69 protein-coding genes and 4 pseudogenes (1 of these 73 only partly in view) are annotated in these 53,736 nt (G+C 42.2%); 46 read left to right on the forward strand and 27 right to left on the reverse strand.

Features of this window, described 5'->3' with window-relative positions:
* Positions 1-80 precede the first annotated feature (80 nt).
* Both CWM47_RS38700 and CWM47_RS37515 read right to left on the reverse strand, forming a co-directional pair.
* Positions 81-221, reverse strand: coding sequence for a hypothetical protein (locus CWM47_RS38700; protein WP_157816222.1), 141 nt, complete (start codon positions 219-221; stop codon positions 81-83).
* A gap of 36 nt (positions 222-257) precedes the next feature.
* Entirely contained in the window at positions 258-782 is a 525-nt protein-coding gene (locus tag CWM47_RS37515) for a hypothetical protein (protein ID WP_100993579.1), read from the reverse strand.
* Positions 783-1,035: 253 nt separating this feature from the next.
* On the opposite strand from CWM47_RS37515, the gene CWM47_RS37520 reads away from it, so the two are divergent.
* From CWM47_RS37520 to CWM47_RS37530, 4 genes and pseudogenes are all read left to right on the forward strand, one after another.
* On the forward strand, positions 1,036-1,803 hold the full coding sequence (locus CWM47_RS37520; protein ID WP_262512036.1) for an aldo/keto reductase: 768 nt from the start codon (positions 1,036-1,038) through the stop codon (positions 1,801-1,803).
* A 90-nt stretch (positions 1,804-1,893) separates the two neighbouring features.
* Positions 1,894-2,187 (forward strand): annotated as a pseudogene (locus CWM47_RS39985) (phospholipase D-like domain-containing protein); the annotation flags it as partial.
* Between the two features lie 111 nt (positions 2,188-2,298).
* A complete protein-coding gene (locus CWM47_RS39990; RefSeq protein WP_394342036.1) occupies positions 2,299-2,556 on the forward strand; it encodes a DEAD/DEAH box helicase family protein in 258 nt (85 codons plus the stop codon).
* Positions 2,557-2,628: 72 nt separating this feature from the next.
* Entirely contained in the window at positions 2,629-3,216 is a 588-nt protein-coding gene (locus CWM47_RS37530; protein ID WP_262512005.1) for a hypothetical protein, read from the forward strand.
* Between the two features lie 415 nt (positions 3,217-3,631).
* Here CWM47_RS37530 and CWM47_RS38705 read toward each other — a convergent pair whose 3' ends face one another.
* Both CWM47_RS38705 and CWM47_RS37540 read right to left on the reverse strand, forming a co-directional pair.
* A complete protein-coding gene (locus CWM47_RS38705; RefSeq protein ID WP_157816223.1) occupies positions 3,632-3,790 on the reverse strand; it encodes a hypothetical protein in 159 nt (52 codons plus the stop codon).
* Positions 3,791-3,850: 60 nt separating this feature from the next.
* Entirely contained in the window at positions 3,851-4,057 is a 207-nt protein-coding gene (locus tag CWM47_RS37540; RefSeq protein WP_100993346.1) for a transposase, read from the reverse strand.
* A gap of 229 nt (positions 4,058-4,286) precedes the next feature.
* Between CWM47_RS37540 and CWM47_RS37545 the strand changes: the two genes are divergently transcribed.
* Positions 4,287-4,523 carry a transposase gene (locus tag CWM47_RS37545; RefSeq protein WP_100993583.1) on the forward strand — a complete coding sequence of 79 codons (237 nt, stop codon included), beginning with the start codon at positions 4,287-4,289 and terminating at the stop codon, positions 4,521-4,523.
* A gap of 166 nt (positions 4,524-4,689) precedes the next feature.
* Here CWM47_RS37545 and accA read toward each other — a convergent pair.
* Positions 4,690-5,310, reverse strand: a pseudogene (gene accA, locus CWM47_RS40135) (acetyl-CoA carboxylase carboxyl transferase subunit alpha).
* A 1,741-nt stretch (positions 5,311-7,051) separates the two neighbouring features.
* Here accA and CWM47_RS37560 point away from each other — a divergent pair.
* The 3 genes and pseudogenes from CWM47_RS37560 to CWM47_RS40600 all read left to right on the forward strand — a co-directional run.
* On the forward strand, positions 7,052-7,624 hold the full coding sequence (locus tag CWM47_RS37560; protein ID WP_100993586.1) for a hypothetical protein: 573 nt from the start codon (positions 7,052-7,054) through the stop codon (positions 7,622-7,624).
* 984 nt (positions 7,625-8,608) lie between these two features.
* Positions 8,609-8,737, forward strand: coding sequence for a transposase (locus tag CWM47_RS40595; protein WP_394341973.1), 129 nt, complete (start codon positions 8,609-8,611; stop codon positions 8,735-8,737).
* Positions 8,738-8,811: 74 nt separating this feature from the next.
* Positions 8,812-8,937, forward strand: a pseudogene (locus tag CWM47_RS40600) (ThuA domain-containing protein); the annotation flags it as partial.
* Between the two features lie 61 nt (positions 8,938-8,998).
* On the opposite strand, the pseudogene CWM47_RS40605 reads toward CWM47_RS40600, so the two are convergent.
* Positions 8,999-9,202: pseudogene (locus CWM47_RS40605) on the reverse strand (transposase); the annotation flags it as partial.
* A gap of 144 nt (positions 9,203-9,346) precedes the next feature.
* On the opposite strand from CWM47_RS40605, the gene CWM47_RS37580 reads away from it, so the two are divergent.
* Positions 9,347-9,637 (forward strand): hypothetical protein, encoded by a 291-nt coding sequence (locus CWM47_RS37580; RefSeq protein WP_240625649.1) that lies wholly within the window; start codon positions 9,347-9,349, stop codon positions 9,635-9,637.
* A 48-nt stretch (positions 9,638-9,685) separates the two neighbouring features.
* Here CWM47_RS37580 and CWM47_RS37585 read toward each other — a convergent pair whose 3' ends face one another.
* The 4 genes from CWM47_RS37585 to CWM47_RS37600 form a co-directional block, all read right to left on the reverse strand.
* A complete protein-coding gene (locus CWM47_RS37585; protein WP_100993592.1) occupies positions 9,686-10,060 on the reverse strand; it encodes a hypothetical protein in 375 nt (124 codons plus the stop codon).
* A 13-nt stretch (positions 10,061-10,073) separates the two neighbouring features.
* Positions 10,074-10,256 (reverse strand): type II toxin-antitoxin system HicA family toxin, encoded by a 183-nt coding sequence (locus tag CWM47_RS37590; protein WP_100993594.1) that lies wholly within the window; start codon positions 10,254-10,256, stop codon positions 10,074-10,076.
* Between the two features lie 97 nt (positions 10,257-10,353).
* Positions 10,354-10,551: a hypothetical protein gene (locus CWM47_RS37595; protein ID WP_100993596.1), complete on the reverse strand. Its 198-nt coding sequence runs from the start codon at positions 10,549-10,551 to the stop codon at positions 10,354-10,356.
* An 83-nt stretch (positions 10,552-10,634) separates the two neighbouring features.
* The gene (locus CWM47_RS37600) at positions 10,635-11,561 is read right to left on the reverse strand and encodes a replication initiation protein (protein ID WP_100994192.1); all 927 of its coding nucleotides are present in this window, start codon (positions 11,559-11,561) and stop codon (positions 10,635-10,637) included.
* An 853-nt stretch (positions 11,562-12,414) separates the two neighbouring features.
* Here CWM47_RS37600 and CWM47_RS37605 point away from each other — a divergent pair.
* From CWM47_RS37605 to CWM47_RS37615, 3 genes are read left to right on the forward strand one after another with little or no spacing between them, the layout of a single operon-like run.
* Positions 12,415-12,888, forward strand: a complete 474-nt coding sequence (locus tag CWM47_RS37605; protein ID WP_100993597.1) for a BfmA/BtgA family mobilization protein — start codon at positions 12,415-12,417, stop codon at positions 12,886-12,888.
* Positions 12,885-13,910: a DUF5712 family protein gene (locus tag CWM47_RS37610; RefSeq protein WP_100993599.1), complete on the forward strand. Its 1,026-nt coding sequence runs from the start codon at positions 12,885-12,887 to the stop codon at positions 13,908-13,910. Before CWM47_RS37605 ends, CWM47_RS37610 begins: the two co-directional genes overlap by 4 nt.
* The gene (locus CWM47_RS37615) at positions 13,907-14,605 is read left to right on the forward strand and encodes a hypothetical protein (RefSeq protein WP_100993601.1); all 699 of its coding nucleotides are present in this window, start codon (positions 13,907-13,909) and stop codon (positions 14,603-14,605) included. The genes CWM47_RS37610 and CWM47_RS37615 overlap by 4 nt, the downstream gene beginning before the upstream one ends.
* A 43-nt stretch (positions 14,606-14,648) precedes the next feature.
* On the opposite strand, the gene CWM47_RS37620 is transcribed toward CWM47_RS37615, so the two are convergent.
* From CWM47_RS37620 to CWM47_RS37635, 4 genes are all read right to left on the reverse strand, one after another.
* Complete coding sequence (locus tag CWM47_RS37620; RefSeq protein WP_100993602.1) at positions 14,649-15,053, reverse strand: response regulator; 405 nt, start codon at positions 15,051-15,053, stop codon at positions 14,649-14,651.
* A gap of 489 nt (positions 15,054-15,542) precedes the next feature.
* Complete coding sequence (locus tag CWM47_RS37625) at positions 15,543-15,830, reverse strand: hypothetical protein (protein ID WP_100993604.1); 288 nt, start codon at positions 15,828-15,830, stop codon at positions 15,543-15,545.
* Between the two features lie 452 nt (positions 15,831-16,282).
* Positions 16,283-16,465, reverse strand: a complete 183-nt coding sequence (locus CWM47_RS37630; RefSeq protein WP_157816224.1) for a hypothetical protein — start codon at positions 16,463-16,465, stop codon at positions 16,283-16,285.
* A gap of 21 nt (positions 16,466-16,486) precedes the next feature.
* On the reverse strand, positions 16,487-16,843 hold the full coding sequence (locus CWM47_RS37635) for a hypothetical protein (protein ID WP_100993608.1): 357 nt from the start codon (positions 16,841-16,843) through the stop codon (positions 16,487-16,489).
* Positions 16,844-18,221: 1,378 nt separating this feature from the next.
* Between CWM47_RS37635 and CWM47_RS37640 the strand changes: the two genes are divergently transcribed.
* From CWM47_RS37640 to CWM47_RS37660, 5 genes are all read left to right on the forward strand, one after another.
* Positions 18,222-18,650 carry a BLUF domain-containing protein gene (locus CWM47_RS37640; protein WP_100993610.1) on the forward strand — a complete coding sequence of 143 codons (429 nt, stop codon included), beginning with the start codon at positions 18,222-18,224 and terminating at the stop codon, positions 18,648-18,650.
* A gap of 285 nt (positions 18,651-18,935) precedes the next feature.
* The gene (locus tag CWM47_RS38890; RefSeq protein ID WP_100993611.1) at positions 18,936-19,280 is read left to right on the forward strand and encodes a hypothetical protein; all 345 of its coding nucleotides are present in this window, start codon (positions 18,936-18,938) and stop codon (positions 19,278-19,280) included.
* Positions 19,281-20,001: 721 nt separating this feature from the next.
* The gene (locus tag CWM47_RS37650) at positions 20,002-20,256 is read left to right on the forward strand and encodes a hypothetical protein (RefSeq protein WP_100993613.1); all 255 of its coding nucleotides are present in this window, start codon (positions 20,002-20,004) and stop codon (positions 20,254-20,256) included.
* A gap of 187 nt (positions 20,257-20,443) precedes the next feature.
* Positions 20,444-20,785, forward strand: a complete 342-nt coding sequence (locus CWM47_RS37655; RefSeq protein ID WP_100993615.1) for a hypothetical protein — start codon at positions 20,444-20,446, stop codon at positions 20,783-20,785.
* A gap of 211 nt (positions 20,786-20,996) precedes the next feature.
* Positions 20,997-21,383: a hypothetical protein gene (locus tag CWM47_RS37660; protein WP_100993616.1), complete on the forward strand. Its 387-nt coding sequence runs from the start codon at positions 20,997-20,999 to the stop codon at positions 21,381-21,383.
* Positions 21,384-21,553: 170 nt separating this feature from the next.
* Here CWM47_RS37660 and CWM47_RS37665 read toward each other — a convergent pair whose 3' ends face one another.
* Together CWM47_RS37665 and CWM47_RS37670 are read right to left on the reverse strand one after the other, a co-directional pair.
* Positions 21,554-22,855: a DUF4249 domain-containing protein gene (locus tag CWM47_RS37665; protein ID WP_100993618.1), complete on the reverse strand. Its 1,302-nt coding sequence runs from the start codon at positions 22,853-22,855 to the stop codon at positions 21,554-21,556.
* Between the two features lie 118 nt (positions 22,856-22,973).
* Complete coding sequence (locus tag CWM47_RS37670; RefSeq protein WP_100993619.1) at positions 22,974-23,522, reverse strand: GNAT family N-acetyltransferase; 549 nt, start codon at positions 23,520-23,522, stop codon at positions 22,974-22,976.
* Between the two features lie 235 nt (positions 23,523-23,757).
* On the opposite strand from CWM47_RS37670, the gene CWM47_RS37675 reads away from it, so the two are divergent.
* From CWM47_RS37675 to CWM47_RS37695, 5 genes are all read left to right on the forward strand, one after another.
* A complete protein-coding gene (locus CWM47_RS37675; RefSeq protein WP_240625650.1) occupies positions 23,758-24,171 on the forward strand; it encodes a helix-turn-helix domain-containing protein in 414 nt (137 codons plus the stop codon).
* 355 nt (positions 24,172-24,526) lie between these two features.
* Positions 24,527-25,138: a replication/maintenance protein RepL gene (locus CWM47_RS37680; RefSeq protein WP_100993620.1), complete on the forward strand. Its 612-nt coding sequence runs from the start codon at positions 24,527-24,529 to the stop codon at positions 25,136-25,138.
* A gap of 669 nt (positions 25,139-25,807) precedes the next feature.
* On the forward strand, positions 25,808-26,266 hold the full coding sequence (locus CWM47_RS37685) for a hypothetical protein (protein ID WP_100993621.1): 459 nt from the start codon (positions 25,808-25,810) through the stop codon (positions 26,264-26,266).
* A 764-nt stretch (positions 26,267-27,030) separates the two neighbouring features.
* A complete protein-coding gene (locus CWM47_RS37690; protein ID WP_100993622.1) occupies positions 27,031-27,411 on the forward strand; it encodes an LPD3 domain-containing protein in 381 nt (126 codons plus the stop codon).
* 379 nt (positions 27,412-27,790) lie between these two features.
* A complete protein-coding gene (locus CWM47_RS37695; RefSeq protein WP_100993623.1) occupies positions 27,791-28,414 on the forward strand; it encodes a hypothetical protein in 624 nt (207 codons plus the stop codon).
* 140 nt (positions 28,415-28,554) lie between these two features.
* On the opposite strand, the gene CWM47_RS37700 is transcribed toward CWM47_RS37695, so the two are convergent.
* On the reverse strand, positions 28,555-28,980 hold the full coding sequence (locus CWM47_RS37700; protein WP_100993624.1) for a hypothetical protein: 426 nt from the start codon (positions 28,978-28,980) through the stop codon (positions 28,555-28,557).
* A 311-nt stretch (positions 28,981-29,291) separates the two neighbouring features.
* On the opposite strand from CWM47_RS37700, the gene CWM47_RS37705 reads away from it, so the two are divergent.
* The 5 genes from CWM47_RS37705 (at position 29,292) to CWM47_RS37725 (ending at position 32,783) form a co-directional block, all read left to right on the forward strand.
* Positions 29,292-29,645, forward strand: coding sequence for a BfmA/BtgA family mobilization protein (locus CWM47_RS37705; protein WP_100993625.1), 354 nt, complete (start codon positions 29,292-29,294; stop codon positions 29,643-29,645).
* Between the two features lie 338 nt (positions 29,646-29,983).
* Complete coding sequence (locus CWM47_RS37710; RefSeq protein WP_100993626.1) at positions 29,984-30,583, forward strand: RepA protein; 600 nt, start codon at positions 29,984-29,986, stop codon at positions 30,581-30,583.
* A 308-nt stretch (positions 30,584-30,891) separates the two neighbouring features.
* Positions 30,892-31,287: a hypothetical protein gene (locus CWM47_RS37715; protein ID WP_100993627.1), complete on the forward strand. Its 396-nt coding sequence runs from the start codon at positions 30,892-30,894 to the stop codon at positions 31,285-31,287.
* Positions 31,288-31,310: 23 nt separating this feature from the next.
* Complete coding sequence (locus CWM47_RS37720; RefSeq protein WP_100993628.1) at positions 31,311-32,213, forward strand: IS3 family transposase; 903 nt, start codon at positions 31,311-31,313, stop codon at positions 32,211-32,213.
* 210 nt (positions 32,214-32,423) lie between these two features.
* Positions 32,424-32,783, forward strand: coding sequence for a hypothetical protein (locus tag CWM47_RS37725; protein ID WP_157816225.1), 360 nt, complete (start codon positions 32,424-32,426; stop codon positions 32,781-32,783).
* A 46-nt stretch (positions 32,784-32,829) separates the two neighbouring features.
* Here CWM47_RS37725 and CWM47_RS37730 read toward each other — a convergent pair whose 3' ends face one another.
* A complete protein-coding gene (locus CWM47_RS37730; protein ID WP_100993630.1) occupies positions 32,830-33,417 on the reverse strand; it encodes an outer membrane beta-barrel protein in 588 nt (195 codons plus the stop codon).
* A gap of 189 nt (positions 33,418-33,606) precedes the next feature.
* Here CWM47_RS37730 and CWM47_RS37735 point away from each other — a divergent pair, with 189 nt between their 5' ends.
* The 6 genes from CWM47_RS37735 to CWM47_RS37765 all read left to right on the forward strand — a co-directional run bounded on the left by CWM47_RS37735 (position 33,607) and on the right by CWM47_RS37765 (position 37,184).
* Positions 33,607-34,023, forward strand: a complete 417-nt coding sequence (locus CWM47_RS37735; protein ID WP_100993631.1) for a hypothetical protein — start codon at positions 33,607-33,609, stop codon at positions 34,021-34,023.
* 116 nt (positions 34,024-34,139) lie between these two features.
* Complete coding sequence (locus CWM47_RS37740; RefSeq protein ID WP_240625651.1) at positions 34,140-34,616, forward strand: hypothetical protein; 477 nt, start codon at positions 34,140-34,142, stop codon at positions 34,614-34,616.
* Between the two features lie 415 nt (positions 34,617-35,031).
* Positions 35,032-35,388 (forward strand): plasmid mobilization protein, encoded by a 357-nt coding sequence (locus CWM47_RS37750; protein WP_100993633.1) that lies wholly within the window; start codon positions 35,032-35,034, stop codon positions 35,386-35,388.
* Positions 35,389-35,477: 89 nt separating this feature from the next.
* On the forward strand, positions 35,478-35,675 hold the full coding sequence (locus CWM47_RS37755; protein ID WP_157816226.1) for a hypothetical protein: 198 nt from the start codon (positions 35,478-35,480) through the stop codon (positions 35,673-35,675).
* Complete coding sequence (locus tag CWM47_RS37760) at positions 35,672-36,556, forward strand: relaxase/mobilization nuclease domain-containing protein (protein WP_100993635.1); 885 nt, start codon at positions 35,672-35,674, stop codon at positions 36,554-36,556. The genes CWM47_RS37755 and CWM47_RS37760 overlap by 4 nt, the downstream gene beginning before the upstream one ends.
* A 1-nt stretch (position 36,557) precedes the next feature.
* Positions 36,558-37,184 (forward strand): hypothetical protein, encoded by a 627-nt coding sequence (locus CWM47_RS37765; protein WP_100993636.1) that lies wholly within the window; start codon positions 36,558-36,560, stop codon positions 37,182-37,184.
* Between the two features lie 52 nt (positions 37,185-37,236).
* Here CWM47_RS37765 and CWM47_RS37770 read toward each other — a convergent pair whose 3' ends face one another.
* The 3 genes from CWM47_RS37770 to CWM47_RS37780 are packed head-to-tail and all read right to left on the reverse strand — an operon-like array spanning position 37,237 to position 38,669.
* Positions 37,237-37,449, reverse strand: a complete 213-nt coding sequence (locus CWM47_RS37770; protein WP_100993637.1) for a hypothetical protein — start codon at positions 37,447-37,449, stop codon at positions 37,237-37,239.
* A complete protein-coding gene (locus CWM47_RS37775; RefSeq protein WP_100993638.1) occupies positions 37,421-37,720 on the reverse strand; it encodes a BrnT family toxin in 300 nt (99 codons plus the stop codon). Before CWM47_RS37775 ends, CWM47_RS37770 begins: the two co-directional genes overlap by 29 nt.
* Positions 37,713-38,669 (reverse strand): replication initiation protein, encoded by a 957-nt coding sequence (locus CWM47_RS37780; RefSeq protein WP_100993639.1) that lies wholly within the window; start codon positions 38,667-38,669, stop codon positions 37,713-37,715. The genes CWM47_RS37775 and CWM47_RS37780 overlap by 8 nt, the downstream gene beginning before the upstream one ends.
* A 605-nt stretch (positions 38,670-39,274) precedes the next feature.
* Here CWM47_RS37780 and CWM47_RS37790 point away from each other — a divergent pair.
* Entirely contained in the window at positions 39,275-39,577 is a 303-nt protein-coding gene (locus CWM47_RS37790; protein WP_100993641.1) for an HU family DNA-binding protein, read from the forward strand.
* Between the two features lie 209 nt (positions 39,578-39,786).
* Here the strand turns inward: CWM47_RS37790 and CWM47_RS37795 are convergent, their stop codons facing one another.
* The gene (locus CWM47_RS37795) at positions 39,787-40,989 is read right to left on the reverse strand and encodes a DUF4249 domain-containing protein (RefSeq protein WP_100993642.1); all 1,203 of its coding nucleotides are present in this window, start codon (positions 40,987-40,989) and stop codon (positions 39,787-39,789) included.
* 332 nt (positions 40,990-41,321) lie between these two features.
* On the opposite strand from CWM47_RS37795, the gene CWM47_RS37800 reads away from it, so the two are divergent.
* Positions 41,322-41,588: a hypothetical protein gene (locus CWM47_RS37800; RefSeq protein WP_100993643.1), complete on the forward strand. Its 267-nt coding sequence runs from the start codon at positions 41,322-41,324 to the stop codon at positions 41,586-41,588.
* Here the strand turns inward: CWM47_RS37800 and CWM47_RS39745 are convergent.
* Positions 41,585-41,983: an endonuclease domain-containing protein gene (locus CWM47_RS39745; protein WP_240625652.1), complete on the reverse strand. Its 399-nt coding sequence runs from the start codon at positions 41,981-41,983 to the stop codon at positions 41,585-41,587. The two genes, CWM47_RS37800 and CWM47_RS39745, sit on opposite strands and share 4 nt — an antisense overlap.
* A 25-nt stretch (positions 41,984-42,008) precedes the next feature.
* Between CWM47_RS39745 and CWM47_RS38710 the strand changes: the two genes are divergently transcribed.
* Positions 42,009-42,173 (forward strand): hypothetical protein, encoded by a 165-nt coding sequence (locus CWM47_RS38710; protein ID WP_157816227.1) that lies wholly within the window; start codon positions 42,009-42,011, stop codon positions 42,171-42,173.
* 254 nt (positions 42,174-42,427) lie between these two features.
* On the opposite strand, the gene CWM47_RS37820 is transcribed toward CWM47_RS38710, so the two are convergent.
* Complete coding sequence (locus CWM47_RS37820; RefSeq protein WP_100993644.1) at positions 42,428-43,357, reverse strand: hypothetical protein; 930 nt, start codon at positions 43,355-43,357, stop codon at positions 42,428-42,430.
* A 164-nt stretch (positions 43,358-43,521) separates the two neighbouring features.
* On the opposite strand from CWM47_RS37820, the gene CWM47_RS38715 reads away from it, so the two are divergent.
* From CWM47_RS38715 to CWM47_RS37850, 7 genes are all read left to right on the forward strand, one after another.
* Positions 43,522-43,815, forward strand: a complete 294-nt coding sequence (locus tag CWM47_RS38715) for a hypothetical protein (protein WP_157816228.1) — start codon at positions 43,522-43,524, stop codon at positions 43,813-43,815.
* Between the two features lie 213 nt (positions 43,816-44,028).
* Positions 44,029-44,673 carry a recombinase family protein gene (locus tag CWM47_RS37825; RefSeq protein WP_100993645.1) on the forward strand — a complete coding sequence of 215 codons (645 nt, stop codon included), beginning with the start codon at positions 44,029-44,031 and terminating at the stop codon, positions 44,671-44,673.
* Between the two features lie 83 nt (positions 44,674-44,756).
* Positions 44,757-45,407, forward strand: a complete 651-nt coding sequence (locus CWM47_RS37830; RefSeq protein ID WP_100993646.1) for an AAA family ATPase — start codon at positions 44,757-44,759, stop codon at positions 45,405-45,407.
* Between the two features lie 5 nt (positions 45,408-45,412).
* The gene (locus CWM47_RS37835; protein WP_100993647.1) at positions 45,413-45,733 is read left to right on the forward strand and encodes a hypothetical protein; all 321 of its coding nucleotides are present in this window, start codon (positions 45,413-45,415) and stop codon (positions 45,731-45,733) included.
* A gap of 146 nt (positions 45,734-45,879) precedes the next feature.
* Entirely contained in the window at positions 45,880-46,158 is a 279-nt protein-coding gene (locus CWM47_RS37840; RefSeq protein WP_100993648.1) for a hypothetical protein, read from the forward strand.
* Between the two features lie 214 nt (positions 46,159-46,372).
* Positions 46,373-47,845, forward strand: a complete 1,473-nt coding sequence (locus tag CWM47_RS37845; RefSeq protein ID WP_317046699.1) for a thioredoxin-like domain-containing protein — start codon at positions 46,373-46,375, stop codon at positions 47,843-47,845.
* A gap of 116 nt (positions 47,846-47,961) precedes the next feature.
* Entirely contained in the window at positions 47,962-48,990 is a 1,029-nt protein-coding gene (locus CWM47_RS37850) for a ligand-binding sensor domain-containing protein (protein ID WP_100993650.1), read from the forward strand.
* A 538-nt stretch (positions 48,991-49,528) separates the two neighbouring features.
* Here CWM47_RS37850 and CWM47_RS37855 read toward each other — a convergent pair.
* The 3 genes from CWM47_RS37855 to CWM47_RS37870 all read right to left on the reverse strand — a co-directional run bounded on the left by CWM47_RS37855 (position 49,529) and on the right by CWM47_RS37870 (position 52,136).
* The gene (locus CWM47_RS37855) at positions 49,529-50,026 is read right to left on the reverse strand and encodes a hypothetical protein (RefSeq protein WP_100993651.1); all 498 of its coding nucleotides are present in this window, start codon (positions 50,024-50,026) and stop codon (positions 49,529-49,531) included.
* Positions 50,027-50,060: 34 nt separating this feature from the next.
* A complete protein-coding gene (locus CWM47_RS37860; RefSeq protein WP_100993652.1) occupies positions 50,061-51,167 on the reverse strand; it encodes a replication initiation protein in 1,107 nt (368 codons plus the stop codon).
* A 390-nt stretch (positions 51,168-51,557) separates the two neighbouring features.
* Entirely contained in the window at positions 51,558-52,136 is a 579-nt protein-coding gene (locus CWM47_RS37870) for a hypothetical protein (RefSeq protein WP_100993654.1), read from the reverse strand.
* Positions 52,137-52,577: 441 nt separating this feature from the next.
* On the opposite strand from CWM47_RS37870, the gene CWM47_RS37875 reads away from it, so the two are divergent.
* The 3 genes from CWM47_RS37875 to CWM47_RS37885 form a co-directional block, all read left to right on the forward strand.
* The gene (locus CWM47_RS37875) at positions 52,578-52,934 is read left to right on the forward strand and encodes a hypothetical protein (RefSeq protein WP_100993655.1); all 357 of its coding nucleotides are present in this window, start codon (positions 52,578-52,580) and stop codon (positions 52,932-52,934) included.
* Positions 52,935-53,214: 280 nt separating this feature from the next.
* Positions 53,215-53,568: a BfmA/BtgA family mobilization protein gene (locus tag CWM47_RS37880; RefSeq protein ID WP_100993656.1), complete on the forward strand. Its 354-nt coding sequence runs from the start codon at positions 53,215-53,217 to the stop codon at positions 53,566-53,568.
* Between the two features lie 2 nt (positions 53,569-53,570).
* A protein-coding gene (locus CWM47_RS37885) for a DUF5712 family protein (RefSeq protein WP_100993657.1) crosses the window boundary here: on the forward strand, positions 53,571-53,736 show its 5' end (the start). Its footprint extends 689 nt past the window's final position; only the first 166 of its 855 coding nucleotides appear in the window; it begins with the start codon at positions 53,571-53,573; its stop codon lies off the right edge, out of view.

The raw sequence follows: 53,736 nt of genomic DNA on the forward strand, positions 1-53,736 counted from the left end.
TCCCGATCATGCGCGCAGCTGTGAAGAGTTTTTCCACCCGGTAAAAAGGGTGTACGTGGCAATTGAAGGTTTTTTCGCGGTCACAATGCACGTATTGAGTTTTCCGTGTCCATAAACGCCCACAGATAATGGCTATACGGGTAGTTTCTGTCACAGAAACCCGCCAGAAATCCCGCCGATGGGTCAACAGATTGTGTACCCACCCAAACCTGAGCGAACATAAGCGAAAAGATAATTAAGCCAGTAAAGCCAGCACATTACACTAACTGATCCTTTCTTTTGCTCGAGTCGGGAGCATCTAATCGAACGCCGTAGGTATTGAACACCCAGGCAGCCACCTCGTCAAAGTATTGAGCCGCGCCTGCCGGGTCCAGATCCGACAGGGAGCGAACAACCGTAACGGTTTGCCCGGCAACCTCCCAGGGCTCAGACAGAAACATAGCATTAAGCGCCTTATCGGTTTGCTCACGGTCTTTGTCGATCAGCTTACTTACCTCAGTCACCATATACCCCCAGTAGTAGCCGCGCTGGCCATTACCAACCCGCCACCGCTTACGAGTTAAATCAATAGTGTATGAACCCTCTAAAGCCCGGATTGCTTCAAAGACCTGCTTTCGGGTTTCGGGCCTCGTGGTGTCGAGTAGTAGCGTTCTGTCTGGTTTGCTGGCCATGTGGTTTCGGGTTGGCTTACTATCCCTAATATACACAATAATGTCGACAATTACCAGAACGAAGCGAATAAATGCGATATAAGGCGTTATCTCCATCAGATGTACGGCCATAAGGTCGGTTGTAGATAAGAGATTCTACCCCTATAAGCGGGCTTAATTTATGAGGTTTGTACCACTCTTGCCCATTGGTCAAAGAAAAACATCGTCAACAATCAATTTGATCAGGAAAACGTCGATTGGATTATACTCGACATTATGTCGAGTTCAAACAACGGCTCAATGACCTAGCTAGCTAGGCATATATTTATGGGCCAGAACGATCAGAAGAATTGGTTGGAGAAGTTGTTAAGGAATATCCGCATATATTTATGGGCCAGAACGATCAGAAGAATTGGTTGGAGAAGTTGTTAAGGAATATCCGCGAGAGCAAATTAAAATTGCTACGAAAGGGTCTCATGAATTTGATGAAAATCAAGAAGTACATCAGAACAATCAACCGGAATATTTAAAACAACAAGTTGAGAATAGTTTGAAACGTCTACAAACTGATTATATCGATTTATATTATATTCATTTTCCTGATGACAACACTCCGAAAGATCAAGCAGTTGCAGCATTACAAGAGCTTAAGGAACAAGGGAAGATTAAAGCCATTGGTGTATCAAATTTCACATTAGATCAACTTAAAGAAGCAAATAAAGATGGTTACGTTGATGTTGTACAGTTAGAATATAATTTATTGCACCGCGAAAATGAGGCAGTATTGCAATATTGTGTTGATCACCTAATCACATTTATTCCTTATTTCCCATTAGCATCCGGTATTTTAGCTGGAAAATATGATGAGAACACTAAATTTAGTGACCATCGTACTACACGTCGTGATTTTATACCTGGTGTTTTTGAAGAGAATGTGCGTCGCGTAAAAGCTTTGGAAAGCCTAGCTGCAGCACATCAAACTTCAATTGCGAACATTGTATTAGCATTTTATTTAACGAGACCAGCTATCGATGTGATTATTCCTGGTGCAAAACGTGCAGAACAAGTCATTGAAAATATTAAAGCTGCAGATATCGTTTTATCAGATGATGAGATTCAATATATCGATGAATTGTTTCCAATTGAAGACTAAATGAATTGTATTTAATGGTGATATCAGGCTGGGACATAAATCAATGTTCTATGCTCTCTAGCTAGCTAGGCCAGCTTAAAGGCTCAACTATTAGATTTAAGCAATAAGGGTGTTAAAGGGAAAATATTAACATCTAATTACTTAGGATTTAATAGTCCTAAAATGTATGGAGAATTACTTAAATTAAAAAATGTAGAGGTAAGATTAACTGATATTGCTGGATTCCATGCCAAAGGATATATTTTTGAACATAAGGATTATAGTTCTATGGTAATAGGAAGCTCTAATTTAACATCTAATGCGTTAAAGGTTAATTATGAGCATAATGTTTTACTGTCTACTATGAAAAATGGTGATTTAGTTGATAGTGTAAAAAATGAATTTGAATTGTTATGGCAAAAGAGTACCCCACTGACTGAGCAATGGATTAATTCATATAAAGAATCATTTGAGTACCGTTCCTTAGAAAAATTAGCGGAGGTTGAACAAACTCAAATGCTGCTAGCTGATAAGGTGAAAAAATCAGTGGAAATTGTACCCAATTTAATGCAAGCAGAAGCATTAAGGTCATTAAAAGCTATTAGGGATAAAACCAAAGATAAGGCGTTAATAATATCTGCAACTGGTACAGGTAAAACGATTTTATGTGCATTAGATGTTAGAGAAGTAAACCCTAATAAATTTTTATTTATTGTTCATAATGAGGGGATTTTAAATAGAGCTAAGGAAGAATTTAAAAAAGTATCTAGCTAGCTAGATTTTGATTTCCATTCTATTCATGATAATGTATTAAAACTTGATATACTTGGACACGATGATCCAACAATGATTCGTATGCTTCAAGATTTATCGGGCATTGATCCAAAAACGATACCTGTAGATGACAAAGAAGTCATGCAAATATTTAGTACACCTGAAAGTTTAGGTGTTACTGAAGATGAAATTTTATGTAAAACAGGTACGTTTGGGGTTCCAGAATTCGGTACAGGGTTCGTGCGTCAAATGTTAGAAGATACAAAGCCAACAACATTTTCTGAATTAGTTCAAATCTCAGGATTATCTCATGGTACAGATGTGTGGTTAGGCAATGCTCAAGAATTAATTAAAACCGGTATATGTGATTTATCAAGTGTAATTGGTTGTCGTGATGATATCATGGTTTATTTAATGTATGCTGGTTTAGAACCATCAATGGCTTTTAAAATAATGGAGTCAGTACGTAAAGGTAAAGGTTTAACTGAAGAAATGATTGAAACGATGAAAGAAAATGAAGTGCCGGATTGGTATTTAGATTCATGTCTTAAAATTAAGTACATGTTCCCTAAAGCCCATGCAGCAGCATACGTTTTAATGGCAGTACGTATCGCATATTTCAAAGTACATCATCCACTTTATTACTATGCATCTTACTAGCTAGCTAGAATGGTTAGATAAAAATATTTATCTTTCCGACATGGGCCAAATCGCTAAACCGTTTGTGCTGTCTACGGAAACCAACTGGCCGGAGCCACCACACCGACCGTATCGCCGGGGGATAAAAAAGGGGGTAAAATCACGTTACGGTAGTTGGTTTATGGTTTAGCCAATCGACGGCGCTCTTTCTTTTTTAGCTGTCAATTTGCCTTCCTGAATCCGCTGTACGCAGAACGAACATTTCTCGATAACTCCACGAGAGCGAACGGTTACGTCTGGATTACCATTTTCACAAATGGCATACTCTTTCGTGGATCAAAAATATATACGGAAGGTAATAAAAATGATCTATTCACTTTTCTGCAAACAGAACTTCTACCTGTTTTGTCTGAGTTTTGGTCTAAAAATCAATATGTCATGAAAGCCATCGGCTGTCTTTTCCTTTCGTTCGTTCCTGTTTTCGTTTAATGGCCACGCCCAGCCCGCCATCGACTCGCTGAAAACCCGGGTTCTGCAACCGTCTGCTATGCAGGCCGATTTTACCTCCGCAAACTGCTGGAAGAAAGAAACGCATCCGGGTTTATATCGCTACACGCCAAAAGCAATCATGCAGGCTAAGCTGGATACTAGCTAGCTAGCTTCTGATCTGTTGCTGTTCGTCAGTAAGTGTGGTATTGGCAGGCAACGTTTGATCGTTTTTTTTGTGGCGTTGTCTCCATTTGCTGATTCGTCCTGGATCGATGTCCAATTCGCGGGCGGCTTCTTGAATTGATCCTTTTACATAAGACAGCTCGACAGCCATTTCCTTGAATGCTTCGTCAAACACACGTCGTTTAACCATGGTCAAATTGGCTGACGACAACTTCAGCAGCCCACCATATCCGGCTCACGGCTGATCGGCCGACATTGAAAGCAGGTCCCGATGAACTGCTGGCTACAGTAGAAGGGTTTACGTCGAAAAGCAAAGATGGTGCCCAGGTATCGAACCTGTTCAAACCGATTTGAACTTGCTACATTTGACTGGAGACTTTTTTTTTTAGGCAGATTTGAGGCCAAACTTCAATTTGACCATGGTTAAACGACGTGTGTTTGACGAAGCATTCAAGGAAATGGCTGTCGAGCTGTCTTATGTAAAAGGATCAATTCAAGAAGCCGCCCGCGAATTGGACATCGATCCAGGACGAATCAGCAAATGGAGACAACGCCACAAAAAAAACGATCAAACGTTGCCTGCCAATACCACACTTACTGACGAACAGCAACAGATCAGAAGGTTGCAACGAGAGCTTCGAGAAGCTCCTAGCTAGCTAGTATTGAATTTTATTTTAACTTAATTAAAAAAAGATTAGTAGCCACAATTTTGACTACTAATCTTAGTTAAAATTCAGTATCTAAATATTAAATTATTGTTTTAATGTACTTCAATTTATGGTAAAACCCAGTATCGATTTAACATAAAAATGCTCAAGTTGATTATTCTATATAAGAACCGATATTTCTGAATTTTTCAAAGCGATCATTAGCAATTTCATCACGTGATAATGACTCAAGTGAATCTAACTGTGCAACAAACGCTGATTTAATAGCTAAAGCTTGCTGTTCAACATCTTTATGTGCACCGCCAAGTGGTTCAGAAATGACATCATCTATAATACCTAATTGCTTAATATCATGGGCAGTAATTTTCATTGTTTCAGCTGCAATTTTAGCCAAATTACTGTCTTTCCATAATAATGCCGCTGCACCTTCAGGAGATATAACAGAGTAAGTACTATTCTCTAACATCAATACTTTATTGGCAATACCAATACCTAGAGCACCTCCACTGCCACCTTCACCAATGACTATCGCAATAACTGGTACTTTTAATGAAGCCATCTAAATCAAATTTGTTGCGATAGATTCACTTTGTCCACGTTCTTCAGCAGCTTTACCAGGATATGCACCTTTTGTATCTATAAATGTAAAGATAGGACGATTGAATTTTTCAGCTTGTTTCATTAAACGTAATGCTTTTCGATAACCTTCTGGATGCGCCATACCAAAATTTCGATAAATATTATCTTTTGTATCTTTTCCACGTTGTTGTCCAATAACTGTCTAGCTAGCTAGATATGAGCTCGAGCAAAAGGAGGAAGATCATTCAGGTATAGATAAAATGCCACAAACGGGCTCCGAGGAGCTTGCGCAGATATTGGCTTAAACAGAAACGAGCTCTGTAGGGATACAACTCGCCAGGGATGAGCCATGCCACGTACAACCGTACGTTTACCCCGGATTGATAGCTTGAAGCCATCCGGGGTTTTTTCGTGTCCTACGGCCACGGGATTTTCTTAGGCATAAGGCCACACCAACTGTACTAAAAAGCAGACGAAGGGGAAAAAAGCACTTAATAAAATCAACTTACTTTTATTAAGTGCTTTTTTATAACAGGGTAAAAAAATGAGCAGGCTACACCATCCGGTACAGCCTGCTCATTCCCATTTTCTTTTCAACCTCCCTGCTTCTCAGGGCCTACAAATTTACGAACTGAATCGGTACAGTTGGTGTGGCCTTATGCCTAAGAAAATCCTGGGGGTTTGGGGGCTAGCCCCCAAGTACTTAAACCGCGTCGCAGACTCTAATTTCTAAGGTTTAATTAGTGTAAGAGTTAGCCCAGGTGAGGGGGTTAGATAGAACCAAGACCCAAAGACTAATTGATTGCACTCTTTCGTAGTAACTACTCCTCCAGCTACGGTTGTATCCTTGCTAGTTATGGTCACTAACCGTAATGTGTCTCCTTTTACATTATAGAGCTTTTTAAGTACAGGTGCATTCTTAGATCCACTACTTAACAAACTGTCTGTGTCAAGTAGGCTACCATCTTGGTTAAAGGTAATAGTGCCTGAATACCGACTTTGATGGCTACCTGTAAAATTAGAATTGAACTTCCATTGACCTATGATTCGCTGGTTGATAGGTATCATTTGGCAATTTTCGTTTCCATTCGGTGCAGGTATAGGCTTAATAGAGGTTTTGCAAGCCGAATCAAGTAAGGCTAATAGAATTACCGTTAGTAAGATTGCTTTCATTTAGGTAAAAGGTCAATTTGTTCACTCTATAACTGTAATTCAAATGTCTTATTACGTTGGTGAGTCCTCCGGTGCATTGTGCGCGAAGCGGTCTTGAAAAGAGCAAGCGGGAATTACGCTACGCGATAATTCTCGCTTGCTCTACGAGGTATCTATTTGTAAATTAGATTGTTAACTTGTATACTCTGATTCTTGAGTAAGCACTTAGTATATAACAGCATAAAAACGCCTATTTCCCGCAAGAAATAGGCGTTTTCAGTATACTGCTCCCACTATTGTCTTATTGAGTAGCCAGCCATGTTTAACCCCTAAAAAACCTCCCTTTGGTCGTCTTTTTAGGGGTTAAACGGCTTCTTTCTCTCCGACTGTCGAGAAAGCAAAAACCCTGCTGCGTGGCATCAGCAGGGTTCAGTTCACAAGCTTGGTCAATTGATAGCCAGGCCTCGTCTGGAGTAGATATTAGATCTACCTGACGGAAAAGGTCAAATCCTTGACTCAGTAGGCAAAGGTATCGACTCGTAGAGAGAGCTAAAAAGTTTGGAGTTCACTTCGCTCACAAGTGTATTTTAAGAACTTAAGAAGAGAATATATATAACTAACTGATTATCAATACACATCATTTTCCTACTAGGAAAACCCCATTTCCCCAACGGGTAAGTGCCATTTCCCTAAATACTATATGAAAAGGGAAACAAGATTTCCTAATGAGTAAAATAATAATTCCTTTTTAGTATGTTTGTAGGGAAATAAGAATTCCCTAATTTATGATCTACAAGAAAATTGGAGATTATTCACTTAACAAGGCTAATCCGTTTTTGGATGATACGGTCCAACATATTGAAAAGGGAGAAAAGACATTGCTGTTCGGCCAAAAGAATCCAGATTTGATAGTTGACAATGATGGATCAGTTAAAGGTCATTCCTTATTCGCCCGTAAGGTGACTGTTGACAAAGCTAAATTTATGAAGGTGTTTATGACTGGTCTATCCAACTGGTTCGACCTTTCTAAAGCAGGTATTAAAGTATTTGCCTACGTCGCTAATCAAATAGAGCCTAACAGAGACACTTTTATGTTTAGTCTTGAGAGATGTAAAAACTTCACTGGGTACAAATCTGATAAAATGATATTTAGTGGACTTGCTGAACTTGCTGAGAACAAATTCATAGCTAGAGGTGAAAACCCATTTATCTATTACATCAATCCAACAGTATTCTTCAACGGAGATCGCTTAACATTCATTGAGCAATATGAGCTCGAGCAAAAGGAGGAAGATCATTCAGGTATAGATAAAATGCCACAAACGGGCTCCGAGGAGCTTGCGCAGATATTGGCTTAAACAGAAACGAGCTCTGTAGGGATACAACTCGCCAGGGATGAGCCATGCCACGTACAACCGTACGTTTACCCCGGATTGATAGCTTGAAGCCATCCGGGGTTTTTTCGTGTCCTACGGCCACGGGATTTTCTTAGGCATAAGGCCACACCAACTGTACTAAAAAGCAGACGAAGGGGAAAAAAGCACTTAATAAAATCAACTTACTAGCTAGCTAGCCCGTTGGTCGTCTTTTTAAGGTGAGAAACGGCTTCTTTCTCTCCGACTGTCGAGAAAGCCCTTCAAAGTAGGGTATAATAATAGCTTAAGAAGCGACTGCCTGTAACTATCTGATTATCAATAGGGTTCAGTTTACACTTTGGAAACCGAAAGTTTACACTCTGGAAACTTTCGGTTTACGTTTTTTGCCATATTTATAAACTATAAGTTTGGAAAAAACATTTCTTTAGTTTACAATTGCACACAGTTTTATAAACCATTGTTTTATGAATAGCCCCGAACGGAAACAGGCGTTTGACCCTACTTTCATTTTTAGATCCGGCCAAAACCGAAAACTACCGGAAATTAATACAGTAAGCCGGTATCTGTGAGTAATTTTGTCTTTATTCGCTGTTACCGTGTACTGCTAACGCCTTCTACGTTTTAACCAGCTACAACAGGACACGCCCGAATTTGCGGTCGATAACTACCGGATTGGTATCCGAGAAATCAACCTGAAACACACGGCACAAATAGCACTGAGGTATACAAGTTAACAGCTTGATTTACAGATAGAAACCTCGTAGAGCAAGCGAGAATTATCGCGTAGCGTAATTCCCGCTTGCTCTTTAAAAAGACCGCCCTGCGCTTCTCACACCGGATGGCTATGTAAGTAATTTTTGTCCTGTCTGCAAGTAGCTTAGCTCGATACTAGCTAGCTAGGCTCGAAAAGTACACCCTAAACCTTACGTAATTGTACTGGATAATGGCCCTATTCATCATGCAAAAGTGGTTAAAACCGAATTTGATACTTGGGAAAGCCAAGGTCTATCCATTTTTTATTTACCTACCTACAGTCCTCATCTGAATCCCATTGAAATTCTGTTGACAACCAGGCCGTTCGTGAGAGCCAGTTAAACCGGTTGAAAGAGGTAAAAGAAACAAGGAATGAAGCAAAAGTGGAGCAGGCTCTGGCAGCAATAACCGGTGCAGCTACTACCCCCTCCCCAGACAAAAACCATCCATCGACCGCCCACCTTCCCGACCATTGGGAGCGTACCGACGAGTGGTATAATTACCGGTCACTCTATTCGGACCTGACCGTCGTGGCCAATCTGGCTTTAAGGTTGACCAGCTTTTATAATGCGTTTTGTTAAGCCACTTATATTTGCAGAAGCGCCACAGAATTTCAATGGGATTCAGATGAGGACTGTAGGTAGGTAAATAAAAAATGGATAGACCTTGGCTTTCCCAAGTATCAAATTCGGTTTTAACCACTTTTGCATGATGAATAGGGCCATTATCCAGTACAATTACGTAAGGTTTAGGGTGTACTTTTCGAGCAAAATCATCCAAACAATTCTTAATAAAGGCACCGTCCAAATTGGCTTCACTGTGATAAACCGTTAACTGACCCCTAGCTAGCTAGCTGAAGATACACCCAAAGGAAAAGCGTATCAAATTAGCCAGGTATTATTACGGCAAGAGTATGAAGCTCCATCTATAACCACACTGCCTGCTTTAGTTGTGAGTGATTCACTGCAACTGGAAAACCAACAACTTCGGGAAGCAGTGACCGAGCGTGACCGGACGATTCAGCAACTACAAAATCGTCTGTTTGAGCAAGGGGATGTTATGAATGCGATGGCTAATCAGCTGACTAGTCAAATGACTAATCAGAAAATGAGTCATATTGAAGAGTTACTAATTCAGCAAAATGCTCAATTAGGCGATTTACAGAAAAGACTACCTTCACCTGAAGCTGATGAATCAACACCCAACAAGCGTAGCCTATGGCATCGATTATTCGGTCGCTGAGTCGCACCGAAACGGCAAATGCACCCAATGTTGGAGAGTCCCCCCTTATTAGGCTGCTACCAACTGGACGCTTGATAGTTCAAGGGCTAGCCTGTGTACTGCATCCTCAATGCGTTTAACCTGTTCGGGAGAGGGTTGCTTACTACCAGCGCTGTAATGCCGCAATAGGGTAGCATTCATACCCGCATATTCCGCAATCTTGGAGACCTTCAGATAAGCATATTGTTCAAAAAAAGCGGACAGGTCGTAGGCATAGGTGAACTCGATGTCGTGCAAATCATGGAACTCCTGTAGGAGTGTCTTCATATTCACCCGTAGCTCGTCGAGCGTTGGAGCGGAGTCAACTAACAGATTGTCATCATAAGCAACCCGGCCCCATAAAGCGCCATCGGCCTTTTCGATAATAAGTGGTAATACTTGCATAGCTGAAGAGCGATTATTTCAAGCCGGCCTGTTTTAAAATAGAATTGACGGTCCCTTTAGGAAGGTCACCTTTATGCATGGGTAGTGTTACCTTACCTGCTTTGGTTAGATGAATCAGTTGTAGGTGACTTCCCTTCTGGTCTTTCTCCGTCCATCCGTCGGAATGGAGCAATTTTAAGAGTTCTTTGGCCTTCATTCTGCCGGAGTAATACAACCTAAAGGTCGCATATTTGCGACCTTAGAACAAGTTTTTAGGTCAAATTATTCTGAACGGTAGCTGCAGGAACAACGAGTTAGGTATTACGGGCCTGCGTTTTATTAGCTAGCTCGTCGTTTGATTCCTCCATCGCTTCGTTCCATTCACCTAGAAACAGCGCTTTTTCGTTGGCGCTGCCTACCAGCATGGGATTGGTTTTAACAAACGATAGACTCCGCAGCAGTTCCATCATGAAACCTACTTTGTTATCAGGGATATCTAAAACGATTTTCATACGATCAAGATAGTCAAAATTACTATTTCTGACGCGTTTTCAGGCTCTACACGCCCTTATCTGGTAGTCGATGGCCTTCCCCCTTATTTTTCTTTCCCCTTTGTTTCTAAGCCAAATACTTTGGCTGTATAGCTTCCAACGTTTTTCACCTTGCCATCAGCGATTTTCACTTGAACGTCGTAGAGTTGGCGAGTAATAGTTTCAGAAGAATGGTTAGCTAATATCTGCTCAGCTTGGTCAGAGCGGAGTCTGAATTGTTTGATTAGCCGCTCTTGCAAAGTTGATGTTTGAGCTATTTCTAGTTTGGCTTGATAGAAGACCTCAAACTCGACTTCAACTACTGGTTTACGCCCCCGTCCTGGTCGGTCACCATAGATAGGTTTGTAAGCGAATGTCAAGTCGGTGTGGCCATTTATCTCTTTTGCAGCCACATCTAAGACTCTCATTTGAAAGCGGGTCCAGTTGGAATAACTATCTTTCCCTGTCTTTGGGTCTATAACCCAAAGCATATTTTTGAGGTCAATTAAGTTACGCCGGAACGTCTTGTCTTTCATGTTTTTGTACATGCACAGTAACTCATAAATCCGTTTGGCATAGGCTGAGTTAAGTGAAATAGCCGCAACCAACTGTATTTTAGTATACTTCTCGTTTAACTCGACATAAAACGGGCGTACCATTTGTGATAACTCTATTTGTATAATTCCCGTACCCTTTTTGTATAGAGCTGAAGCTATAAAAGTAGCCTGTAACACGTCTCCGTTTGGCAAGGTAGTCTCAAAGACCCGCGATAATAACTTACGTGAAGCTTGCTTATAAGCCTCGAATTTTAACTCTTCTGACCCAGTTATATGAGCCATTTCTTTGACTGATACCTGATACATTTTAGTAACTGGATCATCTTTCTTTATACTTGCGACTACCATGTACAAGATATTCTTCTCTGCTTCACTCATTTCATAGCGAGCAACAGTAAGAACATTGTCTTGCCAAATCTCTATTACTTTATTCATGATAAAATACTGATAAGCAAAATTATACAAAAAAGTAGCAATAAAAAATGCCAATAACTTTTAAAAAGCACTATTCTACCGACCAAACGCTACTTTATTAAACCCGTTTCACCGACCAAACGCTACTTTATTAAACCCGTTTCACCGACCAAACGCTACTTTATTACCGACCAAACGCTACTTTATTAAAGTTATCCACAGTGTAATCATTTAGTAATCAGGGGGTTATTTGCTAAAAAATCGCCTTACAAGTGTTTAACAAGTGATATTTGATAATACACAATCACTTGTTGTAAAAAAAAGTGGCTTGAAAAAGCGGTTTTTAGGGGTAAAAAAGGACAAATAAACATTGATCACCGGATTGCTAACGAGTAGATCAAAAAACAATGGGGAAGAGAAAGGAAAAGAGCAAAAACTAAAAAACGCACCGGGGCCGCGAAACTATAAATTTAGTTAAATGTTTCACGATTTGTATTATTCAAATATTAATTCGAGTACTCATTTAGTAAAGGCTGATGAAAAGAAGAACCACTAACCTATTCTATCCCCTTTCCAATACTTGTACCCCCACCTATTCAATTACCTAAGTTGACCGGGATTTAATTTGGTGATTTGCGGTATGTTCTTTAGCTTCCTGATATGAAGCTTACCCATCCGGCGCGCGTGTCGTGGTACGGTCTTGTAAAGAGCGAGACGGAACGCTATTCCGCTACGCTTCATACCGTTCGTCTCGCCCTACGGATCTGATAATCAATAATTTATAATTAGTAAGCGTTAATAATTAACTTATTTTTTGCATACTTTACCATTAACTAGCTGATAATCAATACCAAAATGAATAGAAATTATCCGTATGAACGACCGTAAGAGTCTATCGATTAGTCTGGGAACGCACCGGCAGTTAGAGAAGTTAAGCGATCAATTAGGCTTATCTCACAAAGATTTAGTGGCCATTATGCTCCAATTTTTTGCCGTAACCAAGCTTGATCCGCGCTATCCCAAAGCCGATGCACCCGATATCGTGCTCAAAAAATTAACCGATAAAGTCGATTCGCTGGACAAGCGCTTTATTGGATTTATCCGAGAGCAGGAAAAGGAAATCTTAAAACCTATGCGGGCCGACGTACAGGCCCTCCGTCAAGCCGTAGAAAGCGGCTTAGGCGGGGGGGTAACCCCCCAACAACTCGAAGAGCAGTTGACCAGCGTAGTCGAAGCGGTGCAGACGTTGGTGCGGCTTTCGTTCCGCACCGCTTTGGTCGATAATGCGCTCCGGAGCGAATACAAGCAGCAGGCCGATCAACTCATTGCCCAACAGAACGGCCTATGATGACCAAGATACCGTCCGGTGGTTCGGGCCTTTCGAACCGAAGTGGCTCCTGTGGGGGACTGGTGGCGTATTTAGAAAAGGAGCAGTTGGGGAAGTGGTTTGGTCGAGAGGTTGAGGCCATTGCTGGTTACCAGGTCATAGCTGAACTGGATGCCAATAAACGGAATTTAGGGCGGTCCGATGACAAGTATTATCAGATCGTACTCGCTCCGTCTAAGTCGGAGTTAGCCCATATTGAGGCTGATCCGGCTGCGTTGAAAGCCTTCACCCGCTCGGCAATGGAGGAATACGCTCAGAATTTTGGCAAGGGGATTGAGAGTCGTGATCTGGTATGGTATGCCAAGATTGAGCATAGCCGCAGCTATGATTATACCGACCGCGCGGTTCAGTTGGGGGAGCAGGCTAAAGGGGGGCTAAAAATGGGCGATCAGACCCATATTCATGTGATCGTGAGTCGTACCGAGAACCTGAAGACCTACCGGCAGGATCTGACCGAAGGCCTGCACGAGCGCAAGAACCCCTATCACCTAAGTCCGCTGACCAATCATAAAGGCACCACGAAAGGCGTAGTCTTAGGCGGTTTTGAACGCAACGGCTTTAGTCAGCGGGTCGAGCAATGTTTTGACCAAGGCTTTAGCTATGAGCGTAGTCTGACCGACTCGTTCCGGTATCTGCACGGGATGAAATACGGGGATGAGGGCCTCAAAGCCGAACTAAGTCAAGCCGCCGCCTTGGAGCGCAGTCAGCAACGGGAGCAGGCCCGATCGCTGGAGCTGGCCAGCCAGCAGCGGCAAGCTGAGTTGCAGGCGGGTTTAGGGCAGGCTTACCAGCAACAAGATGTTCGCACGTTAAGCCAAGGCTTAGAGCAAGCCGAGCAGATCCGTCAGCAATTGGCCCAGCAACGTCAACAGGAGCAAGCCCGTCAGTTGGAGATAGAGCGGGCTGAAAGCTTAAAACAAGGACAACGGTTAGAACAAGGTATCCAACAAACGCCCCGTCAGGATCGGGGTTTATGGCGATGAACGAGAATAAATATCTAAAAAACCTAAATCAAAAGAGTACATCCAGTGCCCCTATCCCCGCAGCGGGTAGCCCTTCACCGGCTTCTCCCGTGCCGCCAAGCGCGCCCAACGGGTATGATCCGATTCAACGGTTAGTCGATGAACTAAGCCGCCAGAACACGGCTATCGAGGGGTTAAATACACGGTTTGATCGGTGGGAAAAACTGCCCAAAGGAGCCAGCCAAGCTGAATTGGCTGCCTTGATGCAGGCCGCTCGAGAAGGCATTGATTTCAACTTGGATCCTGAGCCGATTGCTCGGTTGTTACTGCCTAAATTAACCAAAGGGATGCCCACGGTAAGCAACCTAAAAACCGCCACTGACGAAGGGGTGAACGAAATACGGGCCGTTGGGCTGGCCGCAGCGGAGCGCATTGAGCAGGCCGGTACTACGGCGGCTAATCGCATTGAGTGGGCCAGCCGCAGTAAGGCCAATGCGTGGGCTAATCGTATTGGCTTTACCAGCTGGCAATCCGCTCTGGTGGTGTTTGGGTTACTGGTGGTGATCGGGGGCAGTCTGGCTTTATACGAGCAGTCGTATCAACACGAGATCCAGACGATGCGCATCCAGGATAATGCCACCAAGGAGTTTGCGGGTTGGATTCAGGAGAAGTACCCCGAAGTCTGGAAAGCTTATCTGAAAAAGTTTGCCAAGTGATCCGTGTTGCAAACGCCGGTTCCCATTAACTCCCTACCTTAAGTTACCTTAATAGCCACTGCTCACGCAAGCTCTGAGCGATTTGATTTAACTGTTGAAAGGTCAGAGGCTTGGTTAGAAATTCATTGGCCCCTAAGACCAACGATTGCTGACGATCTTGGTCGGAAGACGATGTCGTTAACATCACGACCGGCAGAGCGGCATACTTCGTTACACTACGCAACTCACTCAGGGCCTCAAACCCATTTTTACGGGGCATATTAATATCCAACAGAATCAGCCGGGGAGTCTGTTCATAGTTATCCAGCGTCGGTAGTAAGTCCTCCCCATCGCTGAGCGAAAGTACGCTGATGGGCGGTTGGCTGTTGAGGAAAGCCGAGCGAATAAAGAGTTGATCATCTTCATCGTCGTCAACAATCCAAACCGAGGGTGTACTGAGTTGTTGCATAAGCTAGCGGAGCCTGTGAAGCGAAGCAATATTACTTGTTTAATCCTTTTTAGACAAATCTTAAACAAGAAAATACGTTTACTCATGGTCTGTTTTAACCAGATTATACTTATTGGATACTTGAATTGCCGTTCGCGAAGGATCTTTGATGAAAAGTTAACCTTGGTAAAACGACGTCGCTTTCCTTTATAATACGTTAAGCGTATCAGTCGAGTCTTGTAAAATTGGCCTTCAACGGTCATATTTAGACGGAATTTTAGCCTTAATACATGGTGCATTATGGAGTTGTGCTCTGAGTACCGAGTGAGACGAAATGGGTACCCGTGCAGGAAAATCTGGCTGGTATTGGTTGGCCAAGGGTCTTTTTCGATCCGTCCGAACGGTTGACCCTTGCGCAGGCCATTCGTCGCCGCGCTCAGTTGCGCGCTAGGTATCCTGGCTTCACGTTTACTCTGGAAGAATATGAAAGTTAACGGACCATATCTGGCCTTATAGGCCAGTTCGCTTTATCGCTTGCTTGGGCGTCAACCACGGTAAGCCGTAAAAGACATAGGTTCCATCCAGGGTGTAGATATCCAGTAAACCATCCAAGTTTCCGATGCCATACTTAATCCAGTCACCATCGATATTGTAGATATCAAGTAGGCCTTTCCCGGTGGTCACTCCATAGGCGCTATAATTGCCGTACTCATCAAAGAAGTTGATGAAGTCCGCATCCATCCAAAGGCCAAAAGCGACCAACTTTCTTTCCAAGCTATATATCTTTAGGGGCTTCATACCTGTCTGCGAGCGAGGGACTCCTAGGGGGCAGCAAATAAGAGCTAACCAGGTAGCCTGATCAACGGTAAAAACTAGGAGGTCAAATAAGGTAACGGCTCGTGAATAGAGCTGATAAAATTAAAAGGGGAAGTGGTCTGGGAAGAGCTGTAGAACCGAGTTTACCACGGGGTGAAAAAGGGAACTCATATGCAATATTACACCCTCTCTTTGGTCCGCTGTTAATTGTACTTTTTGACGGGTTGTTGTATAATGTAGCTGATGTCATGAGATCATTTGAATCAACTTAGCTAATGTGCAGTGACACACTACTGTATAATGCAACTACTTTATTTCCCCAATTGAATAACTTAATGGGTTTTGTTAACATATGAACGATCGTTTGTCGTGTATCAAGAAGAGTAAAGCGGGTGGTTTATCACTTTGATTCAATGGCTCCGAACCAAAGCCACTTAAGCTTCATCAAACGTTCTGCTCACGTCCTCCAGCAGTTTTATTAAAGCAGCTCCTACTTGACCCCTCACTAAACTAGGTAAGTAAGGTAATACCAGTTCGTCAACTGCTTTGGTGGTTTGTCTAACAGCTCTTTCAATCTGTTTCTGCCGGCTCTCATTTTGTAGCTGAGCGTGTTCCATAAGTCTAGCGATCTCGTTCAATTAGTCTTGATTTTGATGATAGTTCATCAATTGCTCTTCCGTCGCAAATAGTTGAGGTGAGCTACCATCGGCCACCACACATTCCACGGTAAAGGCTGAAAATAGATTCGCATCAGGCACCAGGGTGTAAACGACTCGTTCGACTTGTATATCCTTTTGGCTGGTTAGCTCGGTTACCGCAATACTGCCACTAGGCCCGGTTCCAAATACTACTTTGACCGAAGAAACAGTCGCTTTTAGACAAGGTTCGTTCCTTACGACGCCAACCACGGATCGCTCATCGGGCGGATAAGTAGTATAAACGACATCGCCTACTTCGAAGGGGGCGGTAAAATCGAGTGAAAATCGGATTGGCATGCGTGAAAGTTATTTTTGGGCTACTGTTTTTACTGATTACACTTACTTAAGCAAGTGCCTTTTGATCATAAATACGGAATTTAATGAGGATTCGGCCCCATTTTGGGTGTATTCAAAAAAAGGTACATAAATCGTCACGAGCTTACTATACGTTTTTCACTAGGCTTTAGGATCGTATAATCAACTCTCAGCCGGTTGAAGAACACACATGTGAGTCTTAATAAGTCAGCTGAGCAGTAAAGATGAGACCGCGCGGCGTCCGCATTGAATTTTGAGATGGCAACTTGAAACAGATTTTAGCCCGTTTTTACTCCCTCCAAAGGCACAAGAACCTGTCTTAGCTAAACGTCCGTTTATTTGAGACGCGAATTTTCGAGTCGTGACTGCAACGACGGACCGTGGTTCATGTACCTTTTCTTAAACCTACCCCTTACGTGCAGATTTATACTTACAAATATGACAAATTTTATATATGATATTATTTATAGAATAATATCGCGCATCGATCCTATGCTTGCTTCTTTAGTGTTCACTTGTTATATATATTTGAGTATAAATTTATAATTATATAAAAAATAATACTTAGAAGATATATAGTATATAATAAGTAAACATAAGGATTTGTTATGTACAATCGCTGTTATTTGGGTATTGTTTAAAGGATTGTTTGCTAGACAACTTCTTTTTCAATAAGCTTATTTACGCGCTAGCGAACAGATACCTATCGTAGGTATCTGTTCGCTTTGACCAATTAATACAACTGAATTTGCTGATGATGAACCCATTGACTATTCTTATTGCGATTGTATCTGTGGCGGTGCTTGTCGTTTTGGTTCGGGAAGCTCTCCGTCATGTGACGGTTAAAAAACGGTGTCCAGTTTGTGGCAACCGGCACCCAGATCGAACAAAACGACCGGCTTGGGTGAAATCAGTGGAGTTCCTAGTTGCGTCGGAAAGCTACCGCTGTCATGCCTGCGGCAACCGATTCACTCGGATCGGACGATCGACCGTAAAGGCTTCAAAAGAAGTTATTTTGTAATAACGACAGCCATCGGCGGTGCAATGAGGTCCCGATTTATATCGCAACCGGCATTGTGAAATGGTTGTAAAGGCTCCAAAGATGAAAGTCTAAAGGATCTTCTCCCGTTTAAAGAATCAACCGCTGGGCGGTCTCGAGTTTTTGCGAAATAATCTTTCACCTGCTAACTAACCAGGTCTACATCTTTCCGGATAGGTGGATGAACTGTTCACGGCCCGTTGCAGCGGTACCAGTTAGCTAAGATATCCCATTATTGTTCTAATTGAGTTATCGAAGGATAGGGATTTGACTAGCCCTCAACTGGCTGTTACACATGTTATTCGTACACTAAACACTACCATGGAGTACTGTATTGTTCACCTTAGTTCGTCTACAGGTATTTTATCCGATGACGCCTTGAATCGTATCCTTTATCACAGTCAAAAAAATAATCGTGCACTAGGGATTACAGGTATTTTGCTTTATTTCGATGGCTGCATTATTCAGGTGCTAAAAGGGCCTGAAGAGCGGGTAAAAGCCTTGTATGAGGTGATTCGTCGGGATCCCCAGCATACGCAAGTTATTAAGTTGTACAGTGATCACATCCATCACCGATCCTTCTCGGACTGGTCAATGGGCTACAAAACCATATCCGCTCGTGAGGTAGACCATCTAAAGTATGAACTTTCATTCATGGATGGCCCCTTCATTCCTGTATCAAAGGAGCAAGCGAGTAACCCGATTTTGTCATTGGTAGAGGTGTTTTACAAGAGCAACTACCGCAACTAAATCAGATACGATTCATACTAGCAAATTAATCAACATAGCGGTTCAAAAAGGGGAGGTACTGCGATGGCACCACCCCTTTTTGCTATGAAAAAAGGTGGATTTCGTTAAGGTCTGCTTATGGCATTTAAAGTTAGTCAATGGATGTGCTATAGCTTCTTTTGCTACTACTATTCTCTATGGTGGAAAAATAGTAACAAAATTTTAACGTAAATACTTACTTTATATAAGTAATTTTATCATATTTGGTTTTGAGTAATATATACTAACTTATCTGCTGGAATTTTGATGGATACACGCTCTACCTATCCCCTGCCTGGCTTTTACCAGTATACTTATCCAACCTTTGTTGCTACACCACAGTATATCTGCGTGCATTTTTTGACGCCGGATAGCCAACAAGCCTTTGTCAGCTATCCGCATAATCGAACTTGTAAAGCCGCTCAACTGATTGCTATAAGTTGGTTCGAGTCCGTGACTCTATGCCCATTGGAAGGTCAACCCCAACTCATGTCCTTCTTAGGTATGCTATTTACTGAGGAGGCCACTAAGAATTGTATCAAACTTGAATCAAATCAATGGCTGCCAAATGACTTGGCGGGCTATGAGTTCAGCCAACAACGTATGGCTTAATTGCGGACTGGGCAGGTCAAACAATGAGGGTGGAAAATAGGCAAAGAAGGGGGTGGTAACATTGTATGTTACCACCCCCTTCTTTGCCTATTTTCCACCCCTTCGTAAATTGTACTATTCTGAGGGTTGTTGTATAAGGTATCTTATGTTAAGAAACTATTCTAAGATCACATGCCCTATACAAGCCATCAAAACAGGCCGGATTATCTTTTGAAAAGAGGATAAGGAAGTCACATATTATGTTAATATAATATCCCTAGATTGATCTGCTTTATCGTCAAAGTAAAGTCCAGTAATAGCAATCCTAAAGCTGTCAACCAGCCAGCAACGACCTATCATCTGCACTTGTAGCAAAAGAAAAAACGGCTACATCGCTGAGCCGTTTTTTGAGTATCCCACCATTCTTTGCACTACTATATGCACGGGACATATAGGCTTAATAACAGATCGTGTGGTCTTTTGCTTTTCTAGGACTGGTAAGGGCGTCTTATATCTAAGAAAACTTAGGATTTGGATCGGACCCGCACTCGAGCAACGCCCCAATACGATAATCGCCGGTCCGGTTGTAGCTACGTCCCTTTAAGCTTAGTGTATTACAATGTACATTCTATAATGGAAAATAACCTAATTGTAACCGTCTAATAGTTTTAAGGAAATCATGTGTAACTTATTTGGGTAGGTTGGGCGTTATACAATATTCAGCCAACCTAACCCGACTAAAATGTACATTTCTCGTGATATTTACGATCAAAAGCCCCTTTTTATTAGACAAGGCGCTTTACAGCTATGGGGGGTGCTGCTGGCCGAGCGAGTCGATCTGTGTCGGATACGAGAGCTCTATAGCTTCAGTGGCTTTTTTGCCGAGCTGTGCTACGACAAAACAACGGGGAAACCAACCTGTATTTGTTCGTTTACTGGCATACGACGGCTCATACCTTATTTGGCAGATCTGAGTCTGGAAACCTTGTCTCAATAAGGCAATAAGGATTTGAGCAACTATGAAACGGTTGTACCTATACTCTAGCCGTCAAAGCAACTAAGTAAAGATTTAGACTATTATAACCACCAATTCAAGTGTCCTTCGTAATTTATCTTCTAAGTAGAACGGAACCCCTACTTTACTCAATCAATTATTCGCTTCACCTTCCCCAACTAAGCACCCTATGAACTACTCCTCTGAACCAACCTATTCTGTGCTGGAAACTATTCACTTTTCAGCTTGGGTCATCAAAGAATGGAAAATCGCGTTCGTGTTCTCTGAACGCCAACTCGCTGAAATCAAAAAGCTATCTCGCCTTAGCAACTGGTATGAAGACCCAGTGGAGGCGGATACCTATATTGAACGGCTCTCGATCTGCTTTCATAGCGTTGAGGAAGTCTACTCTACGCTGGGTATCTTACCGCAAGTCGGTGATCGACTTTTTAATGGCGAGACGGGTATGATCGTTCAAGATCGCTCGTTTGATGGCAACTTAAAAACAATCACCTTTACCCTAAGCGTGTAATTGCAAAGAGCTATTGTTACTTGGGGGCTGCTTGCAGAATCGTACCTAAGCCTCCTACCCATGTAAACCTTGATGGCCTATTGAATAGACCCTAACATAAGCTAGGTGAAAAGTGAAACACACCTGAAACTATGTTTAGCTTTTCGCCTAGCTTAACGTAACGTTCACTTATACAACAAAAAAATAGTGTACAACAAATAGCTTTAGCCAGATGAATAAATGGCTTTCAACCTGCTTCCTACTTAGCCTCTTTAGCTGTCATCAGCCTACGCCCTTGCCTAATGATCCGACCTATGCTTGTGATTACTCGATTACCTTTCATGGACAGGCCCTAAAGACAGCTATTTTCTATTCGACAACGATAGATAGTTATTATACTAAAAGCATTTATGTAGACTCGCCCAAGGGAACGCTCGCAACCAATGAAGGAATTAATTTATTCTGCAATTTACCCGATGAGTATCAAAGAGCAGGAAAAGTGATCAGCTTTGATGGTGGTTTTGCTCCTATCAATGATTCCACTGGACGGGCTAGTGCACTACAAAAAATCTTTCCTGGCCGTCGTTTGACCTACGTAGTGGTTACCAAGATTTATTAACCGCTTAGCGTTCAATTTTAGACAATCCGAATAATGGATAATTCTATATTCGTAATAAAAACTTTGATTAGTTCCTTAACATAATCCTAGTTATACAACAGCACTGGATAAAGTACAACAAACAAGTTGCCGGTGAATTAGTATTATTTTTAGCTAGGTAGTAACCGAGACTAGTTTGGCCAGCCTTCTGGCTTGAAGGGCGTTCGTTGGTCGAGGGGTGCACATAAGGCCGTGGGCGGACGAGGCGTATTGTCGATAAAAAAGTTTACCACTAGAGGGGAGTTCGGAGGGGGATTGGGGTCGGGACTGGGTTCGGGATGGGGATCGCGTCTGTTCAAGGCATAGAAAAGCTCGCTTCCTTGCCCTTGGGGATACCCATTAATGGGATCGTAGCCTAAGGGTACACCCTGATAATCCTTGCGGTCAATATAAATGGGTTTACTGAACACCCCCGAGGCCGTAAAATAGCCCACTACTACTTCTTTGGGGTTGGCCACATTGTGCACATTACCGACGGGGGCCGTAGGGGGCGTGTCGGCCAGGCCGCCCGTGTTCTGGGTTTGGTCAGCAAACAGCTTGAAATACCGGTAAGCGTCGGGAGTCAGTGAGGATTGACGCACACTTGCCAAACAGGGGCCATGCTGATAGAAGGGGATGGCGGCTACTTTGAAATTGGGGATGAGGCCTCCGTTGGTATATTGATCGTCAAACAGCGCCACCGAGTAACTATGCAACATCTCCCAGCATTGGGTTCGGCAGACATAATCCCAAGTGACACCATAAACGCGAGCGCCAGGATCAATGTTAGTTGGGAAATAACACTCTTCGTACATCTCCGGGCCGGAGATGTACCGGTCAGAACTTACTTCGATAGGATTAAAGATCGAATAAAAGCCTTGATGGCAGGTGCGGCACCAGTACTGAGGTTCGTAGTCGACCCAATCCCAGCGGTAGTAGTTGCGCTGGTCGGCGGGGTCTTGCAACTCGATAAACACATCATGGCCCGAAGTGTAATAGCCCAGTACCGGTGGGGACAGACTCTTAAGACTGAACTGAGCGTGGATCTTCTCAATACGGGCTGCTGGGGGCATCACTTGCTGGGTCGATTCATAGTGCGTGCCGTCACTGAGAGTGAGTCGCAGCTGATAGGCATGTCCAATTTGGCCTTTGAAGTCAGCCGGTAACTGGTAGCGGCCGTCAGTGGTTTCATGGGCCGGAGTCACCACCAAGGAATCCATGACTACTTCAACCCGTGCTTTGGTGATGGGCAGGGTGCCAAATCGCCCCGTCAGCCGGTCGGCCCGGGAGTAATTGAGGAGGATAACTTGGGGTTCGGCCAGGTTGGTCACAGTACCATCCACCACGATGATATCCACTGTGCCCCGCAGGACTAAGTCTTCAGGGTCCACGCAGGCCAGCGGGAGCAGACTGAGTAGGCAGCCAAGAAGTGCCTGCAAGGTAGAGGAACGCATGAGCTAAGGATCAACTAAGGGCTAGACAAAAGAAAGCAATGGTTAGGGATAGTTTACCATCCTTGGCTTTCCCAGGGCCACAGTAACCATTCAAGGCTGTTGTATAAGTGGCACTATGTTAAGTAATAACTTGAACTTGGCTCTTATCGTACAGATTCAGCCAATCCCGATGTAAGATCGAATAAATATATTCGTCTTCAAATTCGCCCTGCTCATTGATGCCCGACTCGCGAGAGATCCCTTCAAACTGAAAGCCAATTGTTTTCTCAATCGAGCGTTTAGAGGAATAATTGGAGATTAAACAGCCCGTAGCCACCCGATTCAGGTTTAATAACTCAAAGGCCAAATAAAATAGATGAGGTTTACTACGTGGAGTCACGCCCCGCCCCCGCATGTGTTCAAAGACGTCGGCTCCCGTTGATCCACTTCGCTCTGGCCAACTGTCGATACTCAACAGGCTCATACCCGCTAGTCGGTCTCCTAGTAGCGAATAAAACCCATAATTAACCTGGAGTCCCTTTTCATATTTAGGTAAGTAATTCTGAAACAGCTCCTGCTGCATTGGCTTAGAGTCGGAAAAACCTTGAAACAAGTCATATACTTGACTAAGGTTGTCCTCCGTAATCAGATGTAGGGTAATAGAATCAGAATATAACGTCTTAAACATGAATTCACTTGTTGTATAATCTAACGTTATGATAACCTAGTGAGTTTGCAATGCAATTCATAATGACTAGTCATTATGAAATTTTTGATTATTGAATACTTTAAGTAATCAGCCTGACATTGGTAAAATTTGTAATAGTACTATATAGATGATATTCAGGATGACTAATCACAGGAATGGCCCAGAAAAGTTATAAAGTCATATATTTGGTCCAGTGACTAATCATGATAACGCAATGACTAATCAGGAATTCTTGACGATTAAAGAAGCTGCTCAGCAGTACAGCCGTTCTGAACAGACTATTCGCCGACTAGTCAAACAGCATATCTTGACTAGTCATGTACGATCTGAAGATACACCCAAAGGAAAAGCGTATCAAATTAGCCAGGTATTATTACGGCAAGAGTATGAAGCTCCATCTATAACCACACTGCCTGCTTTAGTTGTGAGTGATTCACTGCAACTGGAAAACCAACAACTTCGGGAAGCAGTGACCGAGCGTGACCGGACGATTCAGCAACTACAAAATCGTCTGTTTGAGCAAGGGGATGTTATGAATGCGATGGCTAATCAGCTGACTAGTCAAATGACTAATCAGAAAATGAGTCATATTGAAGAGTTACTAATTCAGCAAAATGCTCAATTCTAGCTAGCTAGGCAAGAAATAGGATTTTTTAGTATACTCACTTATATACTGTCTTACTGAGTAGCCAGCCATGTTTCTCACCTTAAAAACCTCCCGTTGGTCGTCTTTTAAGGTGAGAAACGGCTTCTTTCTCTCCGACTGTCGAGAAAGCCCTTCAAAGTAGGGTATAATAATAGCTTAAGAAGCGACTGCCTGTAACTATCTGATTATCAATAGGGTTCAGTTTACACTTTGGAAACCGAAAGTTTACACTCTGGAAACTTTCGGTTTACGTTTTTTGCCATATTTATAAACTATAAGTTTGGAAAAAACATTTCTTTAGTTTACAATTGCACACAGTTTTATAAACCATTGTTTTATGAATAGTGGCAATAGTTATAAGAAGATAACCGATTACACGTCATTTGATGAGAATCCATTTATGGATAATGCTGTCAATGACATTAGAGTAGTTAAGAAGACACAGATAATTCGTCCCAAGGACAGCTCAGAGATTCAACAGATTGTAGCACAGGGAGGTGAAGTAACTGGTTATTCTGCATTTATGCGCTTCATAGAGGTAGATGAAGAACGTTTTGCAAAAGTGTATCTAAATCAATTTGCTTCTTTTTGGGATCTTCCGAATACGGCTATAAGAGTATTTGGATATGTAATAAATACCATAAAACCGAAGCAGGATATATTCACGTTTGACTTAGAAGATTGCCTGGCTTATACTAAGTACAAAACTAAGAAAAGCGTATTTGAAGGGTTATCAGCTTTAATTGAATGTGGAATCATTGCAAGGGGAAATAGACATTACAAATATTTTATTAATCCACTGGTAGTGTTTAACGGTGATCGAGTAGCTTTCACTAAAATGTATGTGAAGAAAAAGAAAGACAAGGAAAGTGCAGGCGTTAGTCAACTAGATCTTTTTAAAGAAGATGCTCTAAAATTCGATAGACAAGACTATAAGGATATTGGCTAAAAGCGGGTATAAGTTCTCTAGAAGAAGAGATCTTATCAAAGTAAGCCTAGAGATCGTGCTGAACGTGAGTGGCTCTGTGGGGACACAACCATGAGGATAGGCCGACCAAACGACGAGAGTCGTCCAGCCCCCGGATTGTTAGCTTGAAGCCTCCGGGGGCTTCTTCGTGCCCTACGGCCACGGGATTTTGTATCATGACCCCAAACTCGAAGAGTCGGTAGGGCTCGAGTGATTAGCTTTTGCTGTTTTCCTGACTCTTCGAGTTTGGGGTCATGATACAAAATCCGTGACGGGTACCGTCACAACGGGGAAAGGCTGACGCTAGATTGTGACAAAGGGGAAAAAAAGTACTTAATAAAAGTAACTTACTTTTATTAAGTACTTTTTAAGAAACGGTCTTCAGAGGCTGGAATGCATAAAAAAAGGCTACTGCTTTAAAAAGCGTAGCCTAGAAAAGTCTTTTATCAAGTTGAGTAAATCACTGTACTCAACTCCTGTTCCCTTATAATGTTTTTTTGTACAGTTGGTGTGGCGTTATGCCTCAGAAAATCCTGGGGGTTTGGGGGCTAGCCCCCAATTACTTAAACCGCGTCGCAGACTCCGCTTCTGGTTTCAGTAAAGTTGAAAAGGTCATAACTTTGGTGCTTTATACACGCAAATAACAAACACATGATAAAATCTATCATCGCCTTCATCCTTATAGGTTTAGTGATGGCCTGTGCACCTTCTGATCGCAATGATGCCGTTACCCCAGCCAAGCCAATTGATTACACGGTTGGTCTTACCGGTAAATTTCCTGTAACCTTTTACCTAGACGCTGGCAATGCAATGAACCTGCCCCAAGGGGAAACAACCGGGGAATTTGAGATTAGTAAGGTTGACTCCGTCACCATCTTCATTAGAACTACCGTATACTTTAAGGAGACTAACTGGAGTGTACAATATTCGGGTAACTACGTATTAAAGCCGAGTGCTACTGATCCTAAGCAGTTTACCCTTATTGCTGACACCCCTACCTTATCTACCTACAGCCAATCAATAACTGGCACCATCAGCCTTACAGGATTAGAGCAGCAATTCATCAATCCCTACGGAATCATTATTCAGTTTAAGGGGAAACGCAATTAAAGTAAGGTTGGTCTGCTGTTTTACGAACTTACAAATTAGTTATTGGACTATTATTTATCGAGCTAAGCTACTTGCAGACAGGACAAAAATTACTTACATAGCCATCCGGTGTGAGAAGCGCAGGGCGGTCTTTTTAAAGAGCAAGCGGGAATTACGCTACGCGATAATTCTCGCTTGCTCTACGAGGTTTCTATCTGTAAATCAAGCTGTTAACTTGTATACTCTAATTTTTAAGTAAGCATTTAGTATATAATAGCGCAAAAAAGCCCATTTCCCGCAAGAAATAGGATTTTTTAGTATACTCACTTATATACTGTCTTACTGAGTAGCCAGCCATGTTTCTCACCTTAAAAACCTCCCGTTGGTCGTCTTTTAAGGTGAGAAACGGCTTCTTTCTCTCCGACTGTCGAGAAAGCCCTTCAAAGTAGGGTATAATAATAGCTTAAGAAGCGACTGCCTGTAACTATCTGATTATCAATAGGGTTCAGTTTACACTTTGGAAACCGAAAGTTTACACTCTGGAAACTTTCGGTTTACGTTTTTTGCCATATTTATAAACTATAAGTTTGGAAAACTAGCTAGCTAGACAACCTAGTCAAGCGGATTATAAAAATATTAGCTGAAACGGACGCCGGCACTGCTGAGGAGCAACCAGGCCAGGGATAGGCTGATGCACGTACTAACCGTACTTGCGCCCCGGATTGATAGCTAAAGTAGCCATCCGGGGCTTTTTTGTAGATGACTATTTAAAAGAAAATAGCTGAATGGATTTAGGTCAATTACGAAAAACGATACTGGAGAAAGTCAAAGACGAGATAATCAACCAGAAGATCTCTGTTTACAGAGACGAACTACAAGCTAGTATCGAATTCAATATATCCGGTATTAAAGAATGCATCAATCAGCCTTGCAGTACACACGTTTTTATTACAAAACTCGATCTTATAGCTGATCACTTGATTGAATCGCTTACAGCAGCAGAATATATCGGCTACACCTCTTACCAGACACATCCCAAAGAGCATGTTCTAGGCTATCATTACTTCAAAACTCAAATGGGAGGAGTGACGCTTTATTTCAATGTACAGTTTACCATTCAGAAGAAGTTGGTTCTGTATTCCATCACTGAGAAGGCCTATATATAAAAAAAGCGCTTGACGTGCTTAGGGGAGTAGAAATCCAATGCCGTTTCAAACGCTCACAATAATAACGATTTTTTCGATACATTCGTTTACTAGTGTCTGTTAGCCCGTACCGGGCTAGGTTTTTTTCAGGCATAAAGCACACCTAACTGTACAATTAAATTTACCTTTGGGGGCCTTGATAATCAAGGCTGTTGAAAAGAAAAATGGGCAGAGGAAAACAGGTTTGCCATGTCCTGTTTTCCTCTTTTTTCCCCCTTGTCCTGTTCCGGCGTTCGCCCTGTGTACAGTTAGGTGTGCTTTATGCCTGAAAAAAACCTACGGGGTTTGGGGCAGTCAGCCCCAATATTACAAACGCGTCGCAGACTCCTATTTTTGTAGCATGAGTATCGACAAAACGGATCTACGTAATCGAATGGGCCGACTTCGGCAAGCGTTTTTAAAAGCTGATTGTCAATCAGTAGAGGTATTAACTGTTAAATACAAATTACCCCTTTCTTTTCTTACGTTCCTCTGTGAACTAGACCTGTTAGTTAGTCAGAAGCAGATCACTTTCTGTCGTTCAGCCGCTTGGCTCCGTGAGCCAAATATGACTTTGACTCGGTTGATCAACATTGCTACAGGAAAAACAAAGATTCAAACCGATTCTGCACCTGTTCAGTTACCACAAACTCCTCCTGTGAGTGCAGAAATGCGCGATATGCCTATTAATACGCCTTTTCTGGGGAATGTCATCAAATCCCGTAAAAGCCTGACTATGGGCTTTAAATTGACCAATGCTAAGCAGCTTAAGGCTGAGTTAAGCTGGTATAGTAGTCAAGCTTTTGACACGATTGAAGCGAATAATCCCGAAGCTCGCCGTCGTTATTATGAGCAAGAAGCTTTAGAAGTAGATGGTCAATTGTATCGAGTAGTCGATTTAGAGCAGCATATGCTAAAGGCGCTCAAAGAGTTTTTTGATGGGGCCGTAGTAGAAACAACCGTTAAGCGAATTCACTATAGTTAAAGTACAATGCCTGGCCACTGATCACAGTAGCCAGGCATTGTACTTTCTGGAGAGTTGTTGTATAACTGATTTTATGTTATTTGACTTTTTGAAGAAATCAGCCAGATTTACAGTTAAGTTGCTAGATAGAAAAATGCAAATTATCGTCTATGAACCCAACGATCTAAACGCCATATATCTTTAATTTCTCCACTAAAGAGACCCAAATGGCCTTTAGAATTCATATCAAAAGTTCCAATTACAATTACGTATTGCTCATTGTAATTTTTTAGATTCTTCTGCTGCCTGATTGATTCTGATAACTCGACCCACAAGCTATTTTTTGTTAAGCCTTGGGTAAAATCCTCTTTGTGCAGATAGATCGCGTTTCCTTCAAATTCTAAGTTCATGTAGCCAATGACTTGAACGAACTTATCATGGTATCGCTCAGGAGTAGCAATCAATTGGATAAGGGAAACTTCTTCTACTAAAGAGTCTAATGGTGTTCTCTTGGTCCCAACAGCTTGAGCTAGTAGGGTATTATTGAAACTCACGATAATCAAAGCTATCAACCAAAATTTAGCCATAGAGTCGATGAAAATCCTGTTGTATAAGTGTGATTATGTAAACCTACCCATCCGGCCAGAGATTACAAAGGGGAAAAAAAGATCTGCCTAACGCTCAACCATCCGGTTAGATAGCAAAGTGATTTCCCTTCAGAAATCAGCAAGAGGAAACGGGGCTAACGCCACCGTTCTCTCTTGCCCCTCCGGGGTTTGATCTGATAATCAGTTAGTTGAAGGAATAATGTGTATACACAAATCATTATTAATTAGTTATTATTTTATAACTAATTAATAATCAGACTATAAAATCATTATTTTTATCGTAAAAAAGTATGCACAAGTACAAAACCATCAGTATTGAGCTAGAGACCTTTGAGACCTTTAGTCGAATGGCCGACAGTTATAAACTCACTAACAAAGGGTTAGTAGAAGCGATGCTGCTCTATTTTCAAGCCACTAAGGCCGACCCTCGTGACCCCAAGACTGATAATCCGACCGATGCCATCAAGGCGTTGGATCGACGGCTGATCTCCTTCATTAAGGAGCAGGAGAGGAAAACGTTGAATCCCATCAAGGAAGCTTTGTTCGAGCTAGCCAGTTCGGAAGGGGCTACTCGCAAACATGAGTTGCGAATTGTGAACAATAACGTTAAGAAGATTATCGCTCACTTGAAGATTGAGTCCTAGAGGAAATCTCATTTTAACTCAAGACCCAAAATTAACTCATCTATTACTAAAAATGAGGTCAAAATATGCGTTCATAATAGAAGCTACATTGTGGCCTAAATAGGGGGTATATTTAAGAACTTAAGAAACAACCATCTATAACTAACTGATTATCAGTATACCAAAAATATCCACTGGATATTTTTAAAATATCCAGTGGATATTTTTGGTATATCTTTCATTGCTAAAAAAGATATTTTTTTTGTATCTAAATAAACTAAAAAAGATAAGTTTTCGTTATCATAGAGATAACAATTTGTTAGCTTTTTATTCTTGAAAAGATATTTTAAAAGTATCCTATGAAGTACAAACCGATAAAAGCACTTCCTTCTTTTGAAGAAAATCCGTTTGTTGAGAAAGCTATACAGGACGTTAAGATCATTAAGCGTCAACAGATTATTAGGCCAAAAAACAGAGACGAGGTCCAACAGATTGTTTCAACAGATGGAGAGGTTACTGGATACTCGTCTTTCACACGGTTCATTGAAGTTGATGAAGAGAAGTTTACGAAGCTCTACCTTAGTCAATTTGCCAATTTTTGGGAGTTATCAAAACCAGCAATTAGGGTATTCGGATATATTCTGACTGTCTTGCAACCAAAAAAAGATGATTTTATATTCGATATGGAAGACTGCTTGTCATACACGAAGTATGCTCAACGTAATCATGTCGTTTCAGGTTTATCAAATCTAATCGAGTGTCAAATCATAGCTAAGAGCAACAAGGACTACAAATACTTTATAAATCCGCTAATGGTATTCAATGGCGATCGAGTGGCTTTTACTAAGATGTATGTGAAGAAGAAAAAAGATAAGGAAAAACTGGACAGTAATCAACTAGACTTGTTTCGACAAGAAACCTTACAACCTAGTCAAGCGGATTATAAAAATATTAGCTGAAACGGACGCCGGCACTGCTGAGGAGCAACCAGGCCAGGGATAGGCTGATGCACGTACTAACCGTACTTGCGCCCCGGATTGATAGCTAAAGTAGCCATCCGGGGCTTTTTTGTAGATGACTATTTAAAAGAAAATAGCTGAATGGATTTAGGTCAATTACGAAAAACGATACTGGAGAAAGTCAAAGACGAGATAATCAACCAGAAGATCTCTGTTTACAGAGACGAACTACAAGCTAGTATCGAATTCAATATATCCGGTCTAGCTAGCTAGCTACTGGTTTCTGTGTACAGTAAACCCGTAAGCTGATGTATATTAAGCGATTACAACGAAATAAGAAAAATAGAAATTCGCTTATCTTTAAGCGACGGATCGTGGAGGTCTATCGGGCTGAAATCGCTCAGCCTGCTGATATCCAACGTTATCTACACATTTCCCTCACGGAGCTTCGCCAGCTAAACCGGTGGTATTTTAGACACCGATTAGCCCCTTATCTGTATCCTCATAAAGCCTATAAAGCCATGAAGAAGCACAACCAAGATGCCTATGTCAAAGCCCTGGAACGGCGCTTAGCAGCTACCGAAGACGAAAATAAGCTGCTTAAACTCAAAGCGGAAGCCTATCAGACGGCCATTCAAATTGCCGAAGAGCAATTCCAGATCCCGATCTTAAAAAAGTCTGGTACCAAACCCTCCAGCAACTGACTCGTCGCTATCCCCTGGTGGGCATGGAGCAGTTATGCGCAGTGTTTGGATTGACAAGGCAAGCCTGGTATGCGGCTACCCGGCGAGAGGAGAAAAAGGGCTTCCAGACCGATCTGGTTCTCCAGGAAGTCAAGCGGATAAGAAAGTTAATTCCCGGTATAGGAACCACTAAGCTGTATGTAATGATGAACGACTTTTTAACTCGTCATACCATCAAGATGGGACGAGACAAGCTTCATAACTTACTAAAAGAGAGTGGTTTACTAGTACAACGGAAACGATCTAAAGTGAAGACGACGGACTCAAGTCACAGCTTTTATAAGTACCCCAACCAAGTTAAAGAGCTTAAGCCGGATCGGCCCAATCGGCTCTGGGTAAGTGACTTGACGTACCTGCTGGTGGGGCATGGCTTTGCTTATTTATCGGTGATCATGGATGGGTATTCGCGTAAGATTGTGGGCTGGTCATTGCATAAAACGCTGGAAGCAAAAGGGCCCTTAGCGGCTTTGGAGATGGCTCTAACCGAGCGTGGCGAAAGCCAACAGGAGTTGGTTCACCACTCAGATCGAGGGGTCCAATACTGCTCTGGCGCTTACGTAGAGCGGCTAAAAAAGGCCCGTATCGCCATCAGCATGACTGAGTCAGGTGACCCCAACGAGAATGCCTTAGCTGAACGCGTATTTCGATGCCTGAAAGACGATTTTAAGCTCCGCGGTTTTGTGAATTTTGGGGTAGCACAAGCCGCCGTGGAGCGGGCAATTATGGCCTATAATGGGGTACGCCCCCATGGGTCGATAAATAATTTAACACCGAATCGAGCGCATCAAAAGAGTGGCTATCACGTCTTGAAATGGTATCCGTATAAAAAGGTGCGGTACGGAAATGTGCACTATCCAGTAGATAAGGCTTTTTCTTCCCCTTTGTAAACCTATTTCAGTAGCATACGGACCTCGGAAAAGTACAGTGTTTAACCTTTTAGGTGAAATCGTTAAACACTGTACTTTTCCGAGGTCTGTTGCATAACTACAATTATGTAAAGAAAATAAAGCAAGAAGCGTTATATAGTTATGATAAAGCTTCTTCTTACTACAATACTATTTCTGTCAATTTTAACACTAGCCATTTGTCAAACGACAATGAAAACATATTGTCACGCTCCTAAAGTGACAATACGAGCTGTGGAAAATGATTCTCTTCCTAGCGAGAGTTACCGCGTCGGAGTAAAATTTGTCTTTGAGACCTATTTTAAAGACACTGTTTCAATATACGTTGACGAACTATGTGTAGCAAAAAAACACCTTAAAAGCTCATCTAATGGTTTTGCCGCAGCTATCGATGTACGTGTTCACCCTTCGCAAGAAATCCTGCTTAAGACAGATCGAGGTGAGTGCACGCAGTTCATTTTAAAACGGGGTTACAAGTACCTGTATATTGGCCGTTCTGATAATAACAATTGGACTCTCGCCTACTCCAATTATCTATGGGGCTATTACTAAATCTCACTTCCAGATTGTTATATAAGTGGCATTATGTTAGCTGAATTTAGCGTGGGCTTAGCTGATAAAATAGTCCTACCTGCCAGTTTTGGTTTGTAAAGGAGTAAGTACCCGAACCCGAAAGGTCGTAAAAAGTTAGTGCTCTAAAATAACCTCCTGTTATACCGACGCGACTGAATTGATAACGGCCACGACCGGTTAAACCGATCTCAATAGGTTTGCTGTTAGACCAACTGGCTGATTTACTAATCAGCCAGTTTAGCTCAGGACCAATCAAAAAGCTTAGCTTCTTCACGGGTTTGACACCAATGGTAGGTCTAATGCCAATGTAAGTGTAACGGACTGGTACGAGCTGTTGCTCAATCGGATTCTCATATCGATGTCCCTTCTGTTGAAGATTCAACTCGATCTGGGTAGTAAACAGCCTGGATAGCTGATGGTCATAGGCTAAACTTACATAAAACCCTGGCTTAGCTTTAATGGGAGCAAGTCCAATCAACGCTGTATTCTCTATACTAACTATTGTATTGGAATAGGAGTAACCAGCGCCGATATTAAATTGATTCTTCGATTGAGCAGACGACTGGTAGCTATTACCAAAGACGATTGCTATTAAAAAGAGAAGGTATCTCATTCCTTAAGCGATTTGTCTGCATAACGTATGCTCTTTTTTTCTGTTGTATAATTTTCGTGGCTGTTGCAAAAGTCGGAAGTGGCTTAGTCTCTTTTTTCAATCGCTTGTTTTTGAAGCAAAACTTAACGGAATGAGGCCCGTTTACTAAGCATTGAAACAGCCACTTTGTATATGTTAAGCTGAGCCCGTATGTTGAACGAAGAAAGAACTGATACCGCTAAGTTATTCTACTTTGTCCTATTCGTGGCGGTTAATGGGTTGAGCTGCCTGATTATTCCCTTCTTCCTCGACTACGCTCATATTTATCTCAACGGATTTCTTATTCCTGACAGCCTACGGTGGGACGATAACAACCGCCTAAGAGCAAACCCGATAGGATGGTTCACGGCTCAAGTGCTGATTGTGTTAATTGAGTTCGTAGGCTCACTCTGGCTGCTTTACCGCTTTAATTGGCGCAATACTCCTGTTTGGTTAGCTAGACAGCCGATACGGATTATTCAGGGGGTAAGCGGGTTAGTAGTCGCTGTAGTAACGGTAGTGAGCTTGTTTGGAAGAGGGGGTTTTCTTATATGGCTGGTAAAACACTATGTCAAAACTGTTGTATAATCTCACTTATGATAAGCTAAAGTAAGATCGAGAAAAGTCATACTATATGTCATACAATTGATTCGGTCTGAAAAAAGCGTTTAGTTTGCTGTATACTAAATGTATGACTTTTCTCAATGGCTGACCAAGACCCGCTTACAGAACTCGAATTAAGTAAACAGCAGTCTGAAAATACGATTACAGAACTGCTATTAAGTAGTACACCCTCTGACACCTTGGAAGAGAGCGGTAAGAAGGGCAAAGGAGGCCGTCGTCGTCATGCGCCTGATGTTGGGGTTTGGTCAATTCGTGGTATCGAGTTTGAAACCCGTACAGCCTTTGAGAAAGCTGCCGAGCGAAGCGGTAAAACCATTGGCCAGTATCTAAACGAGGATCTACGCCAGTACGCCCAAGAACAACTTAAGAAAGGAAATCAACCGCCAGCTCGTCAGGAAGATTTACGGACTGAGATTGATGATTTAAAGTCAGTTGTTGTTCAATTAGCTCAACGTACCGAATTAGACAATCAACGAGACGAGGAACTTCGCATTATCCGAGAAGCTATCCAGCAACGCCCAGCCAGTTTCCGAGAATGGTTATTTGGTAAAAAGTAAATACCCTCTTCCCCCTTTCCAATGCCAGGTGAACATATGGTCCAACGGCTACAGCGCTTGATTAACGACCACCAAATTAGACAGATTCGTATCTGTCGTTTGGGTGATTTTAAACTCCATGATCAGAGTGAGGAGTGGAGCTTTGGCCATGAATATATTCAAGTGGGTAGCCAGCCTTACAACCTCAATCGCGTGGTGACGTTTACCGTCATCGATCAAGTTCTATACCTTTATTTTTAAGAACACTACAGGTCTGCTTGCGAAAAAGCTGACGCGTGCTAACTTTGCTAGTCTGATTGAGTAGCCAGCCATGTTTATCCCCTAAAAAACCTCCCTTCGGTCCGTCTTTTAGGGGATAAACCGCCTGTCCCCCCTCCGACTGTCGGGGGGGTAAAAATCGCTCACTCTGTTCGCTATGAACCCAACTGAACCCCTTAAAAAGAAGGGCGGCCGACCGCCCAGCACCCAGAAACGCGACCAGCAAATGACGGTCTTGCTGACCAAGCTGGAGAAGCTGGCCATCCAGAAGCGAGCTGAGAAGGCGGGTCTGAATCTATCGGACTATGGCCGACAAATAATCCTTACTGGCAAAGCCCAGGCCAGACTAAGCCCGGAGGAAAACGCCACCCTGAACCAAGTTGCGCGTCTAGGTAGTAACCTCAATCAGATCGCTCACAAAGCCCATGCCGACGGTATCCGTAGTATTGCCCTGGAAGCCCACCGACTGCTTCAGCAATTGAGTCAGTTATTAGATAAACCGGCTGATGTATGAGTGTGGTGGTCTACTTGAAAAAATACCAATATGGGGGGCGTTACCACTACGGTAAGCTGTGGGTGGACCGCGAGCCGCCTCTGTGTGAAGTGCTGAATTTTCTCAATCCTATCCCCATCCTTGAGCATCGGGAGTACAATCTGCTGAAGGCGGGTGATCGAATCGAATTTGACGCCTTATTTGAGGCTTGGGAGATGATCGATGAGTTGGAGTTTTACCGGGCCTATAAGCGGGCCACGGCGAGTGATTTTCGGCTGTACGTCAATGGTAAACCTTTGCCCCTATGATTGCTAAAACGAGTATTGGCCGCAGCTTTAAGGGCTGTTGCGCTTATAACATGCAGAAAGTGGAGATGGGCCAGGGCCAAGTGCTGCTGAGCCAAGGCGTGCGGGACTACGAGTTGAGGGCGATGGTGGCTGACTTCACCCGACAGGCCAAAATGAATCCCGAGTTAACGCGTAGCGTCTGGCATACGGCTATCAGCTTTGATCCTCAAGACGAGGCCCGGTTACAACTCAAGCCGGAGTTAATGAACCAAGTGGCTAGTGAGTACTTAAAAGGCATGGGTCTGGATCAATCGCAATACGTGGTGATTCAGCACCAGGACACTGCCCACAGTCATTTTCACATTATTGCCAACCGGGTAGCCAGTAATGGCCAAAGCATCAGTGATAGTCACAATTATAACCGCTCGGAGAAACTGCTCCGAGAGATTGAGCAAAAGCATAGTCTCACGCTGATGAAGGAGCAAGGCTACCGGCTGAGTTTGGAGCACTTACCAGAGCGGGATCGTCACCGGTTGGAGATGCGGAATGAAGTTCGGCAGAGCTTAGAGCGTTCGACCACCAGCGCGGAGCTGAAAGCGGATTTGGCCCAACGCGGTATCGAGGTGATCGTGAATCGGGATCAGGCAGGTAAAGCCCGTGGGTTGAGCTTTGAGCGTGTGAGCCAAACCGATAACGGGGAAGAAATCAAAGTGGCTTTCAAAGGCTCCAAGCTACACCAGAGTCTAAGTTTATGCCATATCCAGGAACAGTTACTAGAAAACGGTCATAAACGGGCCTTAGAGCTTTCTCAGCAGCGAGAGCTAGCGAAGGCGCAAGAGTTGACGATAAGCTTGCAAAACGAAGAAAAACGACTTAAAAAAGGGCGTGGCCTGAGCATGTGAGATGGAGACTAAGAAAGCCCAATCGAGTGATGAGTTAGTGAGTGAATTGTTACAAGGGGTCCTCGATGATATCAAAGGCCTAAAACAGTCGGTCAACCAATTGGCTACTAAAGATGAACCTGACTATCGAGAGGAGTTAAAAACGTTAGCTCGGGCGGTCGAGTCGTTGAAACACCAACCAGGTCCTGCTTCGAGCGAGTCGAATCAAGTTTTCGAGCGATTCAGCCGGTTAGAACAGCTAATTCGCCAAAAGCCTGACTATAAGGTCAGTCAGTACGTGCGCTATGGGGGCTATGTATTTGGACTGATGGTGATGTTAGTGGCGGGTCTAACCTGGCTAGCCTTAGATTGGAAAGGGGAACGGGACCGGTTTCGAGACGCTTACTGGACGGCAGATTGGCGGGTGCGCTACGTTAAGCAAGCAGATCCTACCTTCTACAGCCACGTCGAAGGAGTATTCACCAAAGACCCGGCAGGCGTCAGTAAGTGGATTGTCGAGCAGGAGCAGGCCGACGAGAAGCGCGCTTTAGCGGTTCAGGCTGCCGAGCAAGCCAAAGCCTTATCTCGCCAGGCGAATGAGTTGGAAGGAAAACAGATGACAAAGGGGAAGAAAAAAGAAAGCCAATGAAACCCGATTTCAAGCGGCTGGTTGCTTTCTCTCCCCTTTTCAACCTTTCTGATCAGGGTTGTTTCTTCCCAGCAAGTATTTTATCTCGTTCAGCGGCATATGCTAACGTTTCCGCTACGGTCATGTAAGGCCCTTTATGATTGACCCAGTGTTCACCAGACTCGTTCATTTCCTGTTCGGTCATTCCGTTCTTGATGACAGCAATCAGCTTAGGGGCGGCTTCTGAAGCCGTCCTCTTATTGGGGTTTTTGAGCGATTTGAGCATAGTGTTCGCGTTCTTTTTGGTTGGCTGGTCGGCAACTAATGGGCCTAATTTGACCATTTCTAATGACATACACAACAAGCAATATTCGATTCTGGTTGCTTCGGGCTACCAGCTTGAAGCGTTCTTCCTGGTCACTGTGTTGGGGATCACGCAGAGCCAGCGGAGCTGGATCGTAAAATAAGCTTTCTACTTCCTCAATGGTATTGGCCCGAAGTGGATAGTGGTCGATAATATGATTTTCATTTCCCATATCCCACTGAAATTCAATCATTTTTTATCCCTTTTGGTTGTTTCAAGCCCAATCGGGTGAGCAGATAACCGGCTACGTTCTTTTCGACTTTGACTTTTCCGGTCTGCAACTCGTAAGCAAACTTATTAACTTCTTGAATCAGATCCGCCGAGTTCATAATCTGATTCACTACGTCAGCCCGCTTAATGTTCCATTTTTCCAATAGGAGTCGGACGTTTTGGTATTGGGCGTCTGACACACCTGTTAGGTTAGCTCCTGTTTTGACTGCTCCGTTCTCCACAGGCAAGACTACGGCTAAGGGTTGAGCCTTGACGGTGAAGGTAATATTTTTGAAGCTACGGCCCTTCTTTTCGAGGGTATAGCCGATCTTTAAATCGGTGTGTTGATTAATTTGCTTTACTGATTCATCAAGTACAAACTGCTTCAATTGTCCAATCTGTCTATACTGCTCATTCCCCTTGTCATCAAGCAAGGACAGCATCTTCTTGAGTTCGTCTAGGCTAAAGGTTTGAGTTTGTCCCTTGTCTTTCCATTGGCTGCATATAGTGTAAATTCGCTTAGCAAATTTGCTACTCAGGCGCAGAGCTGCATAGAGTTGGAAGGAAGTGAAATTATCTTTCAAATCGAATAGATAGGGTTTGATTGGGTTGGCAAACTCAACCTCAATGATTCCCGTTCCATGAACATACTCAATGCGTTGGAACATCCATAATTGTATATAGCTCTTAGGTGTTGAGACTTCAAACATACGGCTCCCCATGCCCTCAGTGGCTATGCGCAGTTGCTGGTAATTGTACTTCTTGCCTGTTAGTTTCCCCATTTCAATCACCGACACTTCATAAATTCCGTCTGATTTATCTTTCCGTAATTTGGCAAGTAGGTATAGAAAGATGTCTAATTGCATCTCTGAGTACTCATAACGTGCATTGGTAATAGCGTTATGCTGACGCACTTCCACGGCCTGATTCATGGCTAAATTCCTTGCTTTGAGGGGTTATATACTCTATAATGTCAAAAAAACAGATTCAATTCACAGTATGTTTAAAAATAATGTTTTTTCGCTTATCAAACCTGTTTTTTCAACTTATCAAACCTGTTTTTTAGCTTATCAAACCTGTTTTTTAGCTTATCAAACCTGTTTTTTAGCTTATCAAACCTGTTTTTTAGCTTATATATAGGATAACAAATAGAACAAAGTTTTACAAATACACAAAGATTGTGTTGTCGAAAAAAACGGCATTTAGGGAGCTGACGCGAAATCCAAAAAATAGCTGACGCCGGAAAAGTATTAAAGGAATAAAAAAAGCAGAAAAAACAAAAACACCAAAAAAGGAAAAACGGCAGAAGGGGGCAAACTACAAATTTAGTTATTAAACGCTTGGAATACTAATATATTTAGTAAAATAATTACAGGTAACTAACTGATAATTAGCAAAATAGATATACTTTAGCCCGCATTTAAGGTAGATAATTCAAGCGCTATAATAACTGTTTATATAGCCTTGGGTAGACAGATGATGGCCAGCCCTTTTACGTTTCTTTTATTTTAATCGTCTCAAAATGACTTAATTAAGTATGACAAAACAAGATGTAATCAACCAAGTTAGTGAGAAAACCGGCGTCGACCCCTTGCTCACCCGGTCGGTAATCGAATCCTTTTTCACGGTAGTAAAAGAGTCCTTAGTCGAGGGCGAACCCATTTATATCCGCACCTTCGGGAGCTTCATCCTTAAACAGCGAGCCCAAAAAACAGCCCGCAATATCAGTCAGAATACGGCGGTCACAATTCCGACCCAGATAATCCCTTCCTTCAAGCCTGGTTCGGAGTTTACCAACCAGGTTAGGGCTCAGCCGATGCCAGCCAAGATAAAAAAATGACGTATGATCAGGGTAAAAAAAGGGTAATGACCTATGATGTCACCACCCCTTTTTTACCCCGTTGTTTTTTGTACTTTTCTGAGGGTTGTTGTATAAGCTATCTTATGTTATGTGGTTTTTCTCAGAATCAGGCCTTTATGACTGCGAGGAAAAACCCGCTAAAAAAACCTTATTTTGACCCTACCTGACGAGCCCTAAAAAAGCGTCAATTAATCTTGCCAACCTACCGGTTTTGAAGGGGTTCGACTGTCACTCGATACACAAACCGCCGTTGGCGGGCGAACGTAGTATTTACTATAAATATAAACTAATGAAGGAACGGGTTCCGGCTGAGGGACACGGCCATGAACCAGTTCAAATAGACCCGGTGGGATACCTTCGCTGTCTTTACGGTCCAGCCAGTAGCGCTGGGCAAAGACGGCCCCGGCTGTAAAATAACCCACTACGGCCTCCTGCCGGTTAGCCACATTGTGCACATTGCCAATCGGTGCCGCTGCGGGTGTATCGGCTAGCCCGCCCGTGTTTTGGGTCTGGTCTTGAAAAAGCTTGAAATACGTGTATGCCGACTGAGTAAGCCCCGTCTGGCGAATCTCGACCAAGGCCCCGTTGTGGTCGTAGAACGGAATTTGGGCCACCCGCCGGTGTAGAATAGGCCCACCATTGGTCAACTGGTCAGAAAAGACATTAATATCAGGGCTGTAGAAGATGTCCCAACACTGGGTACGACAAGCGTAATCGTAAACAAAGTACTGTCCACGTATCAGCTGGCTTACATCGTAACAGTTTTCATAGAGGTACGTATCCGAAGGATCCCAAATCAAGTAAACGGCATTCTCGCAAGTGCGACACCAGTCTTGCTTTTCCCATAAGACCCAACTCCAACGATAGTAATTGCGTGTTTCGACGGGGTCTTGCGTATCGAGGTAGAAGTCATGAGCCGCCGCATAATTTCCGGCTAATCGCTGGGCTGGCTCTAGGCTATTAGGATTAAACTGAGCAGACAAATGGTCGAATGGAGGCACGCTGGCCATCACTTCGGTGGTGGACTGGTATCGAGTGCCATCGGAGAGCGTAAACCGAAGTTGATAGGCGTGGCCAATCTGGCCTTTGAAGTCAGAGGGCAGTTGATAGGTTCCGTCCTGAGTCTCGTGGCAATCAATCATCTGGGTAGAGTCAACCACCACTTGCACCTGGGCTTTGGTGATGGGTGTAGTGCCAAATCGTCCGGTGAGCGGATCGGCTTTGGATCGGTTGATTCGAATCATCTGGGGTTCAGCCAGGTTCGTAATCGTGCCGTCTACGACCAGCACATTTACCGTTCCATGCAGAAGTATATCTTCGGGATCAACACAGGCCAGCGGCAGGAAAAGAACGGCCAGACAGCCAATAATCAGTGTGAAGGTTAAGCGCATGGATAGCCTAAGTTGAGTAGCTGTAAAACCATTCAAGCGGTCCATTTTACTCACTGTATACAAGGGCTTTCAGGAGGCTTTAGGCAGGCTTTTTACTTGGTTACGGTAGGCTTTCGGGAGGCTCTACATAACATAATCTAGATTATACAACAAAAAAGCAGACCAACAACGTTAGTCCGCTTTCCGCTTATATCCACACCATAAGAGAAAATTTGCTCTCTTATGGTGTGGATATACACTTAGATGCATACATCACCATAACTTAACATAATCACCACTTATATAACAGCTCGTATGCTACTGGTTTCTGTGTACAGTAAACCCGTAAGCTGATGTATATTAAGCGATTACAACGAAATAAGAAAAATAGAAATTCGCTTATCTTTAAGCGACGGATCGTGGAGGTCTATCGGGCTGAAATCGCTCAGCCTGCTGATATCCAACGTTATCTACACATTTCCCTCACGGAGCTTCGCCAGCTAAACCGGTGGTATTTTAGACACCGATTAGCCCCTTATCTGTATCCTCATAAAGCCTATAAAGCCATGAAGAAGCACAACCAAGATGCCTATGTCAAAGCCCTGGAACGGCGCTTCTAGCTAGCTAGCTGGATATTCCCGGTATTGGCAAACGCAAGCTGGATATTCCCGGTATTGGCAAACGCAAGATGTGGTTTGATCCTGACGTTAACATTAGTAACGGTAACTTCCAGGGCGTTGAATACGGTACCCTGCCATCGAACCGGAGCCTCGGTCTGAACCTGAAACTTTCTTTTTAACCTGCCTCCATCGACTTCAATAGCAAGCCGTTCAGATGGGCAATAAAAATCCAATACAAACAACCCAATACTATGCTGTCTCCTGAATTTTCGGCCAGCTAGTTTACTACCTTTTAACTGCTCCCAAAGAATTTTCTCCGAATCGGTTGCGCCGTTCCGTAGCTCCTGGCGGATAAATGTCAATACTTTCAAATTGTTCAACTGCCCGTTGCGCATTGTTTTGTAGGTGTTTGATTGGTAAATGACCACCCCCTCAAAAATCCAGATCCGTCAATTCGAAATCCTGCTTGACCCGAATAGTCCCGTTCTCTTCGGTGCCGGGATTGTAGATCATTCGTTCGGGTTGGATGCCCTTCTGCACATTGCCGATGTCACGTTTCCGGTTTTTATTGGCGTCGATAATTAATCGAAGTCGGTATAATCCCGGTTTAAGTCGGCCAAAGCTATAAGCTGGTGTGTTGTAGGCCGTTCGAATAACCTGATATTTCTCATCCAGTAACTCGACAAGGAAATCTAGCTAGCTAGTTATTTTTTCAACTTCCCTATTATATCATAGGTCTATTCCCTATACAAACATTGAAATCACAACGTTTATATATTTGTAAATCAACTTTTTTCGTCAAAACTATATTAAAATTCTGAGTATTATTTTGCAACAATTTAACTATTATTATTCAAATCTAATTGCTGAATAAAATTAAATGCATCGATACTTTGTAATTCACATTTAAGTCCTAACATATTTTTGAAATAACATTCGTATGCATTAATCCATTTATTCGTTTCAAACAAAGTTTCAATATCAATTGGATAAATCATGATAGAGTGATTATTCATAATATGGTGTGCTTCTTCAGCGATATGTAATGCACCATCATTTAATGTTTCCATAACGTTAGGTATAACTTTTTCTTTCAGTGTTGTATGTTCTAGCCCATTTAAATTAGCTGGTACAAAAGTTACATCCATACCATACTTTTCAATTGTCAGTTCTTGTGTACAATTTGCAAACCTTAAATACTCAATCATTAAACTAATGAGGTTATAACTGTACGTATTAGATTTTAATATATATAATACCGTTTCTTGAAATTGAAAATGACCATTGTCTATTAACTTCAAAATCAAGTGCGTCTGTTCCCTCATTGATAACGTATCAAAATCAGTTAATGACTGAGTCAATCGTTTTTCATCTTCAATTAATTTTGACTTAGCAAATTCTTTAAGAGGATGTAATGCCATTCTTTTTTTGTGATCTTTGACTTCATCAATAATTTGATGAATGACTTCTACCGCTTCAAAATATTGTCCCAAACCAATCAAACTTTTCACGTAATAAATCATCAATGCATCATATTGTTGTATGCCAGTTTTCAATAAGACAATTGTTTCTTCTCTTAATTCAAGAAATGACCCCGTCTCATATAACATACGGCATTTCATCATTGCTATTACTTCAGTGAGTTCAAATTGACGTTCATATTGCACAATATATTCATACATCAGGTCATAGTTTTGGTCTTGTTCAGCACGTTTTATATCTTTATATAACTTTTTCGAAGAGTTAGGAAACTGAATAATATCTGACACATATCTAGCTAGCTAGATCAAATGAAAAAAGTGAATTTCTTTCAAAAGATAAACTTTCTATTCTTAATAATAAGAATTTCTTTTGTTTATCGTGTAATTCTTATGAGTTTATTAAAAGAAATAAAAAGTTTACGACTATAATAAATGCTGTAGGTTTTGGTGATTTGCCTACTGATTGGGTAGAAATAGTAAATGCTAGGGAATTTGATAACAATGCTTACCCAGGAATTACTGCTGATATTGTTGCAGAATTTTCCTCTATTTTAGTTGAACTACATAAATTAACCTTTAGAGATTATTTTCATCGAAATCTTAGTTTTAAACAACTTTTTTCACATTTTGAGCTACACTTAAATAAAGAAATAAGTAAAATTATTTTAAGAGATAACACTTCTATCCATAATAGAAAATTAGCTGATTTGCTATATCTTGTAAAATGCGAATTGAGTTTACTTTAATTTCTATGTCACATAGTTATATTTTTTACAATTAATATCATCTCTAATCGAATTCGTACTTTTGGTTAAGAACCTTAAAGACGACGTTAAAATACAAAAGCCAAATTATGTACTTGACATTTTATGTACGTTGACGATCATTCATAACCGGCTTGTTACTATACATACCAACGTATGTATAGTAACAGAAGAGCCATTTTGCCTTTATCTACTATGAAGAAAGCGATTGCCTATTATCGGGTATCTACAGATCGCCAGGGCAAAAGTGGTTTAGGGTTAGAAGCTCAAGCCGAAGCTGTCAGCAATTTTGCCGAGCGCGAGGGTTATGAGGTCGTAGCTATTTTTACGGAAACCGAGAGTGGGAAGAAAAGTCAACGCCCCGAATTATTGGCCGCTCTCGCTCAGTGTCGCAAAGAACGGGCTACGTTGGTTATTGCTAAGCTGGATAGGCTGAGTCGTAACGTTGCCTTTATTTCCAATCTGATGGAAAGCCGAGTTGACTTTAAAGCAGTCGATAATCCTCACGCCAACCGGTTGATGGTTCATTTATTAGCAGCCTTTGCCGAGCATGAGCGGGAGCAGATCAGTACTCGGACCAAGGATGCATTAGCCGCAGCGAAACGGCGCGGTGTGCAACTTGGTAAGCATGGGAAAGAGATATTAAGCCAGGTGAATGCAACCGCAGCGGTAGAGTTTGCCACACGTTTACGCCCAACTATTGAACACTTACAAGCCACTGGTTTTACCACTGTTAGGGCTATTCGGGATGAACTAAATCGCCAACAGATTCCTACATACAGAGCGGGCAGCAAATGGCATATTCCGAATGTTTATGCAGTTTTAAAGCGTCTAGAGTAATATTTAAAAAAGGTGTAAACTTACACCTAAAAAAAGGTGTAAGTTTACACTAAAAAACACACCTTTATATTATATGTAACTGTATGATTTTCACCGTTGGGGGCATAAAAGGAGGTACGGGTAAAACAACGATATCAACAAATTTAGCTGTGTGGTTATCTCAGCGAGGAGCTGATGTTTTATTAGTAGATGCTGATGAGCAAGAAAGCGCAAGTGATTTTACTGCTTGGCGAGAGGAGACTAGAAAAGGCCAGTTAGGTTATACCCTTGTGCAGCTTAACGGGCCAACCGTTCGCAGACAGATAGAACAGTTACGGCCTAAGTATGATCACATTGTTATTGATACTGGAGGGCGTGACACAGCTAGCCAACGAGCTGCACTTTTTGTTTCGGATATATACTTGATTCCGTTTGCTCCCCGTAGTTACGAGATTTGGACACTCTCTAAAGTACAAGCCTTGTTAAGTGAAATTCAGGGAAGCCGATCCATCCCATTGCAGGTTTATTCCTTCTTGAACAAAGCTGATACGCGTGGAGCTGATAACAATGAAGCAACTGAGGTTTTGCGGGAAAACGAAGAACTGAACTTTGTGGATTACCCAGTGATCAACCGCAAGGCTTTTGCTACCGCAGCCAGTAAAGGGTTGTCCGTTTTTGAAATGATGCCTATCGATGAAAAAGCAGTTACCGAGGTAGAAGCATTATTTAGCCACGTTACAGGTATTAAAAAATAAATCCTATGGCAGTATCACCACCACCTAAGAAAGTGGCACCCGCTAAAGTTGACGTGCAACAGACAACTAAGGGCCAGGAAAAGAAAATAGAGGATATTATAAATCGAGGTAGTACAACTGTTGGCCAAGCTGAGCCGCAGGATCAAATCAAGAACTTCAATATCAAAATCATGTCTAGCCAGCTTACTGAGGTTGACCAGTTACGGGCCAAACGGCCACGCAAGCCGACAAGCCCTAAGTTGGGTGTTTCTCTTCAAGATTGGATAATTGAAGCGATTGAAGAGAAAATTCAGAGAGAAAAAAAGAAGTATAGTGCAGGTGAATAAATGCACCTGTTTGCCAACCTAGAAAAAGGTGTAAAAATAGGTGCGTTTATAGACATGTTATTTAAATTTTATAAAATTCGTCGTCTAGCCTTAATTGAGATTTTGTGTAATATAAGAAGAGCGTTTTTACGTCTACTTACCCTAACATGATCACCATCATTAATCATCTACGCAATAGACCTCAATATCCAACTAGGGACATTCGACACACACTTAATAACTTTAATGAGGAGATCATTAAGGAGCTTGAGCGCCGTTTACGACTGCTGAACCCTGATTTATATACGGGAACGGTCACCGTTTCTGAAGATAAAGATGGAATTTACAAGGTAGAAATTGAAAGCTCAGATGCTGACACCGCCAAGCGGATAACTAACTTATTACAGCCTTACCTTGACTCATTAACTAATTGGTCAGACCATTAGGGTAGGGCGTTGCTGAATTACCTATAGGATCTATGAATACTTCCACTGAGATGTAGCTAATTCGTTGTATGGCTCGTGGAAAGCTCTCAATCTCAGGAGAAGGAGCGTTTCAGGAGACGGACACTCACAAGTATCTAGCTTGAAGTTCGTTCTTTGGTTGACAGTTAATTGATTACAAGCAAGTGCTATTTGTCAAGTCAATACAAAGCCACTCATGATGAGAAAAATTTCTCTCCTTTTTATGGTTTTGCTTAGTTGCGGGCTTACTCCGCTCCTATGGGCACAATCCGCTTCCGAGGGGTATAAAATCACAGGCCATATTAAAGGGGTTAAAGATACGACCTGCATTCTCGCCCATTACTTCGGTTCTACCCAGTATATTCCTAAAGATACCGCCCGGGTAGATGCCAATGGCAACATGACCTTTGAAGGCAAAAAGAGCCTACCCGAAGGATTGTATATGGTTGTCGCTCCGATCAAGTACCCATACATCCAATTTTTAATGACCAATAATCAACAGTTTTCCTTCGAGACTGACACGGCCAACGTCATCTCAGCCATGAAGATAAACGGCTCAAAGGAGAACGAACTGTTTTATACTTATCAGCAGCAACTTGGCAAGTTTAATGAGCAAGCCCAGGCTATCAACGCCGAAAAAAAGCGCCATAATGATACTGCTTCGATTGCTCTAGTGAATAAAAGAATGGCGGATTTGCAGCAGAAGGCCATTGAGTACCGCACCCAGTTTAGTAAAGAAAATCCCACCTCGTTTGCTGTTAAGTTATTTAAAGCCGGTGCCGATCCAGAAATCCCACCAACTCCCAAAGCCGCTAATGGCCGCCCGGATTCGAGCTGGACCTTTACTTATTACAAAAAACACTACTGGGATGATTTCGACTTTTCGGATGAGCGGTTCATTCGGACCCAGCTATTACAAGCCAAGATTGTGCGATATATTACCGAATTAACGGTACAAATTCCTGACTCACTGATCAAAGAAGCTGACTTTCTGGTCAATAAAGCCCTAGCGGGAAAAAATAAAGAGATAAAATATTACACGATCTATTATATCACTAGTCAGTACGAACAACCCAAGGTAGTCGGTACCGATGGCCTATTTGTCCATATGTTTGAAAAATACTACCAGACGGGCGTAATGACCGTATCCGATTCGTCCACATTAAAAAAAATAGGGGAACGAGTCGCGTCAATGAAACCCAACTTAGCGGGCAAAATACTCGTGTCTCCCCTGATCAGTGACACGCTTCAACGTCCCATTAATTTTTCGGCTATTCAAGCGGATTACACCGTCGTTTATTTCTACTCGCCTACTTGCGGTCATTGCCGAGAGAGTGCGCCGATGCTGCAAAAATTTGTCGATACCTATAAAGGCAAAGGCATTGAGGTGGTAGCCATTGCCATCGATCAAAGCCCCAAAGAATGGAAGAGTTTCATTAAAGAGTTTAAACTCGGTAAGGCCATCAACGGCTATGATTTTACCCATAAAACGGATTACTATCATACCTACGATGTGTTTACAACACCCACGGTGAACGTACTAGATAAGCATAAACGGATTTTGGCCCATCGTCTTCCTGCCGCGCAAATCGAGGATTTTATTCAATTTCAGCAGCGGCAGCAGGTCGCTAAAAAGGTTATTACTACTATTAAGGCCAAAAGGAGTTAAAGAACTGAGGCTATGTTGCGTCAAGCTATTTCATTGTAATACGCTTAGCAAAAAGACGGGTAGGGTTGCGGCCCACCGCAGTGGTTGAAATTCGTTGGTGTCAAAAAAGTAAAACGATGAAATATGTATCCTTGTATGCCTGGTTGTGGCTAGTTGTTTTTTACACTTCCTGCGAAGGACAAACCAAAACGGATCTGCTAACTGAGACGATTAGCCCCCAAACCAAAGACGTAGTTACCTCCACGGCACCTGACAATATCACGCGTACCATTAAGCAAGATAGCAAGGGTAATATTTGGATTGCTGCATTTGATGGTGTGTATCGCTACGATGACAAATCGTTCATCAATGTGGTGAGTGAGGTGAGCTCAGCCCGCTTCTTTTCAGTGTTGGAAGATCGAAACGGAAATTTCTGGTTTAGTTCGGTTGGTTCAGGCGTTTATTATTACGATGGGAAATCCTTTCAGAATTTTACCACCAAGGATGGCCTTGCCAGTGATCAGGTTACGGATATTTATGAAGATAAGACTGGCGCTATTTGGTTTGCCACGGATCGAGGAGCGAGCCGTTATAATGGAGTGTCTTTTCAAAATTACAGGATGAATGAAGCAGCACCCTCTTTTGTGACAGTTGCAACGACAGGAGGAGTCCCCAAAAATGACCATACTGATGTTAATTCGATCCTGGAAGACAAAACCGGAAAATTCTGGTTTGGCACCAGAGGCCATGCCAGTACGTATGACGGGAAAAGCTTTACCATGTTAACCCACAATGGCAAACCGTTTACGAATGTTCGTTCGATCATCGAAGATAAAAAAGGGGCTATCTGGCTGGGGGGCGCTGATGGCCTTTGGCGCTATGACGGCAGTAGATTTACCAATTTTAGCCAGAATTTTGTTGGCTATATCTACGAAGATAAAAAAGGCAATATCTGGACGAATTCACAAACGCATTGGGGTTGGGTACTTTCCCGCTATGAGGCGAACACGTTGTCTACTACAAAGCCCACTGTAACCGAAATAGAGACAAAAGAAGGAAAGATGATTTTTGGGATTTTAGAAGCGCGGGATGGGCGTATTTGGTTTGGTGCTTTAGATGGGGTGCATCGTTACGATGGAACTACCATTACCAATTTTAAACGGTAAATAGGACCAGAATACTTTGTACAACTGTTTCTTGAAACGCCCCCTTTTTTGAGATGCCCTGTTTAAGCTGAAAATGATATTTATAAAAGTTGGCTACTATCTCAAATTGCCATCTCGCTAATCAACGTTTCATTTTCATGCTACTTGATGAGTAGATGATGCATCGCAGACCGCCAAGTGACGATTTTTGTACGAAACGGCAAAACTCCTAAAGGTGAATAAACACACCTGTTTTTACACCTTATTATAGGTTAATAAATAGGTGTAATTAATCTTTTATTTTAGATTTAATAATCAGATTATTAACTAATTATATATTTGTATAACATTTAAGTCTGAACGTTTTGGCTTTAATGCTACTCGTGTACAAGTTCTTTGTGCTGTTCAGGTTTCTTCTTTTTTAAGGTAGATTTGTCAGCCCTTATTTCTGCCTTTCTTTGTTGAATCCAAGCACTGGTCAATCTACGATCCTCCTCAGTAGGATTAACGTTTTCCACCACGAAGTCTATGTTTCCTTCCTTAATCATATCGGTTCCTTTTAAAAAAACTGATTTATTAACCATTGGGCCGATCTACTGTCAAAGATCATCCTGCTATGAAATAACACTTCTGCTTTAAACTTTTGTCTATAATGACCGATTAAATCAGTCTTTGACTGAAAGGCGACAAACCCTTCATATCCTTCCTCCACTGAACGCTTACAGGCAAAGGCAAATAACATACCTGCAACACCCTCGAATTTTTTTGTACGGCCTTGTCCACCCCGATTAAAAGCAGCGTTTTCGACCAAGTGTACAAAGACGTGATCTGACATTACCGAGAGACTAACGAGGCCCTGAATTGCATTAGGTTCAGCCAATGTAACAAGCTTATACGTCTCACGGTTGATATCCTCTAACTCTTTGTGCCAGTTGAACTCCCATTCAATACTCTTTAGTTGGCGCTTATTCTTTTCAGTTAATCTAACAAGTTTGCTAGCAAACTTGTCACCGGTTTCTACTAAATAAATGCCTTTTAGGGCAGGTCCGTCAGACATGCTATACAGTAAATATAATTAATTTATTGAGCTTTTACAAAGTTTCGGTGCCACTTATTGCTGCCTCAACTTCCTGTTTTAGTTGTTCCTGAGCGGCTTTGCCCATCTTGACGAACACGGCATTGCAGTACTTTACTCGGTCCTCTATACGGTCATCTGAATTATCCTTCAATTGCCAATCATAGACCAACTTGTTAGCGGCTTTTGTGCCAACATCCTCTAAATACAGAGCAATATTTTTGTCTGTCACCTTCCAGGATCGGAGATTTGCAATCACCTGAGTTATAACACTATGCTGTAGCCAAAATTCCGGAATTTTTCCATCTTGCTTACGTTTGAGAATAAATTTAAAGCCGGTTATTTTCTTTCGGCCCCTAGTCATACGGTCCGTTTCATAAACTGGCTGGTAACTGAAGGCCAAGTTTGTACCGGCTAATTCCTCTAAAGGTTCGGCAATAGTGTATTTGATTAAGTCTTTGGTAAGAGGATACTTCATTTTTGGGCTTCCCTCTTTACCTCTTTTTACCTTTCCCCGCTTGTCCTTTTCGTGCCAGCAGTCCATAAGTTGCCGGTACTGTTCGACTGTCGGACACCATATGCCTGTATCTTTAAAAGCAGAAAGGATTTCAAAAAAACGCATTGAATACCAGCTTTTTAGCCCCATATAGTTACTAAGCTGGTAAGTCGAATAATGAGCAATCTGAACAAAGTATGGTTCTAATGCCGGATTAAGTAATATCGTGATAATTCCGTTTTTATAACCTACTGGCCTTTCATAATTGGTAGTATCTAATAGGTGTCGAATGTACCATTCTGACTTATCTAAACTCTCAAACTCCCAGGTTGCCGCCGTTAGTTCTCGTAATGACCCCTGTACCTCTTTATATGCTGTTTCCTTCGTAATACCTGCATCAGTAATGATGTCCACGATACGGAACTGATAGTAGGCTCGTAGCTTAAAATCGTCGTCGCGTATCTGGTCAATGACGCGGGCCATGATACGTTTTGCCGCTACGCTCATACGCCCTTGTCGGGCAAAGGTTACGTTCCAGTGCTGTTTAACTAAGTCTTTGTGCTTCGGCTCGTAAGTCAGATCGAGCGGTAAGACTAATTGAGTATTGCGCTTATCTTCTCCCTTCATTATGTTTGTTACATACCCCTAAAGTATGTGCAAACATAATAAAAGGAGTTATATAATACAACCCCTTTAAAGCCGGTGTATATCTCCTTTTATTAACTGTATGAGTGGGGGTATATCTCCTTTTATTCAACTTATAAAGTGGGGGTATATCTCCTTTTATTCGCTTTCACTCCTTATATAATATTTAACTATAAAGTAAAATTTCCTACTATAATAGTTGTGCAGCGCGCGTTGCTAAAAAAAATGTGGATAAGGTCGAAAAGACTAAAGAAAATCCGAATAGGAAGGAGCGAAAAAACAAAAAACAAAAAGGACCGCGCGTTTGCTAAAAAAAGCGAAAGAGGCCTGCAACTATATTTTTAGTTAGAATCCACAAATTTTACTAACTCCTTAGAATTGATTGAACAGCCGGCGTAGAGGGGAGGTCAGAAGGGCAATAGCAAAGTCGGTTAGTAACCCTAAAAGGGGCAGTAGTAGGTAAACCCACCACTGGTAGCAGTAACGGGTTCTGATGTTAGTGGTCAACGTCTTCAGGGCTAATAGGACTGGTTCTCGATAATATACCAGGATAAGCAGATCAGAAGCAATCATACCAGCCAGCCGCAACGGTAATGCCTCTCCAAACATAGACGTTGTAAACGCTACATCAATTAAGAAGATTTGCCCCAGCACCGGCAGCAACAGCAAGGCCCCTATCAAAGCGGTTCGATTAAAAACAATCAAAGCAGCCCCGGCTAACTGAGTCAGGCCAACGATTATGTCAAAGCTTTTACTCAAGCTGAACAAGTACCAAGCAATATAGAACTTGTCAATTTGGGTAATGGGCTTGGTTAGAATTTTGGGATCATGGATCTGAAATTGTCCCCCGGTCATTTTAGCCCAGCCATAGCTGACCATGTAGTAAGCCAAATACCAGCGTAGCAGCAGAATAACAAAATCAATTACCTGATCTTTGGAAACCTTCATCATGAAGTCTAAAGATACTCTGATGCAAGAATTTACCTTCAAAAGTCAGAGAAGCCGCTAAGACTGAATCAACAACGTAAAAAGGTTACGTTCCTAGCCACCTATCTTCAATCCGTGCTAAAACGGCATTCGGGAAAGGTCACTTAGGAGAGACCATGTATAAAGCCATTCTGGATTGATTTCAGGCTCACCAGGCCACGAACTGGCCAAAGACAATGCTTTGTGTGTCTCCTAATCAATCGAACGCCTAAAGGCTGTTTTTTCGAATTCACCGTTTGATAACGAAAATAGCTGCCTACCTGGCCAGATTATATCTTTGATTATTTACCACAAAAAAAGTGTGACCGAAAAAAAATAATTGTGGCTTACGAAAAAAAAGATTGTGTCCTGACGTACTTTAGCTGTACAATCATTTGAGTAATTACTAACTAAAGATTAGCAACCATGGAACGAAAATTTAATGCTCTACTTCGTTATTTCACTAAGAAATCACGGCATAAAGAATTAACTACTTTGTACGAACGTAAAAAAGTCGAACTACCATTTTATTTGAATGAATTAGCCTTGCATAAATTTATTTTAGAAAGGCAACAGAATACCTTTGCGGAAGAGTATCACCTTCATGAAAGACATACTGAATTATGCGGTATTTGTTTACAAGCTATTCAACGGCTAGATGAGTTGATTAGTGCGTTAGATTTGAACCATAGCGAAGACGTACAAGACTATCTTAAAGCTTACAACCGGAACAAAACGGTGAAGAATCCAAGGGGCTTTAATTACCAACTCAATAGTAACTAAGTCGATGAAGATAACCCCTGTCCTAGCCCTGATCAGTCTGCACCTTGGCGGGGGTTATCTCGCCTTCGCCCTACGGTCTCGGCGCAAAGTATTATCTGTTCGATAATAGCAAGAGGGAACGGGGCTAACGCCGCCGTTCTCTCTTGCCCCTTCGGGGTTCGCTCTGACAATCAATAGGTTATGTTTTAATCCTGTATACATAAATCATTATAAAATGATTGTTAGTTCGTAATATATTGATAATCAACAGTTAAAATAATTATTTTATCACATTAAAAGTATGCAAAAGTATAAAACGATTAGTATCGAGCCAGATACGTTTGAGGCGTTCAGTCGAATGGCCGATAGCTACAAACTCACCAATAAAGGGCTAGTAGAGGCCATGCTGCTTTACTTCCAAGCTACCAAAGCCGACCCCCGCGATCCTAAAGCCGACAATCCAACCGATGCCATTAAAGCATTAGATAAACGGTTAATTTCTTTTATTAAAGAGCAGGAAAAAAAGACCTTAAACCCCATCAAAGAAGCCTTATTTGATTTAGCGAGTTCGGAAGGAGCCACGCGTAAACATGAACTGCGAATTGTTAACGCGAACGTTAAAAAAATCATTACGCACCTTAAAATAGATTCGTGAGGATGCAGACTAAATTTACCAGCCCAATTAAAGGAAATAATAAGGGAAGTTGTTTACGATTAGCCACGTATTTAGAAAAAGAAAACGGTCAAAAAGCTGAATTAGAAAAAAGTTATTTTTTTTCGGTTGACCGAGACCGTTGTAATAAATGGGAAGTCGTGCAGCAGA

The organism is Spirosoma pollinicola, from assembly GCF_002831565.1.
Lineage (GTDB): Bacteria > Bacteroidota > Bacteroidia > Cytophagales > Spirosomataceae > Spirosoma > Spirosoma pollinicola.

Excerpts from the sequence above, each read along its gene's own strand:
- CWM47_RS38700 (WP_157816222.1), bottom strand. The coding sequence starts at position 221 with ATGTTCGCTCAGGTTTGGGTGGGTACACAATCTGTTGACCCATCGGCG.
- CWM47_RS37515 (WP_100993579.1), bottom strand. The coding sequence starts at position 782 with ATGGCCGTACATCTGATGGAGATAACGCCTTATATCGCATTTATTCGC.
- CWM47_RS39990 (WP_394342036.1), top strand. The coding sequence starts at position 2,299 with ATGCTGCTAGCTGATAAGGTGAAAAAATCAGTGGAAATTGTACCCAAT.
- CWM47_RS37530 (WP_262512005.1), top strand. The coding sequence starts at position 2,629 with ATGATTCGTATGCTTCAAGATTTATCGGGCATTGATCCAAAAACGATA.
- CWM47_RS38705 (WP_157816223.1), bottom strand. The coding sequence starts at position 3,790 with ATGCGTTTCTTTCTTCCAGCAGTTTGCGGAGGTAAAATCGGCCTGCAT.
- CWM47_RS37540 (WP_100993346.1), bottom strand. The coding sequence starts at position 4,057 with ATGGTTAAACGACGTGTGTTTGACGAAGCATTCAAGGAAATGGCTGTC.
- CWM47_RS37545 (WP_100993583.1), top strand. The coding sequence starts at position 4,287 with ATGGTTAAACGACGTGTGTTTGACGAAGCATTCAAGGAAATGGCTGTC.
- CWM47_RS37560 (WP_100993586.1), top strand. The coding sequence starts at position 7,052 with ATGATCTACAAGAAAATTGGAGATTATTCACTTAACAAGGCTAATCCG.
- CWM47_RS37585 (WP_100993592.1), bottom strand. The coding sequence starts at position 10,060 with ATGCAAGTATTACCACTTATTATCGAAAAGGCCGATGGCGCTTTATGG.
- CWM47_RS37590 (WP_100993594.1), bottom strand. The coding sequence starts at position 10,256 with ATGAAGGCCAAAGAACTCTTAAAATTGCTCCATTCCGACGGATGGACG.
- CWM47_RS37595 (WP_100993596.1), bottom strand. The coding sequence starts at position 10,551 with ATGAAAATCGTTTTAGATATCCCTGATAACAAAGTAGGTTTCATGATG.
- CWM47_RS37600 (WP_100994192.1), bottom strand. The coding sequence starts at position 11,561 with ATGAATAAAGTAATAGAGATTTGGCAAGACAATGTTCTTACTGTTGCT.
- CWM47_RS37605 (WP_100993597.1), top strand. The coding sequence starts at position 12,415 with ATGAACGACCGTAAGAGTCTATCGATTAGTCTGGGAACGCACCGGCAG.
- CWM47_RS37610 (WP_100993599.1), top strand. The coding sequence starts at position 12,885 with ATGATGACCAAGATACCGTCCGGTGGTTCGGGCCTTTCGAACCGAAGT.
- CWM47_RS37615 (WP_100993601.1), top strand. The coding sequence starts at position 13,907 with ATGAACGAGAATAAATATCTAAAAAACCTAAATCAAAAGAGTACATCC.
- CWM47_RS37620 (WP_100993602.1), bottom strand. The coding sequence starts at position 15,053 with ATGCAACAACTCAGTACACCCTCGGTTTGGATTGTTGACGACGATGAA.
- CWM47_RS37625 (WP_100993604.1), bottom strand. The coding sequence starts at position 15,830 with ATGAAGCCCCTAAAGATATATAGCTTGGAAAGAAAGTTGGTCGCTTTT.
- CWM47_RS37630 (WP_157816224.1), bottom strand. The coding sequence starts at position 16,465 with ATGGAACACGCTCAGCTACAAAATGAGAGCCGGCAGAAACAGATTGAA.
- CWM47_RS37635 (WP_100993608.1), bottom strand. The coding sequence starts at position 16,843 with ATGCCAATCCGATTTTCACTCGATTTTACCGCCCCCTTCGAAGTAGGC.
- CWM47_RS37640 (WP_100993610.1), top strand. The coding sequence starts at position 18,222 with ATGGAGTACTGTATTGTTCACCTTAGTTCGTCTACAGGTATTTTATCC.
- CWM47_RS38890 (WP_100993611.1), top strand. The coding sequence starts at position 18,936 with ATGGATACACGCTCTACCTATCCCCTGCCTGGCTTTTACCAGTATACT.
- CWM47_RS37650 (WP_100993613.1), top strand. The coding sequence starts at position 20,002 with ATGTACATTTCTCGTGATATTTACGATCAAAAGCCCCTTTTTATTAGA.
- CWM47_RS37655 (WP_100993615.1), top strand. The coding sequence starts at position 20,444 with ATGAACTACTCCTCTGAACCAACCTATTCTGTGCTGGAAACTATTCAC.
- CWM47_RS37660 (WP_100993616.1), top strand. The coding sequence starts at position 20,997 with ATGAATAAATGGCTTTCAACCTGCTTCCTACTTAGCCTCTTTAGCTGT.
- CWM47_RS37665 (WP_100993618.1), bottom strand. The coding sequence starts at position 22,855 with ATGCGTTCCTCTACCTTGCAGGCACTTCTTGGCTGCCTACTCAGTCTG.
- CWM47_RS37670 (WP_100993619.1), bottom strand. The coding sequence starts at position 23,522 with ATGTTTAAGACGTTATATTCTGATTCTATTACCCTACATCTGATTACG.
- CWM47_RS37675 (WP_240625650.1), top strand. The coding sequence starts at position 23,758 with ATGACTAATCAGGAATTCTTGACGATTAAAGAAGCTGCTCAGCAGTAC.
- CWM47_RS37680 (WP_100993620.1), top strand. The coding sequence starts at position 24,527 with ATGAATAGTGGCAATAGTTATAAGAAGATAACCGATTACACGTCATTT.
- CWM47_RS37685 (WP_100993621.1), top strand. The coding sequence starts at position 25,808 with ATGATAAAATCTATCATCGCCTTCATCCTTATAGGTTTAGTGATGGCC.
- CWM47_RS37690 (WP_100993622.1), top strand. The coding sequence starts at position 27,031 with ATGGATTTAGGTCAATTACGAAAAACGATACTGGAGAAAGTCAAAGAC.
- CWM47_RS37695 (WP_100993623.1), top strand. The coding sequence starts at position 27,791 with ATGAGTATCGACAAAACGGATCTACGTAATCGAATGGGCCGACTTCGG.
- CWM47_RS37700 (WP_100993624.1), bottom strand. The coding sequence starts at position 28,980 with ATGGCTAAATTTTGGTTGATAGCTTTGATTATCGTGAGTTTCAATAAT.
- CWM47_RS37705 (WP_100993625.1), top strand. The coding sequence starts at position 29,292 with ATGCACAAGTACAAAACCATCAGTATTGAGCTAGAGACCTTTGAGACC.
- CWM47_RS37710 (WP_100993626.1), top strand. The coding sequence starts at position 29,984 with ATGAAGTACAAACCGATAAAAGCACTTCCTTCTTTTGAAGAAAATCCG.
- CWM47_RS37715 (WP_100993627.1), top strand. The coding sequence starts at position 30,892 with ATGTATATTAAGCGATTACAACGAAATAAGAAAAATAGAAATTCGCTT.
- CWM47_RS37720 (WP_100993628.1), top strand. The coding sequence starts at position 31,311 with ATGGAGCAGTTATGCGCAGTGTTTGGATTGACAAGGCAAGCCTGGTAT.
- CWM47_RS37725 (WP_157816225.1), top strand. The coding sequence starts at position 32,424 with ATGAAAACATATTGTCACGCTCCTAAAGTGACAATACGAGCTGTGGAA.
- CWM47_RS37730 (WP_100993630.1), bottom strand. The coding sequence starts at position 33,417 with ATGAGATACCTTCTCTTTTTAATAGCAATCGTCTTTGGTAATAGCTAC.
- CWM47_RS37735 (WP_100993631.1), top strand. The coding sequence starts at position 33,607 with ATGTTGAACGAAGAAAGAACTGATACCGCTAAGTTATTCTACTTTGTC.
- CWM47_RS37740 (WP_240625651.1), top strand. The coding sequence starts at position 34,140 with ATGGCTGACCAAGACCCGCTTACAGAACTCGAATTAAGTAAACAGCAG.
- CWM47_RS37750 (WP_100993633.1), top strand. The coding sequence starts at position 35,032 with ATGAACCCAACTGAACCCCTTAAAAAGAAGGGCGGCCGACCGCCCAGC.
- CWM47_RS37760 (WP_100993635.1), top strand. The coding sequence starts at position 35,672 with ATGATTGCTAAAACGAGTATTGGCCGCAGCTTTAAGGGCTGTTGCGCT.
- CWM47_RS37765 (WP_100993636.1), top strand. The coding sequence starts at position 36,558 with ATGGAGACTAAGAAAGCCCAATCGAGTGATGAGTTAGTGAGTGAATTG.
- CWM47_RS37770 (WP_100993637.1), bottom strand. The coding sequence starts at position 37,449 with ATGCTCAAATCGCTCAAAAACCCCAATAAGAGGACGGCTTCAGAAGCC.
- CWM47_RS37775 (WP_100993638.1), bottom strand. The coding sequence starts at position 37,720 with ATGATTGAATTTCAGTGGGATATGGGAAATGAAAATCATATTATCGAC.
- CWM47_RS37780 (WP_100993639.1), bottom strand. The coding sequence starts at position 38,669 with ATGAATCAGGCCGTGGAAGTGCGTCAGCATAACGCTATTACCAATGCA.
- CWM47_RS37790 (WP_100993641.1), top strand. The coding sequence starts at position 39,275 with ATGACAAAACAAGATGTAATCAACCAAGTTAGTGAGAAAACCGGCGTC.
- CWM47_RS37795 (WP_100993642.1), bottom strand. The coding sequence starts at position 40,989 with ATGCGCTTAACCTTCACACTGATTATTGGCTGTCTGGCCGTTCTTTTC.
- CWM47_RS37800 (WP_100993643.1), top strand. The coding sequence starts at position 41,322 with ATGTATATTAAGCGATTACAACGAAATAAGAAAAATAGAAATTCGCTT.
- CWM47_RS39745 (WP_240625652.1), bottom strand. The coding sequence starts at position 41,983 with ATGCGCAACGGGCAGTTGAACAATTTGAAAGTATTGACATTTATCCGC.
- CWM47_RS38710 (WP_157816227.1), top strand. The coding sequence starts at position 42,009 with ATGACCACCCCCTCAAAAATCCAGATCCGTCAATTCGAAATCCTGCTT.
- CWM47_RS37825 (WP_100993645.1), top strand. The coding sequence starts at position 44,029 with ATGAAGAAAGCGATTGCCTATTATCGGGTATCTACAGATCGCCAGGGC.
- CWM47_RS37830 (WP_100993646.1), top strand. The coding sequence starts at position 44,757 with ATGATTTTCACCGTTGGGGGCATAAAAGGAGGTACGGGTAAAACAACG.
- CWM47_RS37835 (WP_100993647.1), top strand. The coding sequence starts at position 45,413 with ATGGCAGTATCACCACCACCTAAGAAAGTGGCACCCGCTAAAGTTGAC.
- CWM47_RS37840 (WP_100993648.1), top strand. The coding sequence starts at position 45,880 with ATGATCACCATCATTAATCATCTACGCAATAGACCTCAATATCCAACT.
- CWM47_RS37845 (WP_317046699.1), top strand. The coding sequence starts at position 46,373 with ATGATGAGAAAAATTTCTCTCCTTTTTATGGTTTTGCTTAGTTGCGGG.
- CWM47_RS37850 (WP_100993650.1), top strand. The coding sequence starts at position 47,962 with ATGAAATATGTATCCTTGTATGCCTGGTTGTGGCTAGTTGTTTTTTAC.
- CWM47_RS37855 (WP_100993651.1), bottom strand. The coding sequence starts at position 50,026 with ATGTCTGACGGACCTGCCCTAAAAGGCATTTATTTAGTAGAAACCGGT.
- CWM47_RS37860 (WP_100993652.1), bottom strand. The coding sequence starts at position 51,167 with ATGAAGGGAGAAGATAAGCGCAATACTCAATTAGTCTTACCGCTCGAT.
- CWM47_RS37870 (WP_100993654.1), bottom strand. The coding sequence starts at position 52,136 with ATGATGAAGGTTTCCAAAGATCAGGTAATTGATTTTGTTATTCTGCTG.
- CWM47_RS37875 (WP_100993655.1), top strand. The coding sequence starts at position 52,578 with ATGGAACGAAAATTTAATGCTCTACTTCGTTATTTCACTAAGAAATCA.
- CWM47_RS37880 (WP_100993656.1), top strand. The coding sequence starts at position 53,215 with ATGCAAAAGTATAAAACGATTAGTATCGAGCCAGATACGTTTGAGGCG.